The sequence below is a fragment of the Enterobacter sp. CGMCC 5087 genome (assembly GCF_003144775.1).
Lineage (GTDB): Bacteria > Pseudomonadota > Gammaproteobacteria > Enterobacterales > Enterobacteriaceae > Enterobacter > Enterobacter cloacae_M.
On record NZ_QFXN01000234.1, the window covers coordinates 1 to 41,406 of the forward strand.

At 58.7% G+C, this 41,406-nt stretch carries 39 protein-coding genes and 1 pseudogene; 25 read left to right on the forward strand and 15 right to left on the reverse strand.

Annotated elements, in window-relative coordinates; genetic code table 11:
• On the reverse strand, positions 1-1,017 hold a 1,017-nt coding region (locus DEO48_RS20640), incomplete at its 3' end, for a glycogen/starch/alpha-glucan phosphorylase (protein WP_181367036.1).
• A 586-nt stretch (positions 1,018-1,603) separates the two neighbouring features.
• On the opposite strand from DEO48_RS20640, the gene malT reads away from it, so the two are divergent.
• Positions 1,604-4,309 carry an HTH-type transcriptional regulator MalT gene (malT, locus tag DEO48_RS20645; RefSeq protein ID WP_023309505.1) on the forward strand — a complete coding sequence of 902 codons (2,706 nt, stop codon included), beginning with the start codon at positions 1,604-1,606 and terminating at the stop codon, positions 4,307-4,309.
• 98 nt (positions 4,310-4,407) lie between these two features.
• Here malT and DEO48_RS20650 read toward each other — a convergent pair whose 3' ends face one another.
• The 3 genes from DEO48_RS20650 to glpE are packed head-to-tail and all read right to left on the reverse strand — an operon-like array spanning position 4,408 to position 6,393.
• Positions 4,408-5,166 (reverse strand): DeoR/GlpR family transcriptional regulator, encoded by a 759-nt coding sequence (locus DEO48_RS20650; RefSeq protein ID WP_008503060.1) that lies wholly within the window; start codon positions 5,164-5,166, stop codon positions 4,408-4,410.
• A gap of 16 nt (positions 5,167-5,182) precedes the next feature.
• On the reverse strand, positions 5,183-6,013 hold the full coding sequence (glpG, locus tag DEO48_RS20655) for a rhomboid family intramembrane serine protease GlpG (RefSeq protein WP_109846161.1): 831 nt from the start codon (positions 6,011-6,013) through the stop codon (positions 5,183-5,185).
• Positions 6,014-6,060: 47 nt separating this feature from the next.
• Positions 6,061-6,393, reverse strand: a complete 333-nt coding sequence (glpE, locus tag DEO48_RS20660) for a thiosulfate sulfurtransferase GlpE (protein WP_006177908.1) — start codon at positions 6,391-6,393, stop codon at positions 6,061-6,063.
• Between the two features lie 250 nt (positions 6,394-6,643).
• On the opposite strand from glpE, the gene glpD reads away from it, so the two are divergent.
• Positions 6,644-8,152: a glycerol-3-phosphate dehydrogenase gene (glpD, locus tag DEO48_RS20665; RefSeq protein WP_109846162.1), complete on the forward strand. Its 1,509-nt coding sequence runs from the start codon at positions 6,644-6,646 to the stop codon at positions 8,150-8,152.
• 95 nt (positions 8,153-8,247) lie between these two features.
• Here glpD and glgP read toward each other — a convergent pair whose 3' ends face one another.
• The 6 genes from glgP to asd form a co-directional block, all read right to left on the reverse strand.
• Positions 8,248-10,695: a glycogen phosphorylase gene (gene glgP, locus DEO48_RS20670; protein ID WP_045355952.1), complete on the reverse strand. Its 2,448-nt coding sequence runs from the start codon at positions 10,693-10,695 to the stop codon at positions 8,248-8,250.
• Between the two features lie 18 nt (positions 10,696-10,713).
• Positions 10,714-12,147: a glycogen synthase GlgA gene (glgA, locus tag DEO48_RS20675; RefSeq protein ID WP_023309509.1), complete on the reverse strand. Its 1,434-nt coding sequence runs from the start codon at positions 12,145-12,147 to the stop codon at positions 10,714-10,716.
• On the reverse strand, positions 12,147-13,442 hold the full coding sequence (glgC, locus tag DEO48_RS20680) for a glucose-1-phosphate adenylyltransferase (protein ID WP_023309510.1): 1,296 nt from the start codon (positions 13,440-13,442) through the stop codon (positions 12,147-12,149). The genes glgA and glgC overlap by 1 nt, the downstream gene beginning before the upstream one ends.
• A gap of 17 nt (positions 13,443-13,459) precedes the next feature.
• A complete protein-coding gene (gene glgX / locus DEO48_RS20685) occupies positions 13,460-15,433 on the reverse strand; it encodes a glycogen debranching protein GlgX (RefSeq protein WP_109846163.1) in 1,974 nt (657 codons plus the stop codon).
• Positions 15,430-17,616 (reverse strand): 1,4-alpha-glucan branching enzyme, encoded by a 2,187-nt coding sequence (gene glgB, locus DEO48_RS20690; protein WP_109846176.1) that lies wholly within the window; start codon positions 17,614-17,616, stop codon positions 15,430-15,432. The genes glgX and glgB overlap by 4 nt, the downstream gene beginning before the upstream one ends.
• Positions 17,617-17,865: 249 nt before the next feature.
• On the reverse strand, positions 17,866-18,969 hold the full coding sequence (gene asd / locus DEO48_RS20695) for an aspartate-semialdehyde dehydrogenase (RefSeq protein ID WP_023309513.1): 1,104 nt from the start codon (positions 18,967-18,969) through the stop codon (positions 17,866-17,868).
• 179 nt (positions 18,970-19,148) lie between these two features.
• Here asd and yhgN point away from each other — a divergent pair, with 179 nt between their 5' ends.
• The gene (yhgN, locus tag DEO48_RS20700) at positions 19,149-19,742 is read left to right on the forward strand and encodes an NAAT family transporter YhgN (protein ID WP_003861574.1); all 594 of its coding nucleotides are present in this window, start codon (positions 19,149-19,151) and stop codon (positions 19,740-19,742) included.
• Positions 19,743-19,895: 153 nt separating this feature from the next.
• Here yhgN and tusA read toward each other — a convergent pair whose 3' ends face one another.
• On the reverse strand, positions 19,896-20,138 hold the full coding sequence (gene tusA, locus DEO48_RS20705; protein WP_008503071.1) for a sulfurtransferase TusA: 243 nt from the start codon (positions 20,136-20,138) through the stop codon (positions 19,896-19,898).
• Between the two features lie 167 nt (positions 20,139-20,305).
• Here tusA and DEO48_RS20710 point away from each other — a divergent pair, with 167 nt between their 5' ends.
• Together DEO48_RS20710 and DEO48_RS20715 are read left to right on the forward strand one after the other, a co-directional pair.
• The gene (locus DEO48_RS20710) at positions 20,306-20,971 is read left to right on the forward strand and encodes a 7-cyano-7-deazaguanine/7-aminomethyl-7-deazaguanine transporter (protein ID WP_023309514.1); all 666 of its coding nucleotides are present in this window, start codon (positions 20,306-20,308) and stop codon (positions 20,969-20,971) included.
• Positions 20,972-21,043: 72 nt separating this feature from the next.
• Complete coding sequence (locus tag DEO48_RS20715) at positions 21,044-21,601, forward strand: DcrB family lipoprotein (protein WP_023309515.1); 558 nt, start codon at positions 21,044-21,046, stop codon at positions 21,599-21,601.
• A gap of 4 nt (positions 21,602-21,605) precedes the next feature.
• On the opposite strand, the gene DEO48_RS20720 is transcribed toward DEO48_RS20715, so the two are convergent.
• On the reverse strand, positions 21,606-22,823 hold the full coding sequence (locus tag DEO48_RS20720) for an MFS transporter (RefSeq protein WP_109846164.1): 1,218 nt from the start codon (positions 22,821-22,823) through the stop codon (positions 21,606-21,608).
• A gap of 145 nt (positions 22,824-22,968) precedes the next feature.
• On the opposite strand from DEO48_RS20720, the gene DEO48_RS20725 reads away from it, so the two are divergent.
• From DEO48_RS20725 to acpT, 20 genes are all read left to right on the forward strand, one after another.
• The gene (locus DEO48_RS20725) at positions 22,969-24,018 is read left to right on the forward strand and encodes an AI-2E family transporter (RefSeq protein ID WP_023309517.1); all 1,050 of its coding nucleotides are present in this window, start codon (positions 22,969-22,971) and stop codon (positions 24,016-24,018) included.
• Between the two features lie 336 nt (positions 24,019-24,354).
• Entirely contained in the window at positions 24,355-24,744 is a 390-nt protein-coding gene (locus DEO48_RS20730) for a hypothetical protein (protein ID WP_023309518.1), read from the forward strand.
• 69 nt (positions 24,745-24,813) lie between these two features.
• Complete coding sequence (locus DEO48_RS20735; protein ID WP_032662220.1) at positions 24,814-25,878, forward strand: methyltransferase; 1,065 nt, start codon at positions 24,814-24,816, stop codon at positions 25,876-25,878.
• 69 nt (positions 25,879-25,947) lie between these two features.
• The gene (locus DEO48_RS20740; RefSeq protein WP_109846165.1) at positions 25,948-26,670 is read left to right on the forward strand and encodes a beta-ketoacyl synthase chain length factor; all 723 of its coding nucleotides are present in this window, start codon (positions 25,948-25,950) and stop codon (positions 26,668-26,670) included.
• Entirely contained in the window at positions 26,667-27,482 is an 816-nt protein-coding gene (locus DEO48_RS20745) for a 1-acyl-sn-glycerol-3-phosphate acyltransferase (protein ID WP_032662215.1), read from the forward strand. The genes DEO48_RS20740 and DEO48_RS20745 overlap by 4 nt, the downstream gene beginning before the upstream one ends.
• On the forward strand, positions 27,463-27,720 hold the full coding sequence (locus DEO48_RS20750; RefSeq protein WP_008503081.1) for a phosphopantetheine-binding protein: 258 nt from the start codon (positions 27,463-27,465) through the stop codon (positions 27,718-27,720). The genes DEO48_RS20745 and DEO48_RS20750 overlap by 20 nt, the downstream gene beginning before the upstream one ends.
• Before the next feature lie 10 nt (positions 27,721-27,730).
• Complete coding sequence (locus tag DEO48_RS20755) at positions 27,731-27,982, forward strand: acyl carrier protein (protein WP_008503082.1); 252 nt, start codon at positions 27,731-27,733, stop codon at positions 27,980-27,982.
• 6 nt (positions 27,983-27,988) lie between these two features.
• Complete coding sequence (locus DEO48_RS20760) at positions 27,989-28,576, forward strand: hypothetical protein (RefSeq protein WP_109846166.1); 588 nt, start codon at positions 27,989-27,991, stop codon at positions 28,574-28,576.
• Positions 28,569-29,930 (forward strand): acyl-CoA synthetase, encoded by a 1,362-nt coding sequence (locus tag DEO48_RS20765; RefSeq protein ID WP_109846167.1) that lies wholly within the window; start codon positions 28,569-28,571, stop codon positions 29,928-29,930. The genes DEO48_RS20760 and DEO48_RS20765 overlap by 8 nt, the downstream gene beginning before the upstream one ends.
• Positions 29,917-30,270, forward strand: coding sequence for a hydroxymyristoyl-ACP dehydratase (locus DEO48_RS20770; protein WP_045888417.1), 354 nt, complete (start codon positions 29,917-29,919; stop codon positions 30,268-30,270). The genes DEO48_RS20765 and DEO48_RS20770 overlap by 14 nt, the downstream gene beginning before the upstream one ends.
• Positions 30,261-31,952: a glycosyltransferase gene (locus tag DEO48_RS20775; protein ID WP_109846168.1), complete on the forward strand. Its 1,692-nt coding sequence runs from the start codon at positions 30,261-30,263 to the stop codon at positions 31,950-31,952. The genes DEO48_RS20770 and DEO48_RS20775 overlap by 10 nt, the downstream gene beginning before the upstream one ends.
• Before the next feature lie 3 nt (positions 31,953-31,955).
• Positions 31,956-32,378, forward strand: a complete 423-nt coding sequence (locus DEO48_RS20780) for a thioesterase family protein (RefSeq protein ID WP_023309526.1) — start codon at positions 31,956-31,958, stop codon at positions 32,376-32,378.
• The gene (locus DEO48_RS20785) at positions 32,375-32,980 is read left to right on the forward strand and encodes an outer membrane lipoprotein carrier protein LolA (RefSeq protein WP_109846169.1); all 606 of its coding nucleotides are present in this window, start codon (positions 32,375-32,377) and stop codon (positions 32,978-32,980) included. Before DEO48_RS20780 ends, DEO48_RS20785 begins: the two co-directional genes overlap by 4 nt.
• Positions 32,949-35,273, forward strand: coding sequence for an MMPL family transporter (locus DEO48_RS20790; RefSeq protein ID WP_109846170.1), 2,325 nt, complete (start codon positions 32,949-32,951; stop codon positions 35,271-35,273). The genes DEO48_RS20785 and DEO48_RS20790 overlap by 32 nt, the downstream gene beginning before the upstream one ends.
• On the forward strand, positions 35,270-35,848 hold the full coding sequence (locus DEO48_RS20795; RefSeq protein ID WP_023309529.1) for a DUF3261 domain-containing protein: 579 nt from the start codon (positions 35,270-35,272) through the stop codon (positions 35,846-35,848). Before DEO48_RS20790 ends, DEO48_RS20795 begins: the two co-directional genes overlap by 4 nt.
• A gap of 1 nt (position 35,849) precedes the next feature.
• Positions 35,850-37,019, forward strand: coding sequence for a beta-ketoacyl-[acyl-carrier-protein] synthase family protein (locus tag DEO48_RS20800; RefSeq protein WP_109846171.1), 1,170 nt, complete (start codon positions 35,850-35,852; stop codon positions 37,017-37,019).
• A complete protein-coding gene (locus DEO48_RS20805; RefSeq protein ID WP_109846172.1) occupies positions 37,016-37,489 on the forward strand; it encodes a 3-hydroxy-fatty acyl-ACP dehydratase in 474 nt (157 codons plus the stop codon). Before DEO48_RS20800 ends, DEO48_RS20805 begins: the two co-directional genes overlap by 4 nt.
• Positions 37,486-38,217 (forward strand): 3-ketoacyl-ACP reductase FabG2, encoded by a 732-nt coding sequence (locus DEO48_RS20810; protein ID WP_032662188.1) that lies wholly within the window; start codon positions 37,486-37,488, stop codon positions 38,215-38,217. The genes DEO48_RS20805 and DEO48_RS20810 overlap by 4 nt, the downstream gene beginning before the upstream one ends.
• The gene (locus tag DEO48_RS20815) at positions 38,214-39,443 is read left to right on the forward strand and encodes a beta-ketoacyl-ACP synthase (protein WP_109846173.1); all 1,230 of its coding nucleotides are present in this window, start codon (positions 38,214-38,216) and stop codon (positions 39,441-39,443) included. The genes DEO48_RS20810 and DEO48_RS20815 overlap by 4 nt, the downstream gene beginning before the upstream one ends.
• A 2-nt stretch (positions 39,444-39,445) precedes the next feature.
• Positions 39,446-40,063, forward strand: coding sequence for a 4'-phosphopantetheinyl transferase AcpT (gene acpT, locus DEO48_RS20820; protein WP_109846174.1), 618 nt, complete (start codon positions 39,446-39,448; stop codon positions 40,061-40,063).
• On the opposite strand, the gene arnF is transcribed toward acpT, so the two are convergent.
• The 3 genes and pseudogenes from arnF to arnT all read right to left on the reverse strand — a co-directional run.
• Positions 40,011-40,400 (reverse strand): 4-amino-4-deoxy-L-arabinose-phosphoundecaprenol flippase subunit ArnF, encoded by a 390-nt coding sequence (gene arnF / locus DEO48_RS20825; protein WP_109846175.1) that lies wholly within the window; start codon positions 40,398-40,400, stop codon positions 40,011-40,013. The genes acpT and arnF overlap by 53 nt on opposite strands.
• Positions 40,397-40,732 carry a 4-amino-4-deoxy-L-arabinose-phosphoundecaprenol flippase subunit ArnE gene (gene arnE / locus DEO48_RS20830; RefSeq protein WP_039263049.1) on the reverse strand — a complete coding sequence of 112 codons (336 nt, stop codon included), beginning with the start codon at positions 40,730-40,732 and terminating at the stop codon, positions 40,397-40,399. Before arnE ends, arnF begins: the two co-directional genes overlap by 4 nt.
• Positions 40,732-41,406: pseudogene (gene arnT / locus DEO48_RS20835) on the reverse strand (4-amino-4-deoxy-L-arabinose lipid A transferase); the annotation flags it as partial. The gene arnE and the pseudogene arnT, both read right to left, overlap by 1 nt.

The window sequence follows — 41,406 nt, forward strand, 5'->3', positions numbered from 1 at the left end:
ACGGCTGGTGATGGCCCAGGCGTCGTCCCAGCTCAGCTGATGCTCGTCGATCAGCACGCGCAGCAGTTCCGGGATCGCAATGGTCGGGTGCGTGTCATTGAGCTGAATCACTTCGAAGTCCGGCAGCTGCGCCAGCTTGCGGCCCGCCAGGTGATGTCGACGCAGAATGTCCGCCACGGAGCAGGCGCACTGGAAGTACTGTTGCATCAGGCGCAGCTTTTTACCGGCCAGGTGGTTGTCGTTCGGGTAGAGGACTTTGGTCAGCTTCTCGGCGTCGATGCCCTGCTGCTCGGCGCGCAGGAAATCGCCGTCGTTGAATTTGGTCAGGTTAAACGGATGCGCGTGCTTCGCCTGCCACAGACGCAGCGGCTGCGCCACGCCGTTACGGTAGCCGAGCACCGGCAGATCCCAGGCTTCACCGGTAATGGTGAACGCCGGTTCCCAGAGACCCTGCTTTGTCACTTTCCCGCCAATGCCAACCTGTACGTCCAGCTGCGCGTTGTGGCGGAACCACGGATAGGTATTGCGATGCCAGTCGTCCGGCGCTTCCATCTGATGCCCGTCGGCAAACGACTGACGGAACAGGCCGTACTGGTAGTTCAGACCATAGCCGATCGCCGACTGGCCGACGGTCGCCATGGAGTCAAGGAAACAGGCTGCCAGACGTCCCAAGCCGCCGTTGCCCAGCGCCGGGTCAATCTCTTCTTCGAGCAGGTCGGTCAGGTTAATTTCGTGTTCTTTGAGGACGTCACCGACGTCCTGATACCAGCCAAGGTTCAACAGGTTGTTGCCCGTCAGACGGCCAATCAGGAATTCCATAGAGATATAGTTCACGTGACGCTGGCCTTTAACAGGCTTCGCCACCGGTTGAGCATCCAGCTGCTCTGCGAGCGCACCGCTCACGGCCTGCCACCACTGGTGAGGCGTCATCTCGTTTGCAGCATGAAGGCCAAAACGCTGCCACTGACGCGTCAGGGCAGCCTGGAATTGAGCTTTGTTGAAGGTAGGCTGTGACATAGGGGATCGGCATCCTTTAGAAAGAAAACACAAGTTGGCGCTAGTGTGCCTGGCTCATTTCCCCTCTTCCTCCTCCTGTGGGGGATTAGACAGGGAGGAGTAGCGGGGATGAGCATAAAAGTGTGATCGAGGCCACTCTCAGAGCATAGTTCGAGCGTGCCCGGAAGATAAAAAAGTAATCGGGGAGAATGTCAAAGAAATGAAATGCAGTTTCGGGTGAGATTAATCCGTTCTGAAATGATTACTTACGTAGAATAATAATTTAGTCATCGGGTTACATCTCCGGAGACTATTACTCTCACTCAACTTTACCCACACTTTATTAAATTTGACGTCACTATACCTTTCTGAAACCAGTTTCAGCGCAGCGGCAATGTATACAGACAAGCCAGCGGTGACGCGGCGTTACGGCCCTTTCGAGAAAGTTCCAACATTTGCCTGAATGTTTTGTGACAGAGTGCAAATTCAGAACCACAAAACCCAGACATAACTTGCAATAGTTCTCTTTCTGTTCGACCTTATATCGTATTAATTACGAAGCGCAAAAAAAATAAAATCTCTCGTTCCCCACAGTGAAGTGAAACCTATGTTGATTCCGTCTAAATTAAGTCGCCCGGTTCGTCTTGACCATACAGTGGTCCGCGAGCGTCTGTTGGCTAAACTTTCCGGCGCGCATAATTTCCGACTGGCGCTGGTTACGAGTCCTGCAGGCTATGGAAAAACAACGCTCATTTCGCAATGGGCCGCGGGTAAAAGCGATCTTGGCTGGTACTCCCTCGACGAGGGCGATAACCAGCAGGAGCGTTTTGCCAGCTATCTGATTGCCGCCATACAGCAAGCCACCCATGGACACTGCGTCGCCAGTGAGGTGATGGTGCAAAAGCGCCAGTACGCCAGCCTGTCCTCCCTTTTTTCTCAGCTGTTTATCGAACTGGCCGAATGGCATCGCCCGCTTTACGTGGTGATCGACGATTACCATCTCATCACGAATCCGGTGATTCATGAATCGATGCGTTTCTTCCTGCGCCATCAGCCGGAAAACCTGACTTTAGTGGTGCTGTCACGCAACCTGCCGCAGCTGGGCATTGCCAACCTGCGCGTGCGCGATCAGCTTCTGGAAGTGGGCAGCCAGCAGTTGGCCTTTACCCACCAGGAAGCGAAGCAGTTCTTTGACTGCCGCCTGACATCACCGATTGAGGCCGCCGAAAGCAGCCGTCTGTGTGATGACGTTGCCGGCTGGGCCACGGCGCTGCAGCTTATCGCGCTCTCTGCCCGACAAAACAACAGTCCGGCGCATCAGTCTGCGCGGCGTCTGGCGGGCATCAACGCCAGTCACCTTTCTGACTACCTGGTGGATGAGGTGCTGGACAGCGTCGATCCCTCGACACGTAATTTCCTGCTGAAAAGCTCTCTGCTGCGTTCCATGAACGATGCGCTGATTGTGCGCGTGACGGGCTGTGAAAACGGCCAGCTGCAGCTCGAAGAGATTGAACGTCAGGGCCTTTTCCTGACGCGCATGGACGATCCCGGCGAGTGGTTTAGCTATCATCCGCTGTTTGGCAGCTTCCTGCGCCAGCGCTGTCAGTGGGAACTGGCGGTTGAACTGCCGGAGATCCACCGCGCCGCTGCCGAAAGCTGGATGGCGCAAGGCTTCCCGAGCGAGGCCATCCACCACGCGCTGGCCGCCGGTGATGCCAGCATGCTGCGCGATATCCTCCTCAATCATGCGTGGGGCCTGTTTAACCACAGCGAGCTGACGCTGCTGGAAGAGTCTCTCAAAGCCCTGCCGTGGGAAAGCCTGCTGGAGAACCCGCGTCTGGTGCTGCTGCAGGCCTGGCTGATGCAGAGCCAGCACCGCTACAGCGAAGTGAACACCCTGCTGGCGCGCGCCGAGCAGGAGATGGAAAGCGAGATGGATACCACCCTGCACGGCGAGTTCAACGCGCTGCGCGCTCAGGTGGCCATTAACGACGGCGACCCGGACGAAGCTGAACGGCTGGCGATGGTCGCGCTGGATGAACTGCCGCTGGCTAACTTCTACAGCCGCATCGTTGCGACCTCGGTGCACGGCGAAGTGCTGCACTGCAAAGGCGACCTCACGCGTTCGCTTTCACTGATGCAGCAAACCGAACAGATGGCGCGTCGTCATGATGTCTGGCATTACGCGCTGTGGAGCCTGATCCAACAGAGCGAGATTTTATTCGCACAGGGGTTCCTGCAGGCCGCCTGGGAAAACCAGGAAAAAGCGTTCCAGCTGATTCGTGAACAGCACCTGGAACAGCTGCCGATGCACGAGTTCCTGTTGCGTATTCGCGCTCAGCTGCTGTGGGCCTGGTCGCGTCTGGATGAAGCGGAAAGCTGCGCCCGCCAGGGTGTGGATGTCCTTTCCAGCTTCCAGCCTCAGCAGCAGCTGCAGTGCCTGGCGCTGCTGGTGCAATGCTCGCTGGCGCGCGGCGATCTCGATAACGCCCGCAACCATCTGAACCGCCTGGAGAACCTGCTCGGCAACGGTCAGTATCATAGCGACTGGGTCTCTAACGCCGATAAGGTCCGGGTGATTTACTGGCAGATGACCGGCGATAAAAAATCCGCCGCCAACTGGCTGCGTCAGACGCCAAAACCGGAATTTGCTAACAACCACTTCCTGCAGAGCCAGTGGCGCAACATTGCCCGCGCGCAGATCCTGCTCGGTGAAATAGAGCCCGCAGAGATTGTGCTGGAAGAGCTGAACGAGAACGCGCGCAGCCTGCGTCTGATGAGCGACCTGAACCGTAACCTGCTGCTGCTGAACCAGCTTTACTGGCAGGCGGGTCGTAAAAACGATGCCCAGCGCGTGCTGCTGGAAGCGCTGCAGCTGGCTAACCGCACAGGGTTTATCAGCCACTTTGTGATTGAAGGTGAAGTGATGGCGCAGCAGCTGCGTCAGCTTATTCAGCTCAACACGCTGCCGGAGCTCGATCAGCATCGCGCCCAGCGCATTCTGCGCGAGATTAACCAGCATCATCGGCACAAGTTCGCGCATTTTGATGAGAACTTCGTTGAACGTTTGCTGAACCACCCGGAAGTGCCGGAGCTTATCCGCACCAGCCCGCTCACCCAGCGCGAATGGCAGGTGCTGGGGCTGATCTATTCAGGCTACAGTAACGAGCAGATTGCCGGCGAGCTGGCGGTGGCGGCGACCACCATCAAAACGCATATCCGCAATCTGTATCAGAAGCTGGGCGTGGCGCATCGTCAGGATGCGGTACAGCATGCGCAGCAGCTGTTGAAGATGATGGGGTATGGCGTGTAGGACCTCTGCGGTCTGATGCCCTCACCCCGGCCCTCTCCCACAGGGAGAGGGAGAAAGTTTTGTAGGTCGGGTGAACGCAGCGCCACCCGACACAAGTCCTAGCATAATTCCAGCTGCAAATTATTATCTTTAATCACCTGCATCACGCCCGCTGGCGGCATCACGTCGGTGTAGACCGCATCCACCATGCTGATGCTGCCCATGTTTACCATCGCATTTCGGCCAAACTTCGAATGGTCCACCACCAGCATCACGTGGCGTGAGTTCTCAATAATCGCGCGCTTGGTGCGCACCTCGTGATAGTCAAACTCCAGCAGCGAGCCGTCGCTGTCGATGCCGCTGATCCCGAGAATGCCGAAGTCGAGGCGGAACTGAGAGATAAAATCGAGGGTCGCTTCGCCGATAATCCCGCCGTCGCGGCTGCGCAGTTCGCCGCCCGCGAGGATGATGCGGAAGTCGTCTTTTTGCATCAGGGTATTGGCCACGTTCAGGTTGTTCGTGACCACGCGCAGGTTCTCGTGATCCAGCAGCGCATGGGCGACCGCTTCCGGCGTGGTGCCGATATCAATAAACAGCGTCGCCCCGTTCGGGATCTGGCTGGCGACCTTGCGGGCAATGCGCTCTTTCTCAGCCGTCTGCGTGGCTTTACGGTCATGCCAGGAGGTATTGACCGAACTGGACGGCAGCGCCGCGCCGCCGTGGTGGCGAAGAATGCGGTTCTGATCGGCCAGGTCGTTCAGGTCACGACGGATGGTTTGTGGGCTGACGGCAAACTGCTCCACCAGCTCTTCGGTGCTGACGTATCCCTGTTTTTTTACCAGTTCGATAATAGCGTCATGACGTTGTGTTTGTTTCATCAATTATCCCTGAGAATTATGTTCGTTTTCGCGCATGGAGCGTGTCGGCAAAGGCCATCGCCAGCCCCACGGCCAGCCCGGCGACGTGTGCACCGTTGGCGATAGACATACCAAACAGATCAAACCATCCGGCAATTAGCCATATTAACGCAAAGGTTATTAATCCGCGCTGCAGATAGATGCCGCTTTCCGGATCGCGCTCCCCGCGAAGCCAGACATAGCCCATCAGGGCGTACACGACGCCCGACAGCCCGCCGAACCACGGCCCGCTGAACTTGTGCTGCACATAGCCGCTGAGCAGGGCGCTGATAAGGGTGATAACGATCAGCTTGCCGCTGCCCAGACGCTTTTCAACGGTGCCGCCGAGATACCACCACCAGAGCAGGTTGAAGAGGATATGCATCACCGAGAAGTGCATCAGCGCGTGGCTAAAGTAGCGCCAGACGTCAAACTCAAGAGATGGGTCATAAGGCCAGGCCAGAGCAATCATCACGCTCTGGTCGCCCACCACGTTCATGATAATGAAGACGATAATGCAGGCCGCCATCAGCAGCAAAGTAAACGGACCCGCGCGCTCGCGGATGGTGGCGAGGAAGGGAAAACGGCTGTAGTGCAATCCGCTGTCGGTCTGCCCGGACTGCCAGCTGGCCGCCAGATAGCGCGGGTCGCCGGGGTTCTCAAGAAAACGCGCCAGCTCTTCGTTTACGCGCGCGGCCTGGCTCTCGTCGGCCAGCCAGACGTCGGTCTGTGTATGTTGCTGAATGGTCAGAATAACGCCCTGCGTCGCCATATAGTCGACAAACGCCTGGGCGACGCGCGGGTTGGTAAAAGAGGTGATCATCAACATGGGCAGCGGTCGCTTATTTCCACACAAAAGGGGACAGTATAGCGGGATCAGCGCTCAAAAGCGTATTCCACTTCTGCCGGGAAATGACGATGCCAGGCATCGAAGCCGCCGTCGACGCTGTATACCGCGTCGTAGCCCTGCTGAAGCAGATACTGCGCCGCACCCTTGCTGCTGTTGCCGTGGTAGCACATGACCATGACCGGCGTCTCGAAGTCGTTATCGCGCATAAACGCGCCCAGCGTGTCGTTAGTGAGATGAAACGCGCCCGGCGTGTGGCCCATCGCAAAACTCTGCGGATCGCGGATGTCCACCAGCACCGCTTTTCCCTGGTGCATCTTCTGGTGGGCTTCTTCTACGTTAATACATTCAAACTGATCCATGGTGTTCTCTTTCTGTTGTTCAGGTTGGGTGCGCGCTGATGCCCTCACCCCAGCCCTCTCCCACGGGGAGAGGGAGAAAAGTTAGTCGCACTATTTTACCCCGTAGTGTACGTCCTGGCGGCGGGTAAACGCCATTATGTTATCCATATCACTCTAAATTGTTTTTTTGATGTTACCAAAAGCGCGTTCCTTTGCTATTATGAGCGATATCGAACATTTCTGAGCTTTAACGAAAGTGCATGAGGGTGTTATGGAAACCAAAGATCTGATTGTGATAGGCGGTGGCATCAACGGTGCCGGTATTGCGGTCGATGCCGCAGGACGCGGTTTATCCGTACTGATGCTGGAAGCTAACGATCTCGCCTGCGCGACGTCGTCCGCCAGCTCCAAACTGATTCACGGTGGCCTGCGCTACCTGGAACACTACGAATTCCGCCTGGTCAGTGAAGCACTGGCCGAACGTGAAGTGCTGCTGAAAATGGCACCGCATCTGGCTATTCCGATGCGCTTCCGCCTGCCCCATCGCCCGCATCTGCGTCCGGCGTGGATGATTCGAATCGGTCTGTTTATGTACGATCATCTGGGTAAACGCACCAGCCTCCCGGGTTCGAAAGGTTTGCGTTTTGGCTCAGAATCGGTCCTTAAGCCTGAAATCGTGCGCGGTTTCGAATATTCCGACTGCTGGGTGGACGATGCGCGTCTGGTGCTGGCGAATGCCCAGATGGTTGAGAAGAAAGGCGGCGAGGTGAAAACCCGCACCCGCGCGACCTCTGCCCGTCGTGAAAACGGCCTGTGGATTGTGGAAGCGGAAGACATCGATACCGGCGAGAAATTCAGCTGGAAAGCACGCGGCCTGGTGAACGCTACCGGCCCGTGGGTGAAGCAGTTCTTCGACGACGGCATGCATCTGCCTTCGCCGTACGGCATTCGCCTGATCAAGGGCAGCCACATTGTGGTGCCGCGCGTGCATACCCAGAAGCAGGCCTACATTCTGCAGAACGAAGACAAGCGCATCGTGTTTGTGATCCCGTGGATGGACGAATTCTCGATCATCGGTACCACCGACGTGGAGTACAAAGGCGATCCGAAGAATGTCGAGATCGACGAGAGCGAAGTGGACTACCTGCTCAAAGTGTATAACGCGCACTTCAGGAAGCAGCTGTCACGCGACGATGTGGTCTGGACCTACTCCGGCGTGCGTCCGCTGTGCGATGACGAGTCTGATTCACCGCAGGCGATTACCCGCGACTATACGCTCGATATTCACGACGTTGACGGTCAGGCGCCGCTGCTTTCCGTGTTTGGCGGCAAGCTGACCACCTACCGCAAGCTGGCCGAGCACGCGCTGGAAAAACTGGCGCCGTACTATAAAGGCATTGGCCCGGCTTGGACCAAAGGCGCGGTACTGCCCGGCGGTGATATCGGCGACAATCGCGATGATTACGCCGCCAAACTGCGCCGTCGCTTCCCGTTCATCACCGAAGGGATGGCGCGCCACTATGCCCGCACCTACGGCAGCAATACCGAGCTGTTCCTGGGCGATGCGAAGGACATTGCGGATCTGGGCGAGCATTTTGGCCACGAGCTGTACGAAGCCGAGCTGCGCTATCTGGTTGAGCACGAGTGGGTTCGTCGTCTGGATGATGCTATCTGGCGTCGTACCAAAGAAGGGATGTGGCTCAACGCCGAGCAGCAGTCTCGCGTGGCGCAGTGGTTGCTGCAAAATGCGGGGAAGCGTGAGCTGTCGCTGGCGTCGTAATACGATCGGTGCGGGCTGATGCCCTCACCCTGACCCTCTCCCACAGGGAGAGGGAACAAACACTAAAAACGGCAACCGAGGTTGCCGTTTTGTTTTTACAACCTCACCGGATCAATGTGCCAGATCGTCTCGGCATACTCCTTGATGGTCCTGTCGGACGAGAAATAGCCCATATTGGCGATGTTATACATCGCGGCGCTGGTCCACTTCTCCTGCTGACGGTACAGTTCGTCCACCTTATCCTGACAGTCCACGTAGCTGCGATAATCCGCCAGCACCTGGTAGTGATCGCCAAAGTTAATCAGCGAATCCACCAGATCGCGATAGCGGCTCGGTTCATCAGGGCTAAACACGCCGGTCGCGATCTGCGTCAGCACCTGGCGTAACTCTTCATCCTCTTCGTAATATTGACGCGGCGAGTAGCCTTTCCTGCGCAGCGCCTCCACCTCTTCCGTCGTATTACCGAAGATAAAGATATTTTCTTCGCCCACGTGCTCCAGCATCTCGACGTTCGCCCCGTCCAGCGTGCCGATGGTCAGCGCGCCGTTGAGGGCAAACTTCATGTTACTGGTGCCGGAGGCTTCCGTACCCGCCGTGGAAATCTGCTCAGAGAGATCCGCCGCCGGGATGATCATCTGCGCCAGGCTCACGCTGTAGTTCGGAATGAACACCACCTTCAGCTTGTCGCCAATGTCCGGATCCTGGTTGACCACCTTCGCCACGTCGTTGATGAGATGAATAATGTGCTTCGCCATGTAGTAGGCGGAAGCCGCCTTACCGGCGAAGATCTTCACGCGCGGCACCCATTCGGCCGTTGGATCGGCCTTGATGCGGTTGTAATGGGTGATCACGTGCAGCACGTTCATCAGCTGACGCTTGTATTCGTGGATGCGTTTGATCTGAACGTCGAACAGCGCTTTCGGATTTGCCACCACGTTGAGGTGCATCGCCAGCCAGACGGCCAGACGCTTTTTGTTCAGCAGCTTGGCTTCGCGCACGGCTTTGTTCACCGTCGGGAAATCAATATGCTGTTCCAGCTCGCTCAGCTGGCTCAAGTCGGTACGCCAGGTACGGCCGATATTCTCGTCCAGCACCTCAGAGAGCGGCTGATTGGCCAGCGCCAGCCAGCGGCGCGGCGTGACGCCGTTGGTCACGTTGCAGAACCGCGTCGGGAAGATTTTCGCGAAGTCCGCAAACAGCGACTGCACCATCAGGTTCGAGTGGAGCTCGGACACGCCGTTGACCTTGTGGCTGATGACGACCGCCAGCCAGGCCATGCGCACGCGGCGCCCGTTCGATTCATCAATGATGGAAGCGCGGCTCAGCAGCCCGGTATCGTTCGGGTATTGCTCCTGCAGGGTCTTGAGGAAGTAGTCGTTAATCTCAAAGATAATCTGCAGATGGCGCGGCAGGATTTTGCCGAGCATGTCCACCGGCCACGTTTCCAGCGCTTCGCTCATCAGCGTGTGGTTGGTGTAGGAGAATACCTGACAGGTCACTTCAAACGCGTCATCCCAGCTGAACTTATGCTCGTCAATCAGCAGGCGCATCAGCTCCGGAATGGAAAGCACCGGGTGGGTGTCGTTAAGGTGGATCGCGGTTTTCTCCGCCAGGTTGGCGTAGGTTTTGTGCAGCTGATGGTGGCGGCTGAGGATGTCCTGAATGGTCGCCGAAACGAGGAAATACTCCTGACGCAGGCGCAGCTCGCGGCCGGAGTAGGTCGAGTCATCCGGGTACAGCACGCGGGACACGTTCTCGGAGTGGTTTTTATCCTCCACCGCCGCGAAGTAGTCACCCTGATTAAATTTCCCGAGGTTGATTTCGCTACTGGCCTGAGCGCTCCACAGGCGCAGCGTGTTGGTGGCGTCGGTATCGTAGCCGGGGATAATCTGGTCGTAGGCCACAGCCAGGATCTCTTCCGTTTCTACCCAGCGGGATTTTTTGCCTTCCTGCTGAATACGTCCGCCAAAGCGCACCTTGTAGCGCGTATTGTGGCGCTTAAACTCCCACGGATTGCCGTACTCCAGCCAGTAGTCCGGCGACTCTTTCTGACGCCCGTCGACGATGTTCTGCTTGAACATACCGTAGTCGTAGCGGATACCGTAGCCGCGGCCCGGCAGCGCCAGCGTCGCCAGCGAGTCGAGGAAGCAGGCGGCGAGACGCCCCAGGCCGCCGTTGCCGAGGCCCGGGTCGTTCTCTTCGTCGATCAGTTCTTCTAAATCTAACCCCATCTCTTCCAGGGCGGTTTTGACGTCGTCATAAATACCGAGCGACAACAGCGCGTTGGAAAGCGTGCGGCCAATCAAAAATTCCATCGACAGGTAGTAAACCTGACGCGTTTCCTGCGAGAGCTGGGCGCGATTTGAGCGCAGCCAGCGTTCAACTAAGCGGTCACGCACCGCAAACAGGGTGGCGTTCAGCCACTCGTGCTTGTTGGCGATAACCGGATCTTTCCCGATGGTGAACATCAGCTTGTAGGCGATGGAGTGCTTTAACGCCTCAACGCTGAGCGTGGGTGAAGAGTAGCTAAATGGAGCGTTCATATCAGTAACTTCGCCTCGTTACATCAAGCGTTGATAGAGATCGCGGTATGACTGCGCCGCGACATGCCAGCTAAAGTCCATGGACATCGCCTGACGCTGAACGTAACGCCAGAGCGATGGACGGGACCACAAGACGAAAGCACGCCGAATCGCCCGAAGCAGCGACCAGGCATTACTGTCCTCAAAGACAAACCCGCTGGCGATACCGTCCGCCAGGTTTTCCAGAGAGCTATCGGATACGGTATCCGCCAGTCCGCCCGTACGGCGCACCAGCGGCAGGGTGCCGTATTTCAGGCCGTAAAGCTGCGTCAGGCCGCAGGGTTCGAAACGGCTCGGCACCAGGATGACGTCCGCGCCGCCCATAATGCGGTGCGAGAACGCTTCGTGGTAGCCAATCTGCACGCCCACCTGCCCCGGATGTTCCGCCGCGGCGGCAAGGAAACCTTCCTGCAGCACCGGGTCGCCCGCGCCGAGCAGCGCCAGCTGTCCGCCCTGCTCCAGTAAACCGGGCAACGCCTCCAGCACCAGATCCAGCCCTTTCTGGCTGGTCAGGCGGCTGACCACCGCGAACAGCGGCACTTTGTCGTTAACCTTCAGGCCCATCGCAATCTGCAGCTGGCGTTTGTTTTCCGCTTTGTCCTCCACGGAATCACGTCCATAGCGCGCCGCCAGCAGGAGATCGGTTTCCGGGCTCCAGATCTGTTCATCCACGCCGTTCAGAATGCCCGACAGGCGACCTTCGCGGTGGCGCTGTTGCAGCAACCCTTCCATGCCGTAGCCAAACTCCGGCTGGGTGATCTCACGCGCGTAGGTTGGGCTCACCGCCGTGATGTGATCGGCGTAGTACAGCCCGGCTTTCAGGAACGAGATCTGCCCGTTAAATTCCAGCCCGTGCATGTTATAGAACGATAATGGCAGATCGATTTCACTCATGTGATGGGCATAGTACATCCCCTGATACGCCAGGTTATGCACGGTAAAGACCGATTTGGCCGGATGGCCGCGCGCCGCGAGATACGCCGGGGCAAGCCCGGCGTGCCAGTCGTGCGCGTGCACCACATCCGGGCGCCAGAACGGATCCAGCCCCGTCGCCATTTCTGCCCCGACCCAGCCGAGCAGCGCAAAGCGCAGCACGTTATCGGTGTAGGCGAACAGGTTCGTATCGTGATACGGGCTGCCCGGTCGATCGTATAAGTGCGGCGCGTCGATCAGGTAAATCCCTACGCCATTGTAATGTCCAAACAGCAGGGTGATGCGTCCGGCGAAGGTCTCACGGCGGGTCACCACTTTTGCATCAGGAATACCGCGCCGGATATCCGGAAAGGCGGGCAGCAGGACTCGGGTATCCACGCCTCCGGCGATTTGCGCCGCCGGTAATGCACCCAGAACATCTGCCAGACCGCCCGTTTTTAACAACGGGAACATCTCAGAACATACATGTAAAACCTGCATCATCGCTCCTGTTTGATCTGCAGCTTCCGCAACATTTCCCGTGTGACTAACACGATCCCCTCTTCCGAACGATAGAAACGACGCGCGTCTTCTTCCGCGTTCTCACCAATCACCATCCCTTCTGGAATGACGCAGGCACGATCGATAACGCAGCGACGCAGACGGCACGAGCGCCCTACCCAGACATCAGGCAGTAAGACTGCCGAATCGATATTACAGAATGAATTTATCCGCACGCGGGGGAACAGCACCGACTGCACCACCACCGAGCCTGAAATAATGCACCCGCCGGACACCAGCGAGTTCAGCGTCATACCGTGGCTGCCGGAGCGGTCCTGCACGAATTTGGCCGGCGGCAGCGATTCCATATGGGTACGAATCGGCCAGTTCTGGTCGTACATATCCAGCTCAGGCGTGACTGACGCCAGGTCGAGGTTCGCTTTCCAGTACGCTTCCAGAGTTCCCACATCGCGCCAGTAAGGTTCCGCATTGGGATCGGACTGCACGCAGGACAGCGGGAAAGGATGTGCATACGCCATGCCAGCTTTCGTGATTTTCGGAATGATGTCTTTACCGAAGTCGTGGCTGGAGTTTTCGTCTTTGTCGTCATCTTCCAGCAGCTCATAAAGATAATCTGCATCAAAGACATAAATCCCCATGCTGGCGAGCGATTTGGTGTCATCGCCGGGCATGGTTGGCGGGTTCGCCGGTTTTTCAACAAAGTCGATAATTTTGTCGTCGGCATCCACATGCATCACGCCAAACGCCGTCGCTTCAGCAACGGGCACAGGCAGACACGCTACGGTGCAGCGCGCCCCTTTTTCGACGTGGTCGATGAGCATGTGGGAGTAATCTTGCTTGTAGATATGGTCCCCGGCGAGGATCACGATGTATTCCGCGCTGTAGCGACGAATGATGTCGAGGTTCTGCGTCACCGCATCCGCCGTTCCGCGGTACCAGTTCTCGCCGTGGACGCGCTGCTGAGCGGGAAGGAGATCGACAAACTCGTTCATCTCTTCGCTGAAGAATGACCAGCCGCGCTGGATATGCTGAACCAGCGTGTGCGACTGATACTGCGTAATGACGCCAATACGGCGAATGCCCGAGTTGAGACAGTTGGAGAGCGCAAAGTCGATGATACGGAACTTACCACCAAAGTGAACAGCCGGTTTCGCGCGCTTGATGGTCAAATCTTTCAGACGGGTACCACGTCCACCCGCAAGTATCAGGGCAACCGTTTTTAATGGTAGCTGGCGCGCCAACATTAAGGGATCGTTCTTCTCTAATCTAACCATGACTAACTCCTTTTTTATCATCTTTGGAATACGCACACTCCGTGCGCAGGCCCGTGCCAGACAGCCATTACTACCGGATTATCCGCTCCGGCAAAGGGGGGAACAGCTCGCCATTCCCCTTCAGGTAAAACAATCTCTGCGACGTCATCCGTCGCGTTCAGCGTGACCAGCCATTTATCCGACAGCAGGATTTGCAGGCGTGGTACGCCGTGTTGCCACTCTTGCGCGCTTAACGGTTGCGCGTCTTGATTCAACCAGCGAACGTTGCCGTCACCCTCTTCCCACCAGCGGTCGGCGGTCAGCGCGGGGATCTGCTGGCGAAGATGGATCAGCGCAGCGGTAAAATGAATCAGCCCGCTGTTGGCTTCACCCCAGTCGAGCCAGGTTAACGTGTTGTCCTGGCAATACGCATTGTTGTTACCGTGCTGGCTATGGCCGTGTTCATCGCCTGCCAGCAGCATCGGCGTGCCTTGCGACAATAAAAGCGTTGTCAGCAAAGCATGAACGCTGGCGCGTCGCCGCTCGATGACGTCCAGGCTTCCGCCTAACCCTTCTATACCATGATTAAAGCTATGGTTATTGTTAGTGCCATCGCGATTCTCTTCGCCGTTTGCCTCATTGTGTTTCTGATTGAAACAAACGCAGTCCCTGAGCGTAAAACCGTCGTGTGCCGTCAACAGATTGACGGTGGCCGACGGGCGTTTGCCGTCGCGCTTAAAGAGATCGCTTGAAGCGGCAAAGCGTCCGGCGAACTCCCCCAGCGACAGATTCCGTTCCAGCCAGAAGCGGCGCGCGGCATCGCGGTAGTGATCGTTCCACTCGGCAAACAGCGGCGGGAAATTCCCGACCTGATAACCACCTTCCCCGATGTCCCACGGCTCCGCGATGAGCTTCACCTGCGAAAGCACCGGACAGTTTTTTATCGCCTCAAACAGCGGAGCCTGCTGGCTGAACGCCGGCGTGCGCCCCATTACGGGCGCCAGGTCGAAACGAAAACCGTCGACGTGGAACGTTTCCACCCAGTATTTCAGGCATTCATAAGCAAAATGCGTGACCGCCGGATGGCTGAGGTTGAGCGTGTTACCGCAGCCGGTCCAGTTCTCATAATCGCCATCCTGCCTGATCCAATAATAGCTACGGTTATCAATTCCGCGCATGGAGAGCGTCGGACCGTCGAGATCGCTTTCAGCACTGTGGTTCAGCACGACGTCCAGAATGACCTCAATGCCCGCCGCGTGGAGCGCCTTCACCGCATCGCGAAACTCGTCCCGCGCCTTTTCCGGATGGGCGGCATAGCGTGGCTCAAGCGCGAACATCGCCAGCGGGTTGTAGCCCCAGTAGTTGCTAAGCCCCAGCCGCTGCAGACGCGGCTCGCTGGCGAAATGGGCGACGGGCAACAGCTCCAGAGCGGTGATGCCGAGGTGCTTCAGGTAGGCGATCATGGTGGGATGCCCGAGCGCCTTATAGGTGCCGCGCATCTCTTTGGGGATCGACGGGTGCAGGTACGTCAGCCCTTTGACGTGGGCTTCATAAATGACGGTATTGCCCCAGGGCGTGTGCGGCGGGGCATCGTCTTCCCAGTCATAAAGATCGTTCACCACCACGCTTTTTGGCGCGACGGGCGCGCTGTCGCGGTGGTCGGGCTCGCCGTAGCCCACGTGGAACAGCGGGTCGTCTTTAAATTCACCGTCCACGCGGTGCGCGCACGGATCAATCAGAAGCTTCGCCGGGTTAAACCAGTGGCCCTGCGCCGGCTCCCACGGACCGTGCACGCGAAAGCCATAGTGCATGCCTGGCCGTCCCCCGGCCAGGTAGCCGTGCCAGGTATCCCCCGTGCGCGCGGGTAAATCGTAACGGTGCTCGTTACCTTCCCCATCAAACACGCACAGTTCTACCCGCTCAGCATGAGCGGAAAAGAGGGTGAAATTGACACCCTTTCCGTCAAAACGCGCGCCAAGCGGTTGGGGTTCACCTGCCGTAAGCTGCGTCATTCGCCCTCCCGCATCAGCCAGATGGTGCCAAGCGGCGGCAGCGTCAGGCTCAGGGAGTTGGGTCGCCCGTGGCTTTCGATGGCGTCGCTCTGGACCAGCCCGCCGTTACCGGCGTTGCTGCCGTGATAGTGCATCGAGTCGGTATTCAGGATCTCGCGCCATTTGCCCGGCTGGTTAATGCCGAAGCGGTAGTGTTCGCGCGGCACCGGCGTGAAGTTGCTGGCGACGATGATTTCGTTACCCGCTTTGTCACGACGCACAAAGACAAACACCGAGCGCTCGTGGTCGTCCACTACCAGCCACTCAAAGCCGTACGGATCGAAGTCGAGCTCGTGCAGCGCTTTGTGGTGGCGGTAGGTCAGGTTCAGGTCGCGCACCAGACGCTGCACCCCGTGGTGCCAGTTGTCGCCGCCTTCCAGCAGGTGCCAGTCGAGGCTGGCGTCGTGGTTCCACTCGCGTCCCTGGGCGAACTCATTGCCCATAAACAGCAGTTTCTTGCCCGGGAAGGCAAACATCCAGCCGTAGTAGGCGCGCAGGTTGGCAAACTTCTGCCACGCGTCGCCCGGCATGCGGTCGAGAATGGATTTTTTGCCGTGCACCACTTCATCGTGCGACAGCGGCAGCATGAAGTTTTCGGTGTAGTTGTAGAGCATTCCGAACGTCAGCTTATCGTGATGATACTTGCGGTGAACCGGATCCAGCTTCATGTAGTCGAGCGTGTCGTGCATCCAGCCCAGGTTCCACTTATACCAGAACCCCAGGCCGCCCAACGACGGCGGACGGGAGACGCCCGCAAAGTCGGTCGACTCTTCCGCCATGGTCACGGCACCGTCCACCTGTTCGCCGATAATGCGGTTGGTATTGCGCAGGAATTCAATCGCTTCCAGGTTTTCACGGCCGCCAAACTCGTTCGGGATCCACTCGCCCTCTTTGCGGCTGTAGTCGCGGTAGATCATCGACGCCACCGCATCGACGCGCAGGGCATCAATGCCAAACCGCTCGATCCAGTACAGGGCATTCCCGACCAGATAGTTTGCGACCTCACGGCGACCGTAGTTATAGATCAGCGTGTTCCAGTCCTGGTGATAGCCTTCGCGCGGGTCGCTGTGCTCGTACAGCTTCGTGCCGTCAAACTCTGCCAGCGCGAAATCATCCACAGGGAAATGGCCCGGCACCCAGTCGAGGATGACGTTCAGCCCGGCAGCGTGCGCGGCATCAATGAAATAGCGGAAGTCATCGCGCGTGCCAAAGCGGCGCGTTGGCGCATACAGCCCGGTGGGCTGATAGCCCCAGCTGCCGTCGAACGGGTGCTCGTTGACCGGCAGCAGCTCAAGGTGGGTAAAGCCCATCCATTTGGCATAGGGCACCAGCTGGTCGGCAAGCTCACGATAGCTCAGCCAGAAGTTGTTATCGGTGTGGCGACGCCAGGAGCCAAGGTGTACCTCATAGACGGAGATCGGCGCGTCAAAACGGTTGGCCTGTTTACGCTCCTCCGTCTGGACGACCTTCTCCGGCAGGCCGCAAATCAGCGACGCGGTATCCGGGCGCATCTGCGCTTCGAAGGCATACGGGTCGGCTTTAATGCGCAGCTTTCCGTTGGCGTCGATCATCTCGAATTTATAAAGCTGCCCGGGGTGCGCTCCGGGGATAAACAGCTCCCAGATGCCGCTTTCCCGGCGCAGGCGCATCGGGTGGCGGCGACCGTCCCAGTAGTTGAACTGGCCGACAACGGAGACGCGCTGGGCGTTAGGTGCCCACACGGAGAACCGCGTGCCGGTAATGCCGTCCATGGTATCGGCATGGGCACCCAGGGTTTCATAAGGGCGAAGATGCGTTCCTTCGGAGAGCAGCCAGGCGTCCATCTCTTTAAGCAGAGGGCCGAAGCTGTAAGGATCGTCAATCAGGTTTTGCTGACCGTGCCAGAGAACGGCGAGCTGATACCGAAAAGGGTTTTTACGGCGGGGCATTACGCCCGAAAAGAAGCCACGGGAATCGAGGCATTCAAGATTACCCACCTTGCGGCCGGTTTTGGGTTCAATCACCCAGACTTCTGTGGCATCCGGTAACAGTGCCCTAACTTCAAGGCCATCCTCAGTTTGATGCATCCCAAGCACAGAAAAGGGGTCAGCAAAATGACCCGCAATAAGCGCATTAATCACGTCTCTATCCACACGATCGGACATGGTATTCATCCTGTTTTTTATGTCGTCCTTTTTAAGCGCTCCGGGACGACTTTTAATGTGACCTGAACGGGACAGCACAAAAATGTGCATCCATTCTGCTCCGTTCGAACCTCAGGTAAGAAATGACTCTTCCTTAAAGCATAGCCAACGCTCTAGATGACTCCTGATAAAAAATAAGACATACGCGTGTTACTCCATGTAGTACGCAAAAAAAAGGGGTGAAAATCACCCCCGGTAGTTAACAAATTATTACGCCAGCTGGCGCAGCATGCGGCGCAGCGGCTCGGCGGCGCCCCACAGGAGCTGGTCGCCGACGGTGAACGCGGAGAGATACTCCGGCCCCATGTTCAGCTTACGCAGGCGGCCAACCGGCGTGGTCAGCGTGCCGGTAACGGCAGCCGGGGTCAGCTCGCGCATGGTGATATCGCGATCGTTTGGTACCACTTTCGCCCACGGGTTGTGCGCGGCCAGCAGCTCTTCCACGGTCGGAATAGACACATCTTTTTTCAGTTTAATGGTGAAGGCCTGGCTGTGGCAGCGCAGCGCGCCGATACGCACGCACAGACCGTCAACCGGAATGGTGTTCGCGGTCGCGAGGATTTTGTTAGTCTCAGCCTGGCCCTTCCACTCTTCGCGGGTCTGGCCGTTATCCAGCTGTTTGTCGATCCACGGGATCAGGCCACCGGCCAGCGGTACGCCGAAGTTATCCACCGGCAGCTCGCCGCTGCGGGTCAGGTGAGTGACCTTACGTTCAATATCGAGGATCGCGGACGCCGGGTTTGCCAGCTCGGTCGCAACGCTTTGGTGCAGCTGGCCCATCTGGGTCAGCAGCTCGCGCATATGACGCGCGCCGCCGCCGGACGCCGCCTGGTAGGTCGCCACGGAGACCCACTCAACCAGATCCTGCGCGAACAGGCCGCCGAGGGACATCAGCATCAGGCTGACGGTACAGTTACCGCCGACAAAGGTTTTCACGCCGTTGTTCAGGCCGTCGGTGATGACGCCCTGGTTTACCGGGTCGAGAATGATGATGGCATCGTCTTTCATGCGCAGCGAAGAGGCCGCGTCAATCCAGTAGCCCTGCCAGCCGCTTTCACGCAGCTTTGGATAGATTTCGTTGGTATAATCGCCGCCCTGGCACGTCACAATAATGTCGAGTGCCTTCAGCGCTTCCAGATCGTAAGCATCCTGCAACGTGCCTGTGGTACCACCAAAGGACGGAGCAGCCTGGCCGAGCTGGGAAGTGGAGAAGAAGACCGGGCGGATAGCGTCGAAATCGCGCTCTTCAACCATGCGTTGCATGAGTACAGAGCCGACCATACCGCGCCAGCCGATAAAACCAACGTTTTTCATAGCATTTTTTTCCTGCTGAGGGTGTGTGCTGATTGTGCAAGCCAGTATTGAACTGGGATATGCTTCACATTACAAAATGCTGCCAAAGTCGCAAGCGAAATTAATCGATGATTGCCCGGCAATCAGAAAAAGCGCTAATCATCGAAATAACACTACTAAGTATCAGGGATAATTTAAAGATGAGTGAAATCATTTCCGCGGCGGTTTTATTGATTCTGATTATGGATCCACTGGGAAACCTGCCTATCTTCATGTCGGTGCTGAAGCACACCGAGCCGAAGCGCCGCCGGGCGATCATGATCCGCGAGCTGCTCATCGCCCTGCTGGTGATGTTTATCTTCCTGTTTGCCGGTGAAAAAATTCTCGCATTCCTCAACCTGCGCGCCGAAACCGTTTCGATTTCCGGCGGGATTATTCTGTTCCTGATTGCCATTAAGATGATTTTCCCGAGCGCGGAAGGCAGCAGCAGCGGCCTGCCTGCGGGTGAAGAGCCGTTTATCGTGCCGCTGGCGATTCCCCTCGTCGCCGGGCCAACGATTCTGGCCACGCTGATGCTGCTGTCGCATCAGTATCCGAACCAGATGAGCCATCTGGTGATTGCCCTGCTGATCGCCTGGGGCGGGACGTTTATCATCCTGCTGCAGTCGTCGCTATTCCTGCGCCTGCTGGGTGAGAAAGGGGTGAACGCGCTGGAACGCCTGATGGGGCTGATTCTGGTGATGATGGCAACGCAGATGTTCCTGGACGGGATCCGCGCGTGGATGAAAGGCTAGGTAAACGCAAAACGGCAATCAAAGATTGCCGTTTTTAGTGTTTGCCCCCTCTCCCCGTGGGAGAGGGTCGGGGTGAGGGCATCAGGCCGCAGAGGACACATATTCGTCGGATGGCGGCTTCGCCTTACCCGACCTACAGCAACGCCAGCCCATCTACCCCTTACGAATCAAATACCGGTACGGCAGCGCTTCGGTCTGCTGTGCCACCAGTTCATGCTCCATAAAGGTACAAAAGCCGGGAATATCGCGGGTCGTGGCCGGGTCGTCGGCAATAATCAGCAGCGTCTCACCGGTCTGCATGTTGCGCACGGTTTTGCGTACCATCATTACCGGCTCCGGGCAGCGAAGGCCCTGGGCATCAAGAGTGTGGTCTGGGCTGGAAAACAGGTCGGTCATGGTCTTCTCGGTCTGGTAAAAACGGCTGTAGTTTACGCCCGGTTGCGATCAATGCAAACCAGGTTAACGATTGCGTAAAAACTAACCATTGCAATGTCCTGACAAAGCAGTATCATGCTGCGGTTTTTATTGGGTTCCCTCACCCCAACGTATAAAAAGGTCACAATATGACGTCGTTTTCTGAATCACAGCGCGTAAAAGCGTTGTTCTGGCTTTCGCTTTTCCATTTGCTGGTGATCACCTCTAGCAACTATCTGGTGCAGCTCCCGATCTCCATCTTTGGTTTTCACACCACCTGGGGCGCATTCAGCTTCCCGTTTATTTTCCTCGCGACGGATTTGACCGTGCGTATCTTTGGCGCACCGCTGGCTCGCCGTATTATTTTTTCGGTCATGCTCCCGGCGCTGTTCATCTCGTACGTGGTTTCGTCACTGTTTTATATGGGAAGCTGGCAGGGCTTTGAAGCATTAACCCACTTCAACCTGTTTGTTGCCCGTATCGCCGCGGCAAGCTTTATGGCCTACGCGCTGGGGCAGATCCTCGATGTGCATGTGTTTAACCGCCTGCGTCAGAATCATCGCTGGTGGATGGCGCCAACCGCCTCCACGCTGTTCGGTAACGTGAGCGATACGCTGGCCTTCTTCTTCATCGCCTTCTGGCGCAGCCCGGATGCGTTCATGGCTGAACACTGGATGGAAATCGCGCTGGTGGACTACTGCTTCAAGGTGCTCATTAGCATTGTGTTCTTCCTGCCGATGTACGGCGTGCTGCTCAATATGCTGCTGAAAAGGCTGGCAGATAAATCTGAAATCACGGCATTGCAGGCTGGTTAAGGGTTCGCTTTATCAGTTGTGATAAGATGAGCGAATGAGCCGTTATGGCCGTTTATCGAAAGGAAGAAGTCAATGCGCAATCTGGTTAAATATGTCGGGATTGGCCTGCTGGTTGTGGGTCTTGCAGCCTGTGATAACAGCGACACGAAAACGCCTGCTCAGGGCGCATCCGCAGAGAGCAACGCGACCGGCCAGCCGGTGAATCTGATGGATGGCAAACTCAGCTTCTCTCTGCCAGCCGATATGACCGATCAGAGCGGCAAGCTGGGGACCCAGGCGAATAACATGCACGTTTACTCCGACGCAACCGGGCAGAAAGCGGTCATTGTGATTGTGGGCGACGACACCAGCGAAGATCTGGCCGTCCTGTCCAAACGTCTGGAAGATCAGCAGCGCGGCCGCGATCCGCAGCTGCAGGTCGTGACCAATAAATCCATCGAGCTGAAAGGCCACACGCTGCAACAGCTCGACAGCATCATCTCCGCAAAAGGCCAGACCGCATACTCTTCTGTGGTGCTGGGCAAGGTTGATAATAAGCTGCTGACCCTGCAGATCACCCTGCCAGCGGAAGATCAGCAGAAAGCGCAGACGGCTGCTGAAAACATCATTAATACCATCGTGATCCAGTAACGCTTCACGATGATGACGTGGCCTCCGGTGCCTGCACCGGGGGCCATTTTTTTAGCCGCCACGTCAGCAGCAGCGCAATCACCACCAGTCCCGCCGCGGCAAGATAGATCACCGGAACTCCTGCCCAGGCCATCACCAGCCCCGCCAGCGGGCCGGTAATGCCTAAAGACATATCCATAAACACCGTATAGGTCGCCAGCGCCGCCCCCTGATTCTGCTGCGGTACGGCTTTTACCGCCACCACGCCCAGCGCCGGGAAGACCAGGGAAAAGCCAGCCCCCGCGAGGAACACGCCCACTTTCGCGACCCAGGGCACCATCGCAATTCCGGTCAGCAGCAGCCCGACAATCTCTATCGCAAAGCAGATCATCGCCACGTTCAGTCCGCCAAGACGGTTGATGCCGTTAGGGAAAAGCAGGCGGGCACCAACAAACGCACAGCTAAACAGGGTTAACGCAAAGGCTGCGCCGTCCCAGCCTTTGGCGTCGTAGAACAGGGTAATGAAGGTCGCAATCACGCCGAAGCCGGTGGTCGCCAGCGCCAGGGCCATGCCGTACGGCCAGACGCGCCCCAGCACCGCCCGAAACGGCAGCGGCTTGCCTTTGCTGGCCTTCACTTTCGGGCGCGGCAGCGCAAAGAGGATTGCCAGCAGCGCGACCGCCATAATGGTGATAGCCAGCCCATACAGCCCGCCAAACGCATAGCAGGCCACGCCGAGCGGCGCCCCGAGCGCCATCGCACCGTAGGTGACAATCCCGTTCCAGGAGATCACCCGGCCAATGTGCGGCGCGCCTACCACCCCCACGCCCCACAGCGTTGAGCCGGTTCCCGCCAGACTTTGCCCGATGCCAAGAATGACGCGGCCCAGGCAGAGCAGCGCCAGGCTGACCAGCGGCCAGTGGCCGGTGGTGGCAGCCAGCAGGTAGCTCAGGCCACTAAGGAAACAGCCGCACAATCCCACCACCACGATGCTTTTTGGACCGAACGTGTCCGCGTAGCGCCCGGCATACGGGCGGCTGAGGAGCGTGGCGAAATATTGCAGGCTTATCACCAGCCCCGCCCAGAAGGCGCTGAAGCCCATCACGTCATGGACATAGCCCGGCAGGACCGCCAGCGGCAGGCCAATGGTCAGATAGCTGGCAAAGTTGAAAATCACAACGGAAACGATGCGCAGATTGAGGCGCAGTCCGCTCAGTGCCGGTTCAGCGGCAGGTTCGGGCATGGGGTTCTACCTGGATTTTTTACAACAGTGTTTCACTATTACCACGGCGCAATAAGAAAATCAGCCCCGACTTTCAGATTAACGGTGCCAGACGAAGCGAAGCCCGGGCACTACACTTATCGGGTCATCATATTAAGGAACACGCATGATCGCTAACCCGTCCGACAAAGCAGGACTCCACATCTTATTAAAACTCGCCTGTCTGGTGGTTATCCTTGCGGGTATCCATGCTGCCGCCGATATTATTGTTCAGCTCCTGCTGGCGCTCTTTTTTGCCATTGTGCTAAATCCGCTGGTCACCTGGTTTTTACGCCGGGGCGTCAGCCGTCCGGTAGCCATCACCATCGTGGTTATTGTCATGCTGATTGGCCTGACGGCGCTCTTCGGCGTGCTGGCGGCATCGCTGAGCGAATTCTCCACCATGCTGCCGCAATACAATAAAGAGCTGACGCGTAAAATTGTCGCGCTGCAGGAGATGGTGCCCTTCCTCAATCTGCATATCTCACCCGAACGGATGCTGCGCAGGATGGACTCCGAGAAGGTCATGACCTACGCCACCACCTTGATGACGGGGCTTTCCGGCGCGATGGCCAGCATTCTGCTGCTGGTCATGACGGTGGTGTTTATGCTGTTCGAAGTTCGCCACGTCCCCTATAAGCTGCGCTTTGCGCTGAACAATCCGCAAATTCACATTGCCGGGTTACACCGGGCCCTGAAGGGCGTCTCCAAATATCTGGCGCTGAAAACGCTCCTGAGCGTCTGGACCGGGGTGATTGTCTGGCTGGGGCTGATGCTGATGGACGTGCAGTTCGCACTGATGTGGGGCGTGCTGGCCTTTCTGCTTAACTACGTGCCCAATATTGGCGCGGTGCTTTCCGCCGTGCCGCCGATGATTCAGGCGTTTCTGTTTAACGGCTTCTACGAATGCATGCTGGTCGGCGCGCTGTTCCTCGTGGTGCATATGGTGCTGGGCAATATTCTTGAGCCGCGCATGATGGGGCACCGTCTGGGCATGTCGACGCTGGTGGTCTTTTTATCCTTACTGATTTGGGGATGGCTGCTGGGCCCGGTCGGTATGCTGCTGTCGGTTCCTCTGACCAGCGTATGTAAAATCTGGATGGAAACCACCAAAGGCGGCAGCAAGCTGGCGATCCTGCTCGGTCCGGGGAGGCCGAAAAGCCGGTTACCCGGCTAACCGACCTACCTTTACAGGTAGGTTTAAACCGTCAGTAATACACCATGAATTACCGCGCCCCTAATCCGTCGCGGTATTTTTATTTGCGTTAAGGCGATATTCATTCCGGTTTTAATTACGCCGCGCGCATTACGTTCAAACGCAATTCATGATTTAACGCAAATTATAAAAAATGAAATCCTTATTTATTTTCCATGCTATTATTCCCGCCTTCGCTTCAACGTAATGCAAACATTAATATTGATTAAAAATACGCCTGGCGATAACAAAAAGCCGGATGAATATTATTTGTAAAAACCACTGCCTTTAATTGTTATTATTGATATGGAGTTGTTGATGAAAAAGATCGTTAAATGGTGTGCTGCTGCCGTATTCGTTGGCGCGCTGGCAGGCTGCGCGCGTACTGCGCCAATCGCTCAGGTTCACTCTATTGTCAGCGCGGGCCATACTGCCGATCAGGTAAAAACGGCAATTTTGAAAGCAGGCCAAAAACGCGACTGGATCATGACGGAAACCGGCCCGGGAATGATTAAGGGGCGTCTGCAGTCACGCGATCACTCGGTCCAGGTGAGTATTCCGTACACGGCCACAAGCTATTCAATCAACTATGAAAACAGCCTTAACCTGAAAGCGGCAGACGGTAAAATCCACAAAAATTATAACCGCTGGGTGAATAACCTCGACCACGACATTCAGCTGAACCTCTCCGCTGGCGCCGCGCTGTAATTTTTTTCTAAAGTCGGGCCGCGTATGGCCCGATAACCTCTCTTTATTAGCCTCAAAGGTTACGCAGGAATGTACGAAAAGGACACACTCAGCGCACTGGATGCCATTACCGAAGCGCAACGCATCGCCTTTGCCCCGATGTTATTCCAGACTGCGCTTTGTCTGCGTAACTCAGGCGTTCTCGCCTGGCTCGATAAACAAGGAAAAGAGGGCGCAAGCCTCGAGGAAATAACCGAACACAGCACGCTCGGCAGCTATGGCGTCAGCGTACTGCTGGATATGGGATTAAGCGGTCGAATCGTTACCCAACAGAATGGACGTTATTTTCTGGCGAAAGTGGGCCATTTTTTACTGCACGACGAAATGACCCGCGTAAATATGGATTTCACCCAGGACGTTTGTTATCAGGGGCTATTTCACCTGGCGGACGCCCTGCAGGAGGAAAAACCGGCCGGATTAGCCGTGTTTGGCAACTGGCCAACCATCTACCCGGCGTTATCCCAATTACCAGCTCCGGCGAAAGAGAGCTGGTTCGCCTTCGATCATTACTATTCTGACGCCGCTTTTGACGCTGCTTTGCCATATATATTCGCAAGCTCGCCGACAAAATTGTACGATGTGGGCGGAAATACGGGTAAATGGTCGTTACGCTGCTGCCGCTATGACGAAAATGTTGCCGTGACGATCCTCGATCTGCCGCAGCAGATAGCGCTGGCGCAGGAAAACATCGCAAAAGCAGGTTTTTCTCATCGTATTGCATTCCATGCTGTCGATATGCTTAGCCCAGCAACATTGCCGGGTGACGCCGACGTCTGGTGGATGAGCCAGTTCCTGGATTGTTTCTCTCCGGATCAGATTGTCGCCATGCTGACGCGCGTCGCACAGGCCATGAAGCCAGGCGCACGTTTGTGCATCATGGAGCTTTTCTGGGATGCTCAGAAATTTGAAGCAGCCTCTTTCAGCCTGAATGCCACCTCGCTCTATTTCACCTGTATGGCGAATGGTAATAGCCGGTTTTACAGCGTAGAGAAGTTTTATCGCTACCTGGAGAGCGCAGGTTTCAGCGTTGAACAGCGGCTGGACAACCTTGGGGTCGGTCATACCCTGCTGATATGCACCAAACGTGAACAATAGAGCAGCTTAGCTGCCCGGGTGGCCCAGCCTGCCCTTTGAATACGGTTTTTTTGTCGCGGACGCGCGTAGATGAAATTTTCACTGAACATTATCGACTGGCAGGCGAGAGCGCCAGGACTCAGCGATGCCACAGAGTGGCAGGCGTGGTCGCGCCTGCAGCTGACCGTCGATCCAGCGGCCCCGCTTCCCCGCCTGACCGCTTTACCCATGATGACCGCACGCCGCCTCAACTCAGGCAGTAAGCTGGCGGTGGATATTGGTCTTGCCATGCTGCAAAACCACGCCATTGATGCCGTCGTCTATTCCAGCCGCCACGGCGAGCTGGAGCGCAACGACCGTATTCTGCATGCCCTGGCGACCGGGCAGTCCGTTTCACCCACCGACTTCGCGATGTCCGTGCACAATTCCGCGGTGGGCAATCTTACGATTACCGCACGCCAGGCCATCGTCTCGTCATCCATTTCTGCCGGGCTGGACACCTTCCAGCAGGCCTTATATGAAGTGCTGAGCCTGCTGCATGCGGGCTATTCCCGCGTCCTGCTGGTCGATTTTGACGGCGCGCTGCCGGAATTTTACCATCCGGCGCTACCGCCGCAGATGCCCACCTGGCCTTACGCGCTGGCGCTGGTGATTGAATCCGGCAACGGAATGCAGTGTGAAACCCATAGCGGCAGCACGGGTGAAGAACCCGCCCTGCCGCAAAGCCTGATGTTCCTGCAGCGCTATCTCAGCGAGGAACGTCAGTTTGCGGTGCCCGGCGAACGTTTGCTGTGGCAATGGACGCGCGCATGAACCGCCTGGCTGCCCGTATCAACTGGCTATGGCGTCTGGCGATGACCGGCTTCTGCTTCGCGCTGTTTGGCGTGGGCGGACTGCTGCTGTCGCTGGTCTGGTTCAACCTGCTGCTGATCGTCCAGCGCGACCGCGCCAGCCGTCGCCGCCTGGCGCGTCGCAGCATTGCGGCCAGCTTCCGCTTCTTCCTGACCGTGGCGCGCGGCCTCGGCGTACTGGACTATCGCATTCACAATCTTGACGCGCTGCGCAGCGATCGGGGTTGTCTGGTGGTGGCTAACCACCCCACGTTAATAGACTACGTGATTCTGGCGTCGGTGATGCCCGAAACCGACTGCCTGGTGAAAAGCGCGCTGCTGCGCAATCCCTTTGTCAGCGGCGTCATCCGCGCGGCGGATTATCTGATTAACAGCGAAGCCGAGCCCCTGCTCGCGGCCAGCCAGCAGCGTCTGGCTCAGGGCGACACGCTTTTAATCTTCCCTGAAGGCACGCGTACCCGGTTTGGCGAGGCTATCTCCCTCCAGCGCGGCGCGGCAAATATCGCCGTGCGCTGTAACAGCGATCTGCGGGTGGTGCTGATCCACTGTAGCGAACACCTGCTGGATAAAAAAAGCCGCTGGTATGATGTACCGCCAGAAAAACCTGTTTTCACCGTGGATGTCCGCGACCGCGTGAACATCGACGAATTTTACGATGCAAATGAACAAGAACCGGCGCTGGCGGCAAGGCAGTTAAACCGGCATCTGCAGCATCGATTAACATCAGGCCTTCAATCTTTGTCAGGAATTAATGATGCAAGCGCTTTATCTTGAAATTAAGAATCTCATAATCACCACGCTGAATCTGGACGAGCTTACCGCAGAGGATATTGATACCGATGCCGCGCTGTTTGGCGATGGGCTGGGTCTGGACTCCATTGATGCGCTGGAACTGGGTCTGGCGGTAAAAAACCAGTATGGCGTGGTGCTTTCTGCCGAAAGCGAAGAGATGCGCCAGCACTTCTTTTCCGTCGCCACGCTGGCGTCCTTTATCAACGCTCAACGCGCCTGAGATGTGAACGATGACTGAACAAGAAACCATTTATCAGGAAGTCTGCGGCCTTCTGACCAGGCTCTTTGAAATCGACCCGCAGGACATTACGCCCGAAGCCCGTCTTTACGAAGACCTGGAGCTGGACAGCATTGACGCGGTGGACATGATTGTTCATCTGCAGAAGAAAACGGGCAAGAAAATCAAGCCGGAAACCTTCAAGTCGGTTCGTACCGTTCAGGATGTGGTAGACGCCGTCGAACAGCTTCTGCGCGAAGAGTAAGACCTCGTGCGTGGTGGACGGACGTTCCCGGTCATCCCACTGCTGACGGGGCTGATGCTGCTGGCGTGGCCCTTCCTGATTGGATTTGGGCTAACCCACAACAGCCTGCAGTGGCTGTTGCCGGTGATGGCGCTGGTATTGCTGCTGCGGCTGCGCCAGGCGCGGCGGAACGCCGGCCCGATGCGGTATGTGGTTCAGTGCGTGGCGCTCGCGGGCATCGCGCTCTGCGCGGCAAGCTACCTGCTGAAAACCCACCAGTGGCTGCTGTTCTACCCCGTGGTTGTCAACCTTGTGATGCTGGCCGTGTTCGGCGGTTCGCTGTGGACCGCGATGCCGCTGGTCGAGCGACTGGCGCGCCTGCGCGAGCCAAACCTGCCCCCGGAGGGCGTGCGCTATACCCGCAAGGTGACCCTCGTCTGGTGCGGCTTTTTCATCGGAAACGGCGCGATGGCGCTGTTCACCGTGCTCCACGGCGACATGCGTTTGTGGACGCTGTGGAACGGTATGATGGCTTATATCCTGATGGGAACACTGATGGCGATCGAGTGGCTGGTGCGCCAGCGGGTGATTAAAAAAGAGATGCACAATGACTAACCCCCTTCCGCTGGGCCAGTGGTTAAATGCGCCCCGCCCTGACGATACGCCCGTTGCCTGGCTTGACGATCGTACCTGGACGCTTGGCCAGCTGCGCCACGACGTGACCTTGCTGGTCGACACCCTGCGTCAGCAGGAAGGCGAGCGCTGGGCGCTGTGCTTTGAAAACAGCTACCTGTTTATCGTTGCGCTGCTGGCCTCGCTGCATGCCGGTAAAACGCCGGTCATCCCCGGCCATAGCCGCGTCTCGCAGCTTGAAGAACAGCAGTCGTTGTTTAGCGGCGTTCTGAGCGATCGGACTCTCGGTTTCCATGGCAAGCTGATTGTGGTGGCCTCCAGCCATCAGACGGCTCGCCGCTGGGCGCCCCTGCCGGAGATTGACGAAAGCCGCTTCGTTGAGCTGTTCACCTCCGGCTCCACGGGTACCCCGCGCCGGGTGATTAAGCACATCGTCAGCCTGGATCGCGAAGCCCGTCTGCTGGCTGACCGCTTCGGCGAGCGTCTGACCGGCTGTAGCGTTGTCGCCTCGGTCGTACCGCAACATCTGTACGGCCTGACATTCCGCATCGTATTGCCGATGGCGCTGGGCCTGCCGCTGCATGCCGCGATGCTCTACTACGCAGAGCAGCTGGCCGCCCTTCCTCATGACAAACACTACCTGTTCATCAGCAGCCCGGCGTTCCTGAAGCGCCTGGATACGGAACTGCCCGCGCCGCCCGTCAGAATGCTGATTTCAGCAGGGGGCATGCTGCCCTGGTGTGACGTTTCCACCACCGCGGGCTGGCTTAACATCTGCCCGGATGAAATTTATGGCAGCACCGAAACCGGGATCCTCGCCTGGCGCCATCGCCAGCAGGATAATGTGCCGTGGCTTGCCTTCCCCGGCGTTATCTTCCATCAGGAAGATGATGCCTGTCGCGTCACGTCGCCACTGATCCACGAGGCTGAAGGACTCCAGCTGGACGATATCCTGCACTTCGACAGCGAGGGGCTGTTCAGCATCGCCGGTCGTCGCGGGCGGGTGGTCAAAATTGAAGAAAAGCGCATCTCGCTTAACGAGATCGAACGTCGCCTGCTGGAGATCGACGGCATTTGCGAAGCGGCTGCGCTGCCGGTCACGCGCGGGGGCCGTCAGGGGATTGGCGCACTGCTGGTCCTGGACGAAGCGGTTCGCCAGCGCGGCTATATGCAGGATAAAAAAGCGCAGGAGTTCGCCTGGCGTCGCGCGCTCCTGCCGTGGCTTGAACCCGTCGCCGTTCCGCGCTACTGGCGCATTGTCGATGAAATGCCGGTAAACAGTATGAACAAGCGTGTCTATGCGCAGTTAGAGGAGTTATTTCATGAAAATTCATGAAATTGAGCGCCGCCAGACACAGCCGGAGAAGCTGGAAATCATTTTGCATCTCGACGCGGCGCTGTTCTGGTTTCAGGGCCATTTTGCCGTACAGCCGCTGCTGCCCGGCGTTGCGCAGCTTGACTGGGTGATGCACTACGCCACGACGTTACTGGCGCCGGGCTACCGCTTTCACAGCATTCAAAACGTGAAGTTCCAGGCGCCTCTGCTGCCGGAAACCACGGTGACGCTGGTGCTTGAGTGGCATGCCGAACGTCAGATGCTGACCTTCAGCTACCAGCGTCACGCCGGAGCGGAGCGCCATACCGCCAGCAGCGGGAAAATTCGGCTATGTCAGTAACCTTCCGCCCCTGCGTGCTGATCCCGTGCTACAACCACGGCGCCATGATCGCCCGCGTGCTGTCGCGTCTCGAACCATTCGGCCTGCCGTGCCTGGTGGTGGATGACGGCAGCGAAGCGAGCACCCGTCAGGAGCTCGAGCGCCTCGCGGCGGAGCAGCCACAGGTAACGCTGGTCCGTCTGGCACAAAACGCCGGGAAAGGTGCCGCGGTCATCAGGGGGCTGGAGGAGTGCGCGCGCGCGGGCTATACCCACGCCGTGCAGGTGGACGCGGACGGTCAACACGCCATCGAAGATATCCCCAAACTGCTGGCGCTGGCGGAGCGCCACCCGGATGCGCTGATTTCCGGACAGCCCATTTACGATGATTCCATTCCACGCTCGCGGCTCTACGGACGCTGGGTAACCCACGTCTGGGTGTGGATTGAGACCTTATCCCTGCAGCTTAAAGACAGCATGTGCGGCTTTCGGGTCTACCCGGTCTCGCCCACGCTGCGGCTGGCAGCGCGTGAAACGCTCGGCAAACGGATGGACTTTGACACCGAAGTGATGGTCCGTCTCTACTGGCAGGGCAACACCAGCGTCTTTCTGCCCACCCGCGTCACCTATCCGCAGGACGGGTTGTCCCACTTCGACGCGTTAAAAGATAACGTGCGGATCTCCCTGATGCATACCCGGCTGTTCTTCGGCATGCTGCCCCGCATGCCCGGCCTGCTTTTCCGTCGACGCCGCCAGCACTGGGCGCAGCAGGACGAGGTCAAGGGCCTGTGGGGCATGCGCCTGATGCTGCGCGTCTGGAAGCTGATGGGGCGCCGGGCCTTTACCGTGCTGCTGTGGCCGGTAATCGGCGTGTACTGGCTTATCGCGCGTCCGGCGCGCCAGGCCTCGCGGCAGTGGATTGAGAGAGTGAAGCAAGAGCTGCGTCAGCGGAACATGCCCGTTCCCCCGCGGCTCAACAGCTTTTTCCATTTCATGCGCTTCGGCAACGCGATGCTGGATAAGGTCGCCAGCTGGCGCGGTGAGCTGAAGTTTGATCGCGACGTGGTCTTTGCCCCCGGCGCGAGCGAAACGCTTAATATCGCGGCGCCGCAGGGCAAGCTGCTGCTGGCCTCGCACCTTGGCGACGTAGAAGCCTGCCGGGCGCTGGCCCAGCTGGACGGCAGCAAGATTATCACCGCTCTGGTCTTCAGCGAGAACGCCCAGCGTTTTAAGCAAATTATGAGCGAAATGGCGCCCCAGGCGGGCGTGAATTTGATGTCGGTTACCGACATCGGCCCGGACACCGCGATTGCCATCAAAGAGAAGCTTGATCGGGGAGAATGGGTCGCGATTGTGGGCGACCGCATCGCGGTGAATCCGCAGCGTGGTGGTGAGTGGCGAGTGATCTGGAGTCCGTTCATGGGCCAGCTAGCACCGTTCCCACAGGGGCCGTTTATCCTGGCCTCCATCCTGCGCTGCCCGGTGGTGCTGATTTTTGCCCTGCGCCAGCAGGGTAAGCTCGTCCTGCACAGCGAACCGTTTGCCGACCCGCTGCGCCTGCCGCGCGGTGAACGCCAGCAGGCGCTGCAGGATACCGTCGATCGCTACGCGCAGCGGCTGGAGCATTACGCCCTCATGTCGCCGCTCGACTGGTTTAATTTTTTCGATTTCTGGCATCTGCCAGAGTCCAGAGAGAAGGAGTAAAGGGTGCTGACCGATCCCCGCTTTACGACTGAAGTTGAGATCACCGTTCCGTTCCACGACGTCGATATGATGGGCGTGGTCTGGCACGGTAACTATTTCCGCTACTTTGAGATCGCCCGCGAGGCGCTGCTCAATCAGTTTGACTATGGCTATCGCCAGATGAAGGCCTCCGGCTACGTCTGGCCCGTCGTCGATACCCGGGTGAAATACCGCGATGCGGTAACCTTTGAGCAGCGTATTCGCGTCCGCGCGCACGTTGAAGAGTATGAAAACCGCCTGCGCATTGCCTATCAAATTTTCGATGCGCAGACCGGCAAACGCACCACCACCGGTTACACCATCCAGGTAGCGGTGGAAGAAGCCACCCGCGAGATGTGCTTTGTGAGCCCGGCAATACTGTTTGAACGAATGGGAGTGACGCCATGAGATGGTTGCCTTTGCTGGCGCTGATCGTCAGCCCGCTGGTCAGCGCCGTGACGCTGGATGAACTGCAGCAGCGCTTCACCGGGCAGCCCGTCGTGCGCGCGCACTTCGAACAGGTTCGCACCATAAAAGATATGCCGCAGCCGCTGCGCTCGCAGGGCGAGATGCTGATCGCCCGCGACAGCGGCCTGCTGTGGGATCAAAAAGCGCCGTTTCCGATGATGCTCCTGCTGGACGACAAGCGGATGGTTCAGGCCATTAACGGCCAGCCGCCGCAGACCGTCACCGCCGACAATAATCCGCAGATGTTCCAGTTCAACCATCTTCTGCGGGCCCTGTTCCAGGCCGACCGCAAGGTGCTTGAAGAGAACTTCCGCATCGATTTTAAAGACCTGGGCGCGGGCCGCTGGTCGCTGGTGCTTACGCCAAAAACGACGCCGCTGGACAAGATTTTCGCCACCCTCGATCTGGGCGGCGCGACCTATCTGGAGACGATTCGTCTCAACGACAAACAGGGCGACCGTACCGATATCGCCCTTTCACGCCACCAACTGACGCCCGCCAGCCTGACCGATGACGAACGCCAACGCTTTGCCGCACCGTAAATCCCTGCGCCCGGCGCTGCTGTGGGCCACGCTATGCCTGATTCTGCTGGGCGTGCTGCTGTCGCTGCTGCCCGGTGCGCGTCTGAACAGCAGCGTGCTGGCCATGCTGCCGAAGCAGACGCTGGGGGCGATCCCGCCGGCGCTCAACGACGGGTTTATGCAGCGTCTCGACCGCCAGCTGGTCTGGCTGGTCAGCCCCGGCAAAGAGCCCGATCCGCGCGTGGCGCAGCAGTGGCTGGCGCTGCTGCAAAGTAGCGATTCGCTCAGCGAGGTCAAAGGCCCGATGGATGCCGCCGGGCAAAAGGCCTGGGGAGAGTTCTTCTGGCAGCACCGGAATGGCCTGATCGATCCCGCCACCCGCGCCCGCCTGCAAAACGGCGGAGAAGCGCAGGCGCAGTGGATTTTATCTCAGCTCTATTCGGCCTTTTCCGGCGTCAGCGGCAAAGAGCTGCAAAACGATCCCCTGATGCTGATGCGCGGCTCGCAGCTCGCTCTGGCGCAAAACGGCCAGAAGCTGCGGCTGATGGACGGCTGGCTGGTCACACAGGATGAGGCGGGAAACTACTGGTATCTGCTGCACGGCGAGCTGGCGGGCTCGTCATTTGATATGCAGCAGACCCACCGGCTCGTGACGACGCTTAACGCGCTGCAGGAGAGGCTAAAAGCGCGTTTCCCGCAGGCGCAGCTGCTTTCGCGCGGGACCGTGTTCTACAGCGATTACGCCAGCCAGCAGGCCAAACGCGACGTCTCGACGCTGGGCATCGCCACCCTGCTTGGCGTGTTCCTGCTCATCGTGGCGGTGTTCCGCTCTCTGCGCCCGCTGCTGCTGAGCGTGCTCTCCATTGCCATCGGCGCGCTGGCGGGTACGGTGGTGACGCTGCTGCTCTTTGGCGAACTGCACCTGATGACGCTGGTGATGAGCATGAGCATCATCGGTATTTCAGCCGACTACACGCTCTACTACCTGACCGAACGGATGGTGCACGGCGCGGAGCATTCCCCCTGGCAAAGCCTGGCCAAAGTGCGCAATGCGCTGCTGCTGGCGCTGCTGACGACCGTTGCCGCCTACCTGATTATGATGCTGGCCCCCTTCCCCGGGATCCGCCAGATGGCGGTGTTCGCCGCCGTGGGGCTGAGCGCCTCCTGCCTGACGGTGATTTTCTGGCATCCGTGGCTGTGCCGCAGTTTACCGGTGCGCCCGGTTCCGCTGATGGTCCTGATGCTGCGCTGGCTGGCCGCCTGGCGACGCAATAAAAAACTGTCCGTTGGTTTGCCCGTCGCGCTGGCGCTGCTCTCCGCCGTGGGGATGAGCACCCTGAGGGTGGACGACGACATCGCCCAGCTGCAGGCCCTGCCGAAAGATATTCTGGCGCAGGAGAAGGCCATTACCGCCCTGACCGGACAGAGCGTCGATCAGAAATGGTTTGTGGTGCATGGCGCCTCGCCTCAGCAAACGCTGGAGCGGCTGGAAGCCTTTACCCCGGCGCTGGCACAGGCGCAGAAAGCCGGAGAGATCGCCCGCTGGCGTACCCTGCCGCTGAACTCGCTGGCGCGCCAGAAAAGCGATCTGAAGCTACTGCGCGAGGCTGCTCATGCGGTGACGAACGTGCTGAAAAGCGCCGGGCTCAGCGCCGTATCCCCAAACCTCGATGCCATGCCGGTCAGCGTGGACGCGTGGCTTAAAAGCCCGGCCAGCGAAGGCTGGCGTCTGCTCTGGCTGACCCTGCCCAACGGGGAAAGCGGCGTGCTCGTGCCGGTGGACGGCGCGAAAAACAGCGCTTACCTCGGTGAACTGGCTGCGCGCCATGACGGCGTCGTCTGGGTCGATCGCAAAGCCAGCTTTGACAGCCTGTTTGCCCTCTACCGCACGCTGCTGACGGGGCTACTGTTTGCCGCGCTGGCGGTGATTGCCTGCGGGGCGATGCTGCGCCTCGGCTGGCGTAAAGGGCTGATAAGCCTGGTGCCGTCCGTGCTGTCGCTGAGCTGCGGCCTGGCGGTGCTGGCCGCAACGGGCCACCCGGTGAATCTGTTCTCACTGCTGGCGCTGGTACTGGTGCTCGGCATTGGCATTAACTACACGCTGTTTTTCAGCAACCCGCGCGGTACGCCGCTGACCTCGATGCTGGCGATTACACTGGCCATGATGACCACGCTGCTGACGCTGGGCATGCTCGTCTTCAGCGCCACCCAGGCCATCAGCAGCTTTGGCATCGTGCTGGTGAGCGGTATTTTTATCGCCTTCCTGCTGGCTCCGCTGGCGATGCCGGATAAGAAAGAGAGAAAACGTAAATGAACGCTTTTTATCGCGCCGTCGCGCTGGCCGCGGCGCTGCTGCTGGCGGGCTGCAGCCATTCGACCGATACCAAAGAGACGCGGCCTCAGGCCTGGCTCCAGCCGGGCACCAAAGTGACGCTGCCGCCGCCCGGCATTAGCCCGGCGGTCAGCTCCCAGCAGCTGCTGACAGGCAGCTTTAACGGACAAACGCAGTCCCTGCTGGTGATGCTCAACGCGGATGCGCATAAGGTCACGCTGGCCGGGCTCTCTTCCGTGGGCATTCGTCTGTTCCTGGCAACGTACGATGAGACCGGTATTCATACCGAACAGTCGATCGTCGTGCCACAGCTGCCGCCCGCCAGCCAGGTGCTGGCCGACGTGATGCTCAGCCACTGGCCGATTAGCGCCTGGCAGCCGCAGTTGCCGAAGGGCTGGACGTTAACGGACAATGGCGATCGGCGCGAGCTGCGCAACGCCAGCGGCAAGCTGGTGACGGAGATTGTCTACCTGCAGCGCAAAGGCAAGCGCGAGCCGATCAGCATCGAGCAACACGTCTTTAAATACCACATCACCATTCAATATCTGGGTGACTGAGATGATTTATATATCCGCTGTTGGCATGGTCAACGCGCTGGGCAACTCGCCTGACGAGATTGCCGCGAACCTGACGGCAGGCGTGGCGCCGGGGATGCACGCCCGGACCGGCTGGTTGCAGGGTTTACCCGAAGCCGTACTGGGCGGCGTGGAAGGCGAGCTTCCGCCCATCCCGGACGCCTTCTCCGCACACCGCACCCGCAACAACCAGCTGCTGCTGGCCGCGCTGGCGCAGATTCAGCCCGCCGTCGACGAGGCTATCGCCCGCGTCGGTCGCGACCGCGTGGCCGTGGTGCTGGGAACCAGCACCTCCGGGCTGGATGAAGGCGATGAACACGTACAGCGCATGACCCATGGCGAAGCGAGCACGCGCTGGCAGTATCCGCAGCAGGAGCTTGGCGATCCGTCCCGCTTCCTCGCCAACTGGCTTCAGCTCGAAGGTCCGGCCTATACGATCTCCACGGCCTGCTCTTCCAGCGCGCGGGCGATGATCGGCGGCAAACGTCTGATTGAAGCCGGGCTGGTGGACATCGCCATCGTCGGCGGGGCCGATACCCTGAGCCGGATGCCCGTCAACGGCTTTAACAGCCTTGAATCCTTCTCCCCTACGCTCTGTGAACCCTTTGGTCGCGACCGCCAGGGCATCACCATTGGTGAAGCCGCCGCGCTGATGGTATTGAGCCGGGAGCCCGCCGACGTGGCGCTGCTCGGAACGGGCGAATCCAGCGATGCGTACCATATTTCCGCCCCGCATCCTCAGGGTGAAGGGGCGATAAGGGCTATCAAACAGGCGCTTAATGAAGCGGGTATGCAGCCGCAGGATATCGGCTACATCAACCTGCACGGCACGGCCACGCCGCTCAACGATCAGATTGAATCGCAGGTGGTGCACGATCTCTTCGGGGAAAGCGTGCCGTGCAGCTCAACCAAACACCTTACCGGCCATACGCTGGGCGCCGCCGGTATTACCGAAGCGGCCCTGAGCTGGCTGATTCTGACGCGCGATCTGCCGTTGCCGCCGCAGGACTTCGCCCGCTACGCGCCGGACGACACGCTGGCGTCGTGCGGCCTGCTGCACCAGCGCGCCGCTCTGAAAAAGCCGGTCATTTTGTCTAACTCGTTCGCGTTTGGCGGCAATAACGCCAGCATCCTGCTGGGGAGAGCCTCATGAGCTACTTATCACCCGAAGCCTACCTGCCGCACGAGGCGCCAATGATGCTGCTTGGGTCCGTTGAGTGCGTTACGGACGACACAGCGGTCTGCCGCGTGGCCGTCAACGGGCAAAGCGTGCTGGCGCCGTTTCTCAATGCCGATGGCGACCTGCCGGGCTGGTACGCGCTCGAGCTGATGGCGCAGACCGTCGGCGTCTGGTCAGGCTGGCATCGCCAGCAGCAGGGGCAGGATCATATCGCGCTGGGCATGGTGCTCGGCGCGCGCGAGCTGGTCTGCGCCAGCGGGCATTTCGCCGCAGGCCTGACGCTGGACATCACCGTTAAGCTGCTGATGCAGGACGAACGCTTCGGCAGCTTTGAATGCGCGATTTCCGCGAATGAAGAGACGCTGGCCACGGGCCGGGTCAACACCTTCCAGCCGAGCGCAGAAGAATTAACATCGCTTTTTAATCAGGGATCTAACGCATGAGTCGTTCCGTACTGGTCACAGGGGCCAGCAAAGGCATAGGGCGCGCCATTGCCCGCCAGCTCGCCGCCGACGGGTTTACCGTAGGCGTGCATTACCATCGTGATGCCGCAGGCGCGCAGGAGACGCTGGACGCCATCACGCAGGCGGGAGGCAACGGTCGTTTACTCGCCTTTGATGTGGGTAACCGCGAACAGTGCCGCGAGGTGCTGGAGCAGGAGATTGAAGCCCATGGCGCATGGTATGGCGTGGTCAGCAACGCCGGAATTACCCGCGACGGCGCCTTTCCGGCGCTGAGCGAAGACGACTGGGACAGCGTGATCCACACCAATCTCGATAGTTTTTATAACGTCATTCACCCCTGCATTATGCCGATGATTGGCACCCGTAAAGGGGGGCGCATTATCACCTTATCGTCCGTGTCCGGCGTGATGGGCAACCGCGGACAGGTGAACTACAGCGCGGCCAAAGCGGGCATTATCGGCGCCACCAAAGCGCTGGCGATTGAGCTGGCAAAACGCAAAATCACCGTCAACTGCATCGCCCCGGGTCTGATTGATACCGGCATGATTGAGATGGAAGAAGCCGCGCTGAAGGAAGCGATGTCCATCATCCCAATGAAACGTATGGGCCAGGCTGAGGAGGTCGCCGGGCTGGCAAGCTATCTGATGTCGGATATCGCGGGCTATGTTACCCGCCAGGTCATTTCTATTAACGGAGGAATGCTATGACGCGTCGCGTGGTGATTACGGGCATGGGCGGCGTGACCGCCTTTGGCGAAAACTGGCAATCCGTTTCCAGCAGGCTGCTGGCGTATGAAAACGCGGTGCGTAAAATGCCGGAATGGCAGGTGTATGATGGCCTGCATACCCTGCTGGGCGCGCCGATCGATGATTTCACGCTGCCGGAGCACTATACCCGCAAGCGTATTCGCGCCATGGGCCGGGTGTCGTTGATGTCGACCCGCGCCACCGAGCTGGCGCTGGAGCAGGCGGGACTGATTGGCGAAGCGGTGCTCACCAACGGTCAAACCGGTATCGCCTACGGTTCTTCGACTGGCAGCACCGGTCCGGTCAGCGAATTCGCGACCATGCTCACCGAAAAGCACACCAATAACATCACCGGGACAACCTACGTCCAGATGATGCCGCACACTACGGCGGTGAATACCGGCCTGTTCTTTGGACTACGTGGCCGCGTCATCCCGACCTCAAGCGCCTGTACCTCCGGCAGCCAGGCGATTGGCTACGCCTGGGAGGCCATTCGCCACGGGTATCAGACCGTGATGGTCGCGGGGGGCGCTGAGGAGCTGTGTCCGTCTGAAGCGGCGGTGTTTGACACGCTGTTCGCCACCAGCCAGCGCAATGACGCGCCTAAACACACCCCGTCGCCATTTGATACGCAGCGCGATGGTCTGGTCATTGGGGAAGGCGCAGGCACCCTGATTCTGGAAGAGCTGGAGCATGCAAAAGCGCGCGGGGCCACGATCTACGGCGAAATCGTGGGCTTTGCCACTAACTGCGACGCGGCCCATATCACCCAGCCTCAGCGTGAAACCATGCAGATTTGCATGGAGCAGTCGCTGTCCATGGCGGGATTAAGCGCCCGGGATATGGGGTATATCTCCGCGCACGGTACCGCCACCGATCGCGGCGATATCGCCGAAAGCCTGGCCACCGCCGCTATCTATGGTGACAGCGTGCCGGTTTCCTCGCTGAAGAGCTATTTTGGCCATACGTTGGGTGCCTGCGGCGCGCTGGAAGCGTGGATGAGCCTGCAGATGATGCGTGAAGGCTGGTTTGCCCCGACGCTCAATTTAACGCAGCCGGATGAGCAATGCGGTGCTTTAGATTATATTATGGGAGAAGCCCGTCAGATTGACTGCGAGTATCTGCAGAGCAATAACTTCGCGTTTGGCGGCATCAACACCTCGATTATCATTAAACGCTGGGCGTAACTATGTACCAGTTAGTACTGGGAAAAATCTCCACTCTTTGCGCGGACCCGCTGGCGTCAGCGCTCGCAGACAGGGCGCCTCAGGGTGCCCGACAGGCCTCCTGGCTGGCCGGGAGGACGCTGCTCGCCAGAACGTTATCCCCTCGCCCGCTCCCCGACATCATTTACGGCGAGCAGGGCAAACCGGCCTTCGCGAAGGGTCATCCGCTGTGGTTCAACCTGAGCCACAGCGGTGACGATATTGCCCTGCTGATGAGCGATGAAGGTGAAGTCGGCTGCGATATCGAAGTGATTCGCCCGAGGAAGAACTGGCAGGCGCTGGCTAATGCGGTGTTCAGCATGACGGAGCATGACGAGCTGGAGCGTGAAGCGCCCGAGGAACGGCTTTCCGCGTTCTGGCGTATCTGGACGCGGAAAGAAGCGATTGTGAAACAGCGTGGCGGCAGCGCATGGCAGATTGTCAGCATCGACAGCACGGCGCAGACGCACGCGGTCAGTCAGCTACAGGTCGGCTCGCTGAGCCTTGCCGTCTGCACATCGACCCCTTATACCCTGACCCACGAGTCGATTATTCACGTTGGGACGTTCGGGGCAGAAAAATCACTAACACGCCCAGAATAATAAACCCGACGCCCACCAGCCCGTGCCAGGAGAAGCGCTCCCCCCAGCCCGGCAGCAGGATCGCGGCGCCCCACACCAGAATATAGCTGAGACTCAGCAGGGCATAGGCTTTGCTGAGCGCCATACGGTGCAGCGCCAGATACCAGCAGCCCATGGACGCCACATACCCCGTCAACCCCAGCAGCAGCGCGCCCGTGCCGGACGAGAAGTGCCACAGCGCGGAAACAAACACCAGGATCTCACTGATCGGTGGCAATGCCTGCATGGCATTGCGCAGCAACAGCTGCGCCGCGCTGACTAACAGCACGCTGCATAAGGCCCAGAACGCTCCTTTCACAGGCTCCCTCCCAGGATAACAATCCCGATGATGATGAACCCTACCCCCAGCCAGTGATGCGCAGCAACGTGCTCACGCCAGAACGCCTTCGCCGCCAGCGTCACCCAGACAAAATTGAGGCTCAGCATAGGATAGGCAATACCGACAGGCAGGCGTTGCAGCACCACCAGCCAGACCAGCATCCCGCTGCCCAGCGCCAGCAGTGCCAGGCCAAGCCACAGCGCGATGTGCGCCCCGCGCCGCCCGGCTTTCGCCGGACGGGTGGCCTGTTTCTGGCACAGCTGTCCCGCGCAGCTGAGCAGGCTTGCCAGTATCAGCCAGATCCAGGTCATCACTTCGGCAGATACTCCAGCAGGGCCAGACGCCCCTGAATATACAGGCTGTCCGGTTTCGGCAGATTTGCGCGCGCGATTTCATCGTGTTTTGACAGAAGAATCACCAGCGATACGCGCCCCTGCTGACGATGCTCCGCCAGCCACTGCGCGAAGTCATCTTTATCAACATAACGATCTTTCGCATCGGGATAATCCAGTCCGTAGCGCAGTTCGCCGCTTTGATCGAACATCGTGATGTCATTGCGCTTCAGCTCCCACGCCAGGCCCGCGGCCACGCCAACGTTATTGGCCAGCACGAATCGGCTTTCCTGAAGCGGCTCGCGCACGGTATCGACCAGCGACTGCGGCTGTTTGGAATCCACCACCAGGTTCGGAATGGCAAAACCAATCAGCAGCGCCAGCCCTGCAGGGCACAGTGCCGCCAGCCACCAGCGCTGCTGGCTCTGTCTGAATGTAAACCAGCCTACCGCGGTCCAGATGAGGAACGCCACCACCGCACAGAAGACTTTATACAGTTCAACCGACGTCCAGACCGGATGCTTCGACAGTCCCCACGGCGAGACCACCAGCGCCGCCACCACGCCGATAACGCCAAACGCCAGGTTAATCCCGCCGTTAATGCGTAACGCTCTGGCACCTTTTTCCGCCGCGAGGCAGGCATAGCGCGCCAT

Bases quoted from the DNA above. Each gene is read 5' to 3' on its own strand.
- glpE (WP_006177908.1), bottom strand. From the start codon at position 6,393: ATGGATCAGTTTGAATGTATTAACGTAGAAGAAGCCCACCAGAAGATG.
- acpT (WP_109846174.1), top strand. From the start codon at position 39,446: ATGTACCAGTTAGTACTGGGAAAAATCTCCACTCTTTGCGCGGACCCG.
- glgB (WP_109846176.1), bottom strand. From the start codon at position 17,616: ATGTCCGATCGTGTGGATAGAGACGTGATTAATGCGCTTATTGCGGGT.
- DEO48_RS20810 (WP_032662188.1), top strand. From the start codon at position 37,486: ATGAGTCGTTCCGTACTGGTCACAGGGGCCAGCAAAGGCATAGGGCGC.
- glgP (WP_045355952.1), bottom strand. From the start codon at position 10,695: ATGAACGCTCCATTTAGCTACTCTTCACCCACGCTCAGCGTTGAGGCG.
- DEO48_RS20650 (WP_008503060.1), bottom strand. From the start codon at position 5,166: ATGAAACAAACACAACGTCATGACGCTATTATCGAACTGGTAAAAAAA.
- DEO48_RS20775 (WP_109846168.1), top strand. From the start codon at position 30,261: ATGTCAGTAACCTTCCGCCCCTGCGTGCTGATCCCGTGCTACAACCAC.
- DEO48_RS20715 (WP_023309515.1), top strand. From the start codon at position 21,044: ATGCGCAATCTGGTTAAATATGTCGGGATTGGCCTGCTGGTTGTGGGT.
- tusA (WP_008503071.1), bottom strand. From the start codon at position 20,138: ATGACCGACCTGTTTTCCAGCCCAGACCACACTCTTGATGCCCAGGGC.
- DEO48_RS20765 (WP_109846167.1), top strand. From the start codon at position 28,569: ATGACTAACCCCCTTCCGCTGGGCCAGTGGTTAAATGCGCCCCGCCCT.
- glgC (WP_023309510.1), bottom strand. From the start codon at position 13,442: ATGGTTAGATTAGAGAAGAACGATCCCTTAATGTTGGCGCGCCAGCTA.
- DEO48_RS20815 (WP_109846173.1), top strand. From the start codon at position 38,214: ATGACGCGTCGCGTGGTGATTACGGGCATGGGCGGCGTGACCGCCTTT.
- glgX (WP_109846163.1), bottom strand. From the start codon at position 15,433: ATGACGCAGCTTACGGCAGGTGAACCCCAACCGCTTGGCGCGCGTTTT.
- DEO48_RS20790 (WP_109846170.1), top strand. From the start codon at position 32,949: ATGACGAACGCCAACGCTTTGCCGCACCGTAAATCCCTGCGCCCGGCG.
- DEO48_RS20745 (WP_032662215.1), top strand. From the start codon at position 26,667: ATGAACCGCCTGGCTGCCCGTATCAACTGGCTATGGCGTCTGGCGATG.
- glpD (WP_109846162.1), top strand. From the start codon at position 6,644: ATGGAAACCAAAGATCTGATTGTGATAGGCGGTGGCATCAACGGTGCC.
- DEO48_RS20785 (WP_109846169.1), top strand. From the start codon at position 32,375: ATGAGATGGTTGCCTTTGCTGGCGCTGATCGTCAGCCCGCTGGTCAGC.
- glpG (WP_109846161.1), bottom strand. From the start codon at position 6,013: ATGTTGATGATCACCTCTTTTACCAACCCGCGCGTCGCCCAGGCGTTT.
- DEO48_RS20720 (WP_109846164.1), bottom strand. From the start codon at position 22,823: ATGCCCGAACCTGCCGCTGAACCGGCACTGAGCGGACTGCGCCTCAAT.
- yhgN (WP_003861574.1), top strand. From the start codon at position 19,149: ATGAGTGAAATCATTTCCGCGGCGGTTTTATTGATTCTGATTATGGAT.
- malT (WP_023309505.1), top strand. From the start codon at position 1,604: ATGTTGATTCCGTCTAAATTAAGTCGCCCGGTTCGTCTTGACCATACA.
- DEO48_RS20750 (WP_008503081.1), top strand. From the start codon at position 27,463: ATGCAAGCGCTTTATCTTGAAATTAAGAATCTCATAATCACCACGCTG.
- DEO48_RS20740 (WP_109846165.1), top strand. From the start codon at position 25,948: ATGAAATTTTCACTGAACATTATCGACTGGCAGGCGAGAGCGCCAGGA.
- DEO48_RS20770 (WP_045888417.1), top strand. From the start codon at position 29,917: ATGAAAATTCATGAAATTGAGCGCCGCCAGACACAGCCGGAGAAGCTG.
- DEO48_RS20735 (WP_032662220.1), top strand. From the start codon at position 24,814: ATGTACGAAAAGGACACACTCAGCGCACTGGATGCCATTACCGAAGCG.
- arnE (WP_039263049.1), bottom strand. From the start codon at position 40,732: ATGACCTGGATCTGGCTGATACTGGCAAGCCTGCTCAGCTGCGCGGGA.
- DEO48_RS20755 (WP_008503082.1), top strand. From the start codon at position 27,731: ATGACTGAACAAGAAACCATTTATCAGGAAGTCTGCGGCCTTCTGACC.
- DEO48_RS20795 (WP_023309529.1), top strand. From the start codon at position 35,270: ATGAACGCTTTTTATCGCGCCGTCGCGCTGGCCGCGGCGCTGCTGCTG.
- DEO48_RS20805 (WP_109846172.1), top strand. From the start codon at position 37,016: ATGAGCTACTTATCACCCGAAGCCTACCTGCCGCACGAGGCGCCAATG.
- glgA (WP_023309509.1), bottom strand. From the start codon at position 12,147: ATGCAGGTTTTACATGTATGTTCTGAGATGTTCCCGTTGTTAAAAACG.
- DEO48_RS20800 (WP_109846171.1), top strand. From the start codon at position 35,850: ATGATTTATATATCCGCTGTTGGCATGGTCAACGCGCTGGGCAACTCG.
- DEO48_RS20730 (WP_023309518.1), top strand. From the start codon at position 24,355: ATGAAAAAGATCGTTAAATGGTGTGCTGCTGCCGTATTCGTTGGCGCG.
- asd (WP_023309513.1), bottom strand. From the start codon at position 18,969: ATGAAAAACGTTGGTTTTATCGGCTGGCGCGGTATGGTCGGCTCTGTA.
- DEO48_RS20725 (WP_023309517.1), top strand. From the start codon at position 22,969: ATGATCGCTAACCCGTCCGACAAAGCAGGACTCCACATCTTATTAAAA.
- DEO48_RS20710 (WP_023309514.1), top strand. From the start codon at position 20,306: ATGACGTCGTTTTCTGAATCACAGCGCGTAAAAGCGTTGTTCTGGCTT.